This window comes from Aurantiacibacter gilvus, from assembly GCF_038289935.1.
Taxonomy (GTDB): domain Bacteria; phylum Pseudomonadota; class Alphaproteobacteria; order Sphingomonadales; family Sphingomonadaceae; genus Alteraurantiacibacter; species Alteraurantiacibacter gilvus.
In genome coordinates this window covers 114,229-171,899 of the sequence record NZ_JBBYHV010000002.1, presented here as the reverse complement: position 1 = coordinate 171,899, position 57,671 = coordinate 114,229, and the positions used below count along the sequence as shown (strand labels likewise).

Annotated in this window: 43 protein-coding genes and 2 pseudogenes (1 of these 45 running past the window's edge); 30 read left to right on the top strand and 15 right to left on the bottom strand. The window is 59.1% G+C overall.

Annotated elements, in window-relative coordinates; all coding sequences use genetic code 11:
* The 9 genes from AAEO60_RS10715 to AAEO60_RS10675 all read left to right on the top strand — a co-directional run.
* Positions 1-11, top strand: partial view of an IS6 family transposase gene (locus AAEO60_RS10715; RefSeq protein WP_341673707.1) — the 3' portion only. It extends 697 nt beyond the left edge of the window; the window shows 11 of its 708 coding nt (coding positions 698-708); its start codon lies off the left edge, out of view; the stop codon is at positions 9-11.
* Between the two features lie 547 nt (positions 12-558).
* A complete protein-coding gene (locus AAEO60_RS10710) occupies positions 559-2,814 on the top strand; it encodes a TonB-dependent receptor (protein WP_341673706.1) in 2,256 nt (751 codons plus the stop codon).
* Positions 2,815-3,006: 192 nt separating this feature from the next.
* A complete protein-coding gene (locus AAEO60_RS10705) occupies positions 3,007-3,723 on the top strand; it encodes an IS6 family transposase (protein WP_341673705.1) in 717 nt (238 codons plus the stop codon).
* 374 nt (positions 3,724-4,097) lie between these two features.
* Entirely contained in the window at positions 4,098-6,437 is a 2,340-nt protein-coding gene (locus AAEO60_RS10700; RefSeq protein WP_341673704.1) for a TonB-dependent receptor, read from the top strand.
* 77 nt (positions 6,438-6,514) lie between these two features.
* Complete coding sequence (locus tag AAEO60_RS10695; RefSeq protein ID WP_341673703.1) at positions 6,515-8,119, top strand: carboxylesterase/lipase family protein; 1,605 nt, start codon at positions 6,515-6,517, stop codon at positions 8,117-8,119.
* Between the two features lie 26 nt (positions 8,120-8,145).
* Positions 8,146-9,135: a creatininase family protein gene (locus AAEO60_RS10690; RefSeq protein WP_341673702.1), complete on the top strand. Its 990-nt coding sequence runs from the start codon at positions 8,146-8,148 to the stop codon at positions 9,133-9,135.
* A 251-nt stretch (positions 9,136-9,386) separates the two neighbouring features.
* Positions 9,387-9,557 (top strand): hypothetical protein, encoded by a 171-nt coding sequence (locus tag AAEO60_RS10685; RefSeq protein ID WP_341673701.1) that lies wholly within the window; start codon positions 9,387-9,389, stop codon positions 9,555-9,557.
* A gap of 9 nt (positions 9,558-9,566) precedes the next feature.
* The gene (locus AAEO60_RS10680) at positions 9,567-12,296 is read left to right on the top strand and encodes a glycoside hydrolase family 2 TIM barrel-domain containing protein (protein WP_341673700.1); all 2,730 of its coding nucleotides are present in this window, start codon (positions 9,567-9,569) and stop codon (positions 12,294-12,296) included.
* A 122-nt stretch (positions 12,297-12,418) separates the two neighbouring features.
* Entirely contained in the window at positions 12,419-13,195 is a 777-nt protein-coding gene (locus tag AAEO60_RS10675; protein ID WP_341673699.1) for a sugar phosphate isomerase/epimerase family protein, read from the top strand.
* A 38-nt stretch (positions 13,196-13,233) separates the two neighbouring features.
* On the opposite strand, the gene AAEO60_RS10670 is transcribed toward AAEO60_RS10675, so the two are convergent.
* Both AAEO60_RS10670 and manD read right to left on the bottom strand, forming a co-directional pair.
* Complete coding sequence (locus AAEO60_RS10670; RefSeq protein ID WP_341674678.1) at positions 13,234-14,112, bottom strand: sugar kinase; 879 nt, start codon at positions 14,110-14,112, stop codon at positions 13,234-13,236.
* Positions 14,113-14,150: 38 nt separating this feature from the next.
* Complete coding sequence (gene manD, locus AAEO60_RS10665; RefSeq protein WP_341673698.1) at positions 14,151-15,359, bottom strand: D-mannonate dehydratase ManD; 1,209 nt, start codon at positions 15,357-15,359, stop codon at positions 14,151-14,153.
* Between the two features lie 39 nt (positions 15,360-15,398).
* On the opposite strand from manD, the gene AAEO60_RS10660 reads away from it, so the two are divergent.
* The 12 genes and pseudogenes from AAEO60_RS10660 (at position 15,399) to AAEO60_RS10605 (ending at position 31,946) form a co-directional block, all read left to right on the top strand.
* Positions 15,399-16,214 carry a FadR/GntR family transcriptional regulator gene (locus AAEO60_RS10660; protein ID WP_341673697.1) on the top strand — a complete coding sequence of 272 codons (816 nt, stop codon included), beginning with the start codon at positions 15,399-15,401 and terminating at the stop codon, positions 16,212-16,214.
* 27 nt (positions 16,215-16,241) lie between these two features.
* On the top strand, positions 16,242-17,651 hold the full coding sequence (gene uxaC, locus AAEO60_RS10655; RefSeq protein ID WP_341673696.1) for a glucuronate isomerase: 1,410 nt from the start codon (positions 16,242-16,244) through the stop codon (positions 17,649-17,651).
* Entirely contained in the window at positions 17,648-19,030 is a 1,383-nt protein-coding gene (locus AAEO60_RS10650; RefSeq protein WP_341673695.1) for a mannitol dehydrogenase family protein, read from the top strand. The genes uxaC and AAEO60_RS10650 overlap by 4 nt, the downstream gene beginning before the upstream one ends.
* A complete protein-coding gene (locus tag AAEO60_RS10645; protein ID WP_341673694.1) occupies positions 19,027-20,022 on the top strand; it encodes a TRAP transporter substrate-binding protein in 996 nt (331 codons plus the stop codon). Before AAEO60_RS10650 ends, AAEO60_RS10645 begins: the two co-directional genes overlap by 4 nt.
* Positions 20,015-20,500 (top strand): TRAP transporter small permease, encoded by a 486-nt coding sequence (locus AAEO60_RS10640; protein WP_341673693.1) that lies wholly within the window; start codon positions 20,015-20,017, stop codon positions 20,498-20,500. The genes AAEO60_RS10645 and AAEO60_RS10640 overlap by 8 nt, the downstream gene beginning before the upstream one ends.
* Positions 20,497-21,780, top strand: coding sequence for a TRAP transporter large permease (locus AAEO60_RS10635; protein ID WP_341673692.1), 1,284 nt, complete (start codon positions 20,497-20,499; stop codon positions 21,778-21,780). The genes AAEO60_RS10640 and AAEO60_RS10635 overlap by 4 nt, the downstream gene beginning before the upstream one ends.
* Before the next feature lie 144 nt (positions 21,781-21,924).
* Positions 21,925-22,632: pseudogene (locus AAEO60_RS10630) on the top strand (IS6 family transposase).
* Positions 22,633-22,874: 242 nt separating this feature from the next.
* The gene (locus AAEO60_RS10625; protein WP_341673691.1) at positions 22,875-25,364 is read left to right on the top strand and encodes a cation:proton antiporter; all 2,490 of its coding nucleotides are present in this window, start codon (positions 22,875-22,877) and stop codon (positions 25,362-25,364) included.
* Between the two features lie 649 nt (positions 25,365-26,013).
* On the top strand, positions 26,014-28,446 hold the full coding sequence (locus AAEO60_RS10620; protein WP_341673690.1) for a TonB-dependent receptor: 2,433 nt from the start codon (positions 26,014-26,016) through the stop codon (positions 28,444-28,446).
* A 343-nt stretch (positions 28,447-28,789) separates the two neighbouring features.
* On the top strand, positions 28,790-30,193 hold the full coding sequence (locus tag AAEO60_RS10615; RefSeq protein WP_341673689.1) for an amidase: 1,404 nt from the start codon (positions 28,790-28,792) through the stop codon (positions 30,191-30,193).
* A 513-nt stretch (positions 30,194-30,706) separates the two neighbouring features.
* On the top strand, positions 30,707-31,279 hold the full coding sequence (locus AAEO60_RS10610) for a hypothetical protein (protein WP_341673688.1): 573 nt from the start codon (positions 30,707-30,709) through the stop codon (positions 31,277-31,279).
* 64 nt (positions 31,280-31,343) lie between these two features.
* Positions 31,344-31,946, top strand: coding sequence for a hypothetical protein (locus AAEO60_RS10605; protein ID WP_341673687.1), 603 nt, complete (start codon positions 31,344-31,346; stop codon positions 31,944-31,946).
* Positions 31,947-32,131: 185 nt separating this feature from the next.
* Here the strand turns inward: AAEO60_RS10605 and AAEO60_RS10600 are convergent, their stop codons facing one another.
* Positions 32,132-33,298 (bottom strand): S8 family serine peptidase, encoded by a 1,167-nt coding sequence (locus AAEO60_RS10600; RefSeq protein ID WP_341673686.1) that lies wholly within the window; start codon positions 33,296-33,298, stop codon positions 32,132-32,134.
* Between the two features lie 501 nt (positions 33,299-33,799).
* Between AAEO60_RS10600 and AAEO60_RS10595 the strand changes: the two are divergent.
* The 5 genes and pseudogenes from AAEO60_RS10595 (at position 33,800) to AAEO60_RS10575 (ending at position 40,238) form a co-directional block, all read left to right on the top strand.
* Positions 33,800-34,533 (top strand): annotated as a pseudogene (locus tag AAEO60_RS10595) (IS6 family transposase).
* Between the two features lie 503 nt (positions 34,534-35,036).
* Positions 35,037-36,806: an amidohydrolase gene (locus AAEO60_RS10590; RefSeq protein ID WP_341673685.1), complete on the top strand. Its 1,770-nt coding sequence runs from the start codon at positions 35,037-35,039 to the stop codon at positions 36,804-36,806.
* Positions 36,807-37,270: 464 nt separating this feature from the next.
* A complete protein-coding gene (locus AAEO60_RS10585) occupies positions 37,271-38,422 on the top strand; it encodes an ornithine cyclodeaminase family protein (RefSeq protein WP_341673684.1) in 1,152 nt (383 codons plus the stop codon).
* Positions 38,423-38,465: 43 nt separating this feature from the next.
* Positions 38,466-38,891, top strand: a complete 426-nt coding sequence (locus AAEO60_RS10580) for a Rid family hydrolase (RefSeq protein ID WP_341673683.1) — start codon at positions 38,466-38,468, stop codon at positions 38,889-38,891.
* Between the two features lie 42 nt (positions 38,892-38,933).
* Positions 38,934-40,238, top strand: a complete 1,305-nt coding sequence (locus AAEO60_RS10575; protein ID WP_341673682.1) for an NAD(P)/FAD-dependent oxidoreductase — start codon at positions 38,934-38,936, stop codon at positions 40,236-40,238.
* A 71-nt stretch (positions 40,239-40,309) separates the two neighbouring features.
* Here the strand turns inward: AAEO60_RS10575 and tyrS are convergent, their stop codons facing one another.
* The 7 genes from tyrS to AAEO60_RS10540 are packed head-to-tail and all read right to left on the bottom strand — an operon-like array spanning position 40,310 to position 46,597.
* Positions 40,310-41,557 carry a tyrosine--tRNA ligase gene (tyrS, locus tag AAEO60_RS10570; protein ID WP_341673681.1) on the bottom strand — a complete coding sequence of 416 codons (1,248 nt, stop codon included), beginning with the start codon at positions 41,555-41,557 and terminating at the stop codon, positions 40,310-40,312.
* Between the two features lie 22 nt (positions 41,558-41,579).
* On the bottom strand, positions 41,580-42,593 hold the full coding sequence (locus tag AAEO60_RS10565) for a fumarylacetoacetate hydrolase family protein (RefSeq protein WP_341674677.1): 1,014 nt from the start codon (positions 42,591-42,593) through the stop codon (positions 41,580-41,582).
* Positions 42,594-42,597: 4 nt separating this feature from the next.
* Positions 42,598-43,239 carry a maleylacetoacetate isomerase gene (gene maiA, locus AAEO60_RS10560; RefSeq protein WP_341673680.1) on the bottom strand — a complete coding sequence of 214 codons (642 nt, stop codon included), beginning with the start codon at positions 43,237-43,239 and terminating at the stop codon, positions 42,598-42,600.
* Positions 43,236-43,808 carry a VOC family protein gene (locus AAEO60_RS10555; protein WP_341673679.1) on the bottom strand — a complete coding sequence of 191 codons (573 nt, stop codon included), beginning with the start codon at positions 43,806-43,808 and terminating at the stop codon, positions 43,236-43,238. Before AAEO60_RS10555 ends, maiA begins: the two co-directional genes overlap by 4 nt.
* Positions 43,805-44,002 (bottom strand): DUF2783 domain-containing protein, encoded by a 198-nt coding sequence (locus tag AAEO60_RS10550; RefSeq protein ID WP_423970155.1) that lies wholly within the window; start codon positions 44,000-44,002, stop codon positions 43,805-43,807. The genes AAEO60_RS10555 and AAEO60_RS10550 overlap by 4 nt, the downstream gene beginning before the upstream one ends.
* On the bottom strand, positions 43,999-45,612 hold the full coding sequence (locus AAEO60_RS10545) for an FAD-dependent oxidoreductase (RefSeq protein ID WP_341673677.1): 1,614 nt from the start codon (positions 45,610-45,612) through the stop codon (positions 43,999-44,001). Before AAEO60_RS10545 ends, AAEO60_RS10550 begins: the two co-directional genes overlap by 4 nt.
* Before the next feature lie 25 nt (positions 45,613-45,637).
* Entirely contained in the window at positions 45,638-46,597 is a 960-nt protein-coding gene (locus AAEO60_RS10540; protein ID WP_341673676.1) for an MBL fold metallo-hydrolase, read from the bottom strand.
* Positions 46,598-46,878: 281 nt separating this feature from the next.
* Between AAEO60_RS10540 and AAEO60_RS10535 the strand changes: the two genes are divergently transcribed.
* Both AAEO60_RS10535 and AAEO60_RS10530 read left to right on the top strand, forming a co-directional pair.
* Complete coding sequence (locus AAEO60_RS10535; protein WP_341673675.1) at positions 46,879-47,346, top strand: MarR family winged helix-turn-helix transcriptional regulator; 468 nt, start codon at positions 46,879-46,881, stop codon at positions 47,344-47,346.
* Positions 47,347-47,363: 17 nt separating this feature from the next.
* On the top strand, positions 47,364-48,785 hold the full coding sequence (locus tag AAEO60_RS10530) for an aldehyde dehydrogenase family protein (protein ID WP_341673674.1): 1,422 nt from the start codon (positions 47,364-47,366) through the stop codon (positions 48,783-48,785).
* A gap of 46 nt (positions 48,786-48,831) precedes the next feature.
* Here the strand turns inward: AAEO60_RS10530 and AAEO60_RS10525 are convergent, their stop codons facing one another.
* The 4 genes from AAEO60_RS10525 to qhpR all read right to left on the bottom strand — a co-directional run bounded on the left by AAEO60_RS10525 (position 48,832) and on the right by qhpR (position 53,293).
* Positions 48,832-49,857 carry a phosphotransferase enzyme family protein gene (locus AAEO60_RS10525; protein ID WP_341673673.1) on the bottom strand — a complete coding sequence of 342 codons (1,026 nt, stop codon included), beginning with the start codon at positions 49,855-49,857 and terminating at the stop codon, positions 48,832-48,834.
* Complete coding sequence (locus AAEO60_RS10520; protein ID WP_341673672.1) at positions 49,854-51,131, bottom strand: aspartate aminotransferase family protein; 1,278 nt, start codon at positions 51,129-51,131, stop codon at positions 49,854-49,856. Before AAEO60_RS10520 ends, AAEO60_RS10525 begins: the two co-directional genes overlap by 4 nt.
* 62 nt (positions 51,132-51,193) lie before the next feature.
* The gene (locus AAEO60_RS10515) at positions 51,194-52,258 is read right to left on the bottom strand and encodes an AraC family transcriptional regulator (protein WP_341673671.1); all 1,065 of its coding nucleotides are present in this window, start codon (positions 52,256-52,258) and stop codon (positions 51,194-51,196) included.
* Positions 52,259-52,276: 18 nt separating this feature from the next.
* Positions 52,277-53,293 (bottom strand): AraC-like transcriptional regulator QhpR, encoded by a 1,017-nt coding sequence (gene qhpR / locus AAEO60_RS10510; RefSeq protein ID WP_341673670.1) that lies wholly within the window; start codon positions 53,291-53,293, stop codon positions 52,277-52,279.
* Positions 53,294-53,501: 208 nt separating this feature from the next.
* On the opposite strand from qhpR, the gene AAEO60_RS10505 reads away from it, so the two are divergent.
* Positions 53,502-55,166, top strand: coding sequence for a DUF6351 family protein (locus AAEO60_RS10505; RefSeq protein WP_341673669.1), 1,665 nt, complete (start codon positions 53,502-53,504; stop codon positions 55,164-55,166).
* A 4-nt stretch (positions 55,167-55,170) separates the two neighbouring features.
* On the opposite strand, the gene AAEO60_RS10500 is transcribed toward AAEO60_RS10505, so the two are convergent.
* Positions 55,171-55,968, bottom strand: a complete 798-nt coding sequence (locus tag AAEO60_RS10500; RefSeq protein WP_341673668.1) for an SDR family oxidoreductase — start codon at positions 55,966-55,968, stop codon at positions 55,171-55,173.
* A 155-nt stretch (positions 55,969-56,123) separates the two neighbouring features.
* Here AAEO60_RS10500 and AAEO60_RS10495 point away from each other — a divergent pair, with 155 nt between their 5' ends.
* Positions 56,124-57,314, top strand: coding sequence for an MFS transporter (locus AAEO60_RS10495; RefSeq protein WP_341673667.1), 1,191 nt, complete (start codon positions 56,124-56,126; stop codon positions 57,312-57,314).
* Positions 57,315-57,671 lie beyond the last annotated feature (357 nt).

Here is a 57,671-nt window from a genome sequence, read left to right as displayed (position 1 = left end):
TTGTGGCGTGAACCGAGAGCTGGGTTGGGGCAGATCCTGCCAAGTGGAGACGAGTTAGCGTTAGACTGACAGCACCCGCGCAAGAGACAACCAGCCAGCCCGTTCCCTCACCGGCAAACGCGGAACTCGACTGGCCGCAATTCGCGCTCGATCACCCGCAGCTTGTCCAGCTCTCGAGTGAGGGAACTGTCAGGCCTTGGCCCAATAGCGAGCGGCTGGACTTCTTCCGGCAGGTGATGGCTGCGCAGCAAGGCGATTGACGGTCGCCTGGCTGGCGGCGGGCAATTGCGGCTTACCGCTTCCCGCGAGTCAAGAAACAAAAGCCTGACCGACCGTCAGGCATTGGACTGTCCACACAGGCATCACGAGGCTTAGATTCTCACTGCATCCAGAATCGTTATCCGGATAAAGCTGGCGAGAAAAAAATAAACTACCGTAAAAACAGCATACTGATGCACATTAGTATATTCAGTCCAATTTACTCTTGTGGTAAGGCCAATTCTATGCGATTTCACTGCCGGAATGCCAGAATGCCAAAAGGTAAAGGGAGTGGTGTTGATGTTTCTGAAAACACGTACGGCGATGACGTCGGGCGGGTCGTTGGTCGCAATGTCGGGTGTGCTCGGTATGGCCCTCGTGGCGGCTCCTGTGCAGGCGCAGGAGCAGGCCGCAGAAAGCGACGACAACGTCATCCTGGTGACGGCCCAGAAGCGCGAGCAGAACGTCCTCGAGGTGCCGGTCGCGGTGAGCGCAATCGGTGAAAACGTGCTCGAGGCCGCGCAGGTCAACGAGTTCGAGGATCTCACCAGTGTATCCCCATCCCTGACCATCACGGCTGGTGGCAGCCAGGCTGGCCATTCCATCGCGCTTCGCGGTGTGGGCACGGTTGCTTTCTCCACCGCTGTGGAATCATCAGTGCTCGTTGTTGTCGACGATGTGGCCCTCCTCCAGGCCGGGCAGGCCTTCTCCAGTATCACCGATCCCCAGCGCGTGGAAATTCTGCGCGGTCCTCAGGGAACGCTCTTCGGCAAGAATGCCTCGGCTGGCGTCGTGAACATCGTGACCCAGGATCCGACTGACTACTTTACTGGCTATGGCGAGTTCTCGATCACTGATGATGAGCAGTTTCGCGCCCAGGGTGCGATCTCTGGTCCGCTCAACGATGCTGGCGGGTTCCGGCTTAGCGGCTACTGGTCAGACTACGACGGTTATATCGATAACCTGACAACCGGTTCGACGCTTGGCGGTGAGGAGACATGGGGCGTGCGCGGCAAGGTCCAGCAAGAATTTGGCGCCGTTACATTCACCCTGACCGCAGACTATGGCGAAGCCACCGACAGCTTGCTGCCCGATACCTACCTGCGCGTCGACCAGAGTGACCCTGCTGGCAACCCGATCAACCAGGACTACGACCTGACCGGTATTGTACCCGGACCCGGGAACAACGTGGTGCGAAATAACGTCGACCGTTTTGGCGATAGCAACCAGTTCATCGGCTCTTTCAAGGCGGATATAGACCTCGGCTTCGCAACGCTCTCGTCGATCACCAGCTACCAGGACTGGCGCTACGATTCGATCAACGACCAGGATGGCTCGGCTGACGCCGTGATCCGTCACGACACGACCTACAATGCCGAGCAATTCTCGCAGGAGCTGCGCCTTACGTCGCCTACCGACGGGGTTTTCGACTACATCCTCGGAGTGTATTTCTCGGATGGCACGACGGACCGCTCATTCATCCGCACCTCGCCCATTCCGCCGCTCAAGCAGAACTGGGATTCCTCGGCTGATACCACAAGCTACGCAGCCTTCGCCCAGCTTGGGTACGACATTACGCCTGACACGCTCCTCACGGTTGGCGCCCGTCTCAACCACGAAGAGATCGGCGTCTTCTTCCAGGACAACCGGCCTGCAACTCCGCTGCAGTATTTCGGCAGTGATTCCGAAACTGCTTTCACCGGGAAGGTGTCGTTGCAACACTTCTTCGGTGACGGATTAATGGCCTTTGCCTCCGTTGCGACTGGCTACAAGGGGCAGGCTTTCGATGTTTCCTCGGGCTTTGATCAACGTCGTGCAGACAATCCGATCGCTTCCGAAGACAGCATCAATTACGAGGTTGGTCTTTCCGGGCGTGCGCTTGGCGGCGACGCGCAATTCCAGTTGGTTGGCTTCTGGACGGATTACGATAACTTCCAGGCCCAGGGCATCAACGCGCAGCTCCTCGCTCCCCAGTTTGAGCTGACCAACGTCGGCAAACTGCGGACGCGCGGCGTGGAATTTGAGCTCTATTACACTCCCACCGACAACCTTACGCTTTTCGGCTCGGCCGCCTACGTCGATGCCACGATCCGCGAATTCCCGGATGCACAGTGCTATTTCGGCCAAACCGAGGCACAGGGGTGCGTCTTCGATCCTGTGCTCAATCAGCCCGTACAGGATCTGGCTGGCGAAGAGCTCGGGAACTCACCTGACTTCAAGTTCAATCTTGGCTTCGATTTCGCTCAACCGGTAAGTCAGGGCCTCACCTTCTTTACGCGGGGCAATTACACTTGGCAGAGTGAGGTGAACTTCTCGCTGTCCCAGAACCCGCGCACGGTCCAGGATGCCTATGGCATCGCAAACCTCGCTGTGGGGATCCGGGATGCGGACGAAGCCTGGGCGCTTTCAATCTTCGTAAACAACCTGTTCGACCAGGAATATGCATCGCGGATTATCGACGACACCAATCCGCGAAACGATCCCTTCGTTCTCACCCAACAGTTGCCGCGCAATTACGATCGCTACTTCGGTGCGCGCCTTCGGGTTGGCTTCTAGGGACTCCCTGCGCCTAGCGTCCGGCTTCAAGGCGCGAAGGGGCCATCACTTGCGGGCCTGGTCATGTGAAAAGCATGATCGGGCCCGTTTTTGCGTAAGAACTGTGCGGATAGGATGGCTACATGGTCGGCAGGCTCTGTCAGAGTAAATGCACCAGCTAGTGGAATTGTCTTGATTAGCTAGGGCAGGGCGATGCCCAGGCCCAGAAAGCCGGCCAGCCCGTTCCGCTATTTCAACTCATCACCCAAGATCATCCGTCTCGTGGTGTTGATGTATGTCCGGTTCCCACTGAGCCTGCGGAACGTGGAAGACCTGCTGTCCGAGCGCGGCATCGACATCTGCCACGAGACGGTGCGGCATTGGTGGAACAGGTTCGGCCCGATGTTCGCTGCTGATGCCAGGCGCCAGCGGGTCATCCGTATGAGAGGCTTCCGCCAGTGGAAGTGGCACCTCGACGAGGTGTGCGTGAAGATCAACGGCGAGATGCATTACCTCTGGCGCGCGGTCGGCCTAGAAGGCGAGATCCTAGAGAGCTACGTCACGAAGACCCGTGACAAGAAGGCTGCGCTCAAATTCATGAAGAAGGAGCTGAAGCGGCATGGCTCGCCAGCGGAGATTACCACCGACGGCCTGCGGTCATACAAGGCGGCAATGGCTGAACTGGGTAATCAGGAAAAGCAGGAGGTGGGGCGCTGGGCCAACAACCGGGTGGAGAACAGCCACCTGCCATTCCGAAGGCGGGAACGGGCCATGCTCCGGTTCCGGCAGATGGAGAGCTTACAAAAGTTCGCCTCTATTCACGCCAACGTCCACAACCACTTCAACCATGACCGCCACCTTACCGACCGCAAGACTTACAAAGCGAACCGCTCGGCCGCACTGGTCGAGTGGCAGAACCTCATGGCCTGAGTTCAAGCTGGGTAGGGGATAGGGACACACGCTAATGTAAGGCCAATTAGTGCAGCTCTTGTTGGTGCAGCTCTTGAAACACGAGCGATGCCCATCCCATTTGCCGACGCACTCCGGTGAATTTGCATTGGTCTCTGGTCAAGACAGTCCACATATCTTGTCAAATTGGTATGGCCATTTGGCAACACGGTCACACCAATGCAATATCTCTCCGGGCATCAAGGCATTGTTTTAGCGCACTAAAGATCTGATTTTGCCCTCTCGCAGGACAACTTAAGCCAGCTCTGGAACACATAAACTTTCTCTTGAGGTAAGGCCAAAGGTGTGAAATGACCTAACCAATAAAAAAGGACCTATCTTAACGGAGGATGTTGATGAGGGTGGGGAAAGAAAGTGTGTTCCTGACTGGGGTGTCGCGGATTTCCGCAGCAGCAGTCATTGGTTTCTGGATGGCGGCAGCGCCGGCGTATGCCCAGAGCGAAGTCGAATCGGGTACTGGCGAAGCGGAGCAAGAAGAGTCCGCGGTCGGTAGAAACGTCATCGTGGTGACGGCTCAGAAGCGTGAGCAAGCTATCGACGAGATCACGACGGCCATCACGGCAGTCAGCGGCGAAGAGCTCACGGCAAGAGACATCACCGATTTTACCGACCTCCAGGAGATATCGCCAAGCCTCAGAATCACGGGCACGGGGGCTAACGGCAACATTTCCATTCGCGGTATTGGCACGTCTGTCTTCAGCACGAGCGCTGAATCGGCAGTTTTGCCTGTCATTGACGATCTGGCCACTCTTCAGTCCGGGCAGGCGCTGGACGCCTTGAGCGACGTCGAGCGGGTAGAGGTCCTTCGAGGCCCTCAGGGCACTCTGTTCGGGAAGGGGGCGTCTGCCGGTGTCATCAATATTGTCTCTCGCGGGCCGACGGATCAATTTCAGGCCAACTTCAATGGGCAGTATGTCGATGACGGTCGGCTTAACATCCAGCTCGGCGCGGGCGGTTATCTGACCGAAGGTGTGGGGATTCGCGTCGCTGGCTATTACAATGACAACAGTGGCTTCGTCCGCAACCGCGCTACCGGCACGATGCTGGGAGGCCTCCAAGGTTACGGCTTCCGCACGAAACTTCGTCTGGAGCCTACGGATAACCTCACCCTGGACATAAATTACAGTCACGCCGAAACCGACGAGACTGTTGCTCCGCCTACCTATCGTGTGCTGCCGCCGAACACGGGGCTTCCGATCGGCGTCATAGCAAATGACTTCCTCGGTGGTGTTCAGCCTGGTCCGGACAACCGGGAGGTCAACGCGAACTACGATTCAACGCGTGCGAGCAACACAGATGTGATCAGTCTGAGGGGTGAGTACGATCTCGGATTCGCTTCCATCGTAAGCATCACCGGCTGGCAGGACTGGCGGAACGAGACCTTCAACGACTTCGACGGCACTACTGCGCCGGTTTTCTTTACCCCGGATGGTATCACCCAGGGAGGGCCGTACAAGGCGCAGCTCTTCTCGCAAGAGCTCCGGATGGTATCCAACGGTGACGGTCCGCTCCAATGGCTCGTCGGAGCCTATTATGCCGATGGCGAAACAGACAGGCAGTTTACACGAAGCGTCAATTGCTGCTTTCCGAGTGATTGGGATTCTACGGCAGGCACCACAACAACAGCGATCTTCGCAAACGCATCATACATGCTGCCCAGTCGGACAGAGATCACTGCGGGAATTCGCTACAACAATGAACGCATCAGCGTTGAATTCCTAAATCTTCTACCGTCCAATAATCCGCCGCCAAACAACCAAAGCTGTCGGCAACTTTGCACAGGCGAATCCTCTGACGACGTCGTCACTTACAAGCTGGCCGTTCGTCAGGAGCTCAATCCTGACATGTCCGTCTATGCCTCGTTTTCGACCGGATACAAGGGAGGGGCATATGACATTACTAGCGGCTTCTCTCCATCAAGAGCGGCAAATCCCGCGGCGCCAGAGACAGTGGACTCTTACGAACTTGGATACCGTGGCGTAATCCTCGATGGTCGCGCCGTAATTGCCCTAACGGGATTCTATACGGACTATGACGAGTTCCAGCGACAAGCGGTTGTCGTTCCTCCCGATCCAAACGATCCGCCGGAATTCCGTCTGACCAACGTCGGTTCATTGCGGACCAAGGGTGTCGAGCTCGAGCTACGGACAAATCCAGTCGACGGGCTCCAGCTCAACGGTTTCCTCGCATATATCGACGCGACCATAACCGAGTACCCCGACGCGCCGTGTTATAATGGCCAGACCGAAGCCCAGGGTTGCATCGATCCGGATGGTCCGGGCGGCAGCGATCCAATCCAGGATCTGGCTGGGACGCGGCTGAATGGCGTTCCCGAGTGGAGCTATAACATCTTCGCTCGCTATGATTTTGACACGCCTTCGGTTCCGTTTGATCCGTTTATCCAGGCGGACTGGTCGTACCGGTCGAGCATCCTGAACGACTTCCTGGGGGACCCGGATGCGACCACCGAAGCGCGTAGCATTCTCGATGCTGCATTCGGTGCGAGCTTCCGCGACAGCGATTTGACGTTGACGGTGTTTGTGAACAACGTTCTCGACAAGTCCTACAACTCTACGGGCGGTGCTCCGGCCTTCCACCCCACAACAGTGGAGACGAACAATATCTTCCGTGACCAAGGCCGATCCTTCGGCGCGCGGTTGAGCGTTCGGTATTGATTCCTGGCCTTCAGCGGGGAGGAGGCTCCTCATTCCTCCCCGCTGAGACCGCCAAGTCAGGCGCAATAGCGCCGGCTATGTTCACAGTGGAGAGACAGATGATCTTGCGCTCATGGCGAGCTGCCTTCCGGCGTGCCGTTTCGTTTGCGCCAGCCGCAGCAGGATTTGCCGTGCTCCTCTCTGTCGGGTGCGCAACCGTTCCTCAAGAAGAGGGTGTTGGAGGCCAGGATCGAATCCAGACCCAGTCTGGTTTGGTAACAGGCGTGCCTACCGATACCGGAACGGTATATCGGGGTTTACCTTACGCCGCCTCCCCGGTGGGGCAAATGCGCTGGCGTTCGCCAGCAGAGCCGAACCCCTGGTCGGGCGTTCGTGACGCTTCCGAATTCGGCGCACCTTGCGCCCAGGCTCCCCTTCGAGGTCGCACGCAAATTTCATCGATCAGTCGCGAAGACTGCCTTTACCTGAACGTCTGGACACCTGAAAATTCGGCTGCCGAAAGGCTGCCGGTCATGGTCTGGATCCATGGCGGCGCGTTCGAAAACGGCATGGGTACCAGTCCGACCTATGATGGAGCCGGGCTTGCCGCAAAGGGCGTGATCGTGGTTACGATCAATTACCGCCTGGGCGTCTTCGGCTTCCTCGCGCATCCCGAGCTCACTGCAGAGTCCGCGCATGGTTCCTCAGGGAACTACGGGCTGGAGGACCAACTGGCGGCTCTCAGATGGGTCCAGGGCAATATCGCTGCCTTTGGTGGTGACCCCGATAACGTGACCATCTTCGGTCAGAGCGCAGGCGGTGCCAGCGTGAGGGCGTTGATTTCCTCGCCGCAATCGATTGGCCTTTTCAACCGGGCCATTATTCAGAGTGGGGCTTCTGTCTCGGGACTTTCTGCCATTCCCACTTCGCAAGCCGAAGAGCAGGGCTTGGCTTTCGCCGGAGAGATGTCCATCGCGGAGATGCGGGCACTTGATGCTGACGATGTGATCGAGCGAGCGACTGCCGCGAAAGACCGTGGCATCCGCTTCGCCCCCGCCGTAGATGACTACGTGATCTCCGCCTCGGCGCCTGCAGATGGGTTGCAGGTGCCGCTCGGAACGATTGAGCTCCTGATTGGGAGCAACTCCAGGGAAGGTCTTGCGGTTCCCGGAGGTGAAGGACTGGACGAAGCCCTCGAACGGGCATTCGGACCGAATGTCGCCCGGGCAAGGCGGGCCTATGGCCTGGACGGGACACCCCCGCCCGTCGATCCGGTGCTGGGGACCGTAGCACAGCAGTTTGCTACCGATGTCAGTTTTCGCTGCGGGTCTGTGGCCCTGGCAGGAGCGGGTGCGCGAGCCGGCCTGCCAATCTGGCAATACCAGTTCGAGCATTTTGTGCCCGGGCGAGAAGCGCAGGGGGCAGGCCATTCATTCGAGGTGCCGTACGTCTTCGGTAACCTTTCCTCTACTGGCTTTTCTGCAGCCGATTACGATGAAGACGATCGGCGGCTTTCGGACTTGATGATGGGCTATTGGACAAACTTCGCGAAACAGGGCGATCCCAATGGTCCTGGATTGCCCGATTGGCCGCGGTTCACCAATGCCGACAAGGAATACCTTCGACTGACTGCCGACCTGCCCGGTGACGCGCAAAGCGCGGTTGCCCTGCGCGGTGATATCTGCCCGCTGATTGTCGAATAAGAATGCCCCTGGAAGGAGAAAAATCCGTGAAGAAACCTGCTAGTTTACGTCTACTTCTGTCTGTTGCCGTCTTATCGCTGGTGACAGTATCGAGTGCTGGCATCACCCCTGCCAATGCCCAGGATCAGACTGCTACTGCCGACCAATCGAGCAGCGAAGCGGTGCCGGAGATGCGGACTCGCATCATGACCGCTCTCACAGGTTGGGAAGTGAGCGAATATCTGGAGCGTAACGATGTCATCTTCGTTCCGGTTGGCCCGGTGGAGCAGAACGGGGGAGCGCCAGTCGACGTCGAATACGTTATTCCCCTCGCTTATGCTCAGGAGCTAGCGGAAAGAGCGGACGGTTTGGTGCTGCCTCACCTTACCTATTTCTATCCGGGCGGCACCACTACCAGCCCCGCTACAGTTTATGTCTCGACCTCGGAGAGCCTGCCCTATCTCAAGGCCATTACCCGGTCCTTGATACGACAGGGCTTTCGGCGGATCATTTTCCTGACTTCGCACGGTCCGTCCGGGAACACGATGCTTCCGCTCGTGCGCGAGACGTTCGACGAGTACCATGTGCCGGTCCTCTGGATGGATACTGGAATGGTGCGCGAGCATATTCCGGGCGAAGGCCCTCCACGTTTTGGTGATGGACCTCCTAACGCGCGCAATCTCGTCACCTACGGCGCGTACGAGTTGGTCGGGCGTCTGGAGGACATGCCCGTCGGACTGAGTCAGCCTGAGCACCCGATCGAACGGGATCCGAGCAATCTTTCGCGATACGTCCCACCCTTCAACGGCACGCCAGCAGGAAGTTTCTATTCCGACCCGGTGCTGCACGGGGGGTTCGTGCGGCCTGTGACTGAAGAAGAGCGCGAGGAGTGGGGTACCGAGGGCGCCGAATATATCCGTTCGCTGGTTGATTCGTTCGATGTGAACGGGATGCTCGAGGAGCTGCGCAGGCGCGACGAATATACCCGCGTTCTCGAAGAGCGATACGGAGATCTCCTGCCTCGGTTCGACCGCTAGCTTCGGCGCTCAAAGACGCCCCGAGGGTTCTCTCCCGACCAAATACTCTGGGCGTTCTTTTTGCACGCTACACGGAAGGCCTTTCGGCAGGATCTGGGTGAGAGGTGACGTGGTCGAGGATTTCGTCATCTCTCACCTCTTTCGTCGGAAGCCTTAGTTTCCGCTCCAGACTTGAAAGGTGCCATTCCTGCCTTCAGCGGACCAAAGGTGAGATGCACTGCCTGTGACGTGCGGTCGATCAGGAGGAGGCAGTGCTCGAAATATACGTCACGATGGCAAGGCGACGGGAAATCGTCGAGCTGTCCGAGGTCGGCATTGACGGGGCCAAACTGGACTTCAACATATCGGTGGAGGATTCCAGCCCCAAAGATCCCGTCACCGGTGTCACGCGTCGCTTTGGTGACAACAATTCGTTTAGATAGGATAGCTACATGGTCTACAAGAATGCGCGCAACGCTCTCATCGGGGTTTCCTTAATTGGATTGGCGATTTCTACGGTGGCTGCATCGCGCGAGAATGCGCCGACTGTGCCTTCAATATCTGACGATCAGAGTCAGGAAGCTCCGCAGCGCCAGCGGATCGAGCTGTCGGACGGCTGGCAGTTCAATCTCGTCGGCCCCTACGGCGAAGACGGCGAGCTGGATTCCCCGCAGGCGGACGAATGGCAAACCGTCGCGGTTCCCCACTCCTGGAACCGCGTGGGCTACTATCTCTCCGACCCCGAAACCCATATCAACACGCCCGAGAACATCGATAAGACACAGGGTGTAGGGTACTATTACACCAGCTTTGACGCGCCGCAGCTCGATGGTGGACAGCGCCTTTACCTCGAATTCGACGCCGTAAGCCGGACTGCCGAAGTATGGCTGAACGGCCAGTATCTTGGTGCTAATCGCAACCCGTTCGGCCGCTTCCGGCTGGATGCGACCGGCCTTGTAGCGCCGGGCCAGGCCAACCAGCTTTACGTCAAGGTCGACAATACCCAGCCGGCCGAAGGCAACAGCACGGCGGATGTCCTTCCGATGACGGGCGACTTCTTCGTGCGCGGTGGCATCTATCGTCCTGTCAGCCTTGTGGTAACCGAGCCCGTCCATTTCGACATGCTCGATCACGGTGGTCCGGGCGTCTATGCCGCCACGACCAGCCTCGAGGGCGGCAACGCCGAGATCAGCCTTAGCGGGCGCATCACCAATTCGGGCGCCTCGGATGCTCCTGTCACTATCGTCGCCAGTTTGCTGGACGATCAGGGCGAGGTGGTCGGCTCGTGGCGGGATCAGGCGGTCATCGCGCCGGGCACGACGAGCGAGTTGGAAGGATCGATGCACGTGTCCTCCCCGCGCCTGTGGGCGGGGCTGGCCGATCCCTACCTCCACACGCTGCGCTACGAATTGCATGCCGCAGACGGCACTGTCGTCGACACTATCGACCAGGCCTTCGGCATCCGTGAGATGGAGCTCGATCCGGAGCGCGGCTTCCTGCTTAACGGAACCCCTTACCGGCTGGTCGGCGCCGGTTTCCATCAGGACACCGAAGCTTCCGACTGGGCCGTTTCGCGCGAGGAGGTGAATGAATCGCTGCGCATCATGCTTGACATGGGTGCCAATTCGCTGCGGTTGTCGCACTACCAGCATGGCAGCCCGGTGCACGAACTGGCCGACCGCTACGGCATCGTGCTCTGGAGCGAGATCGGGTTGGTCACTGCCTGGACGAATGCCCGCGACCAGGTCGAAGCGCCGCAGGGCATCGTTGAAAACGCTCGCCAGCAGCTGCTCGATCTCGTCCACCAGAACTACAATCACGCCTCCGTTGCAGTGTGGGGTATCGCCAATGAAGTGGACTTCGGACCCGGACGGCCCGATTTCCTCGGTCGCCCTCCCGAGGTCGTCGCAGATCCGATGCCGCTACTGAACGAACTTGCCGACCTGTCACGCGAACTCGACCCCCATCGGGCAGTGGTGCTCGCCAATTGCTGCGAGGACCGAGGCATGGTTGACGTGCCCGTCGTCGCCGAAGCCGTGGATGCTGTCGGGGCCAACCGCTACTACGGCTGGTATTACGGCGAACCCGGCCAGCTTGGCGAGCATCTGGATGGTCTTCGCCTGAAGCATCCCGACATTCCGGTTTCGGTGAGCGAATACGGCGCAGGTGCTGCGCCGAACATGCACACCGACAATCCGCTAGGCGGCCCGATCGACATGGCCGGACGCACCCAGCCGGAAGAGTTCCTGACGTGGTTCCACGAAGAGAACTGGCGAGAACTCGCAGATCGCGAATACTTGTGGGGAATCTGGCTGTGGAACGCTTTCGACTTCGGCACGACCGTTCGCTCCGAGGGCGATGCGCAGGACATCAACACCAAGGGGCTGGTGACCTATGATCGCGATATCCGCAAGGACGCGTTCTATTTCTACCGGGCAATCTGGTCTGACCAGCCGACGGTTCATGTGCAGGGTCGGCGCTACGTCGATCGGGCCTATCCCGTCACCGATGTGCGCGTGAATTCGAACGCTCCTTCAACGACCCTGGTCGTCAACGGCTCGGAACTGGCCACACTGAGTGACTGCGACCAGAATGTCTGTGTTTGGTCGGATGTCGCGCTGGCAGGTGGCGAGAATGCCATTGTTGCGCGCGGCAACTTCGCGGCCGGCCCGGTCGAAGACGCCATCGTCTGGCAACTCGATGAAGAACAGCGCGACGCGTTCCGCATCGACAGCGGCGCCGTGGTCGCGGCTTCGGCGCAGGTCCAGTTCGGTTCGGACGACTTCTTCGTCGGTGGGACCGCCGGGAGTACCGATCAGCGCGGCGGACGCGGTCGGCAGGCAGTGTTTGCCGAGATTGCAGGTACCGACCGGCGCGATATCGTCTCCAGCTTCCGGCAGGGCGATTTCAGCTACCGGATTCCTGCCGCGAACGGGCGCTATCACGTAACCCTTACCTTTGTCGAACCGGATCAGCCTGTCGGCGCGCGCCTATTCGATGTGGCTGCCAACGGCGATTCCGTGCTTTCGTCCTATGATATCCATCAGCGGGCAGGGGGCGCGCTTATCGCGATCACGGAAAGTTTCGATATCGAAGTCGAAGGCAACATGATCGATCTTGCGTTTTCGCCGGTCTCCGGTGAGGCGCTGGTGTCCGCCGTGGAGGTTACTCCGTTGCGATGAACCACTCCCGGTTTTGGTCCCCTCCGAGCAGGCGCGAGGTCATTGCCGGCCTCGTCGCTGCAGGGGCTGGAACCTGGGCTGGGCAGGCAACGGCGGCCAGCGAAGGCCAGCGTCCATTGGGGTTGGCGCACCTGACCGTGGCGCGCGAGCTGGCAGTAGATTACGGCGGTACGCTTCAGCGCGTCCGGACGCTCGGATACACCCACTTTGGCTTCCCCCTCGGAGCGCAGTCACCGCGCCACGAGCCGCCAGCCGATCCGGTGCAGGTTGCGGAGTGGTGTCGGCAGGCGGGGCTTGCCGTCGGCACGGTAAGGCTCTCTCATTCGGCCGATTACCCACGGCAGATGCAGCTCGCGTCCTCTATCGGGGCAGGCATCGTCGCGCAGTCGGCGGCAGACGTCTTTTTCACGGGCGAGATACCGGGCCGGACGACCCGCTCTGCGTTCGAGGGCTGGATGGACCGGCTGGAGATCATGGCCCATGCCGCACGCGAGGAAGGGTTGCGCCTCGTCTATCACAATCACGCATGGGATCACGTTGCGCTCGATGGCCTTACCCCCCTAGAATTGATTGCTGACCGGTTCGCGCCGGGCGAGGTCGATTTCGAGATCGACATGGGCTGGGCTGCGATCGCCGGTGTGGACCCACTTGCGCTGGTCGGCCAACTGGGATCGCGGGTTCTGGCGCTGCACCTCAAGGATGTCGATCGCAGCTGCGTGACCGGCAACTGCCGTCAGTTCGTCGCGCCGGGGGCTGGCGATCTGGATTATCCCGGACTGCTCGCCCAGCTGCATCGGCTGACGGATGCTATCGGTTATATCGAGGTGGATGATCCCGATGACGGCCTTCTTGCCGCTGCCACCGGTGCCGCGACATTCCTGCGCGCGACGCTGGCATAAGTGCAAGGCAAGGACAGACAAACCGCCTTCTCACTCGTTCAATCCGGATAAGGCGCTTCCTTATCGCGCGACGGGATGGCTCCTGGGCGCATGATGGTCCATGAGGCCAGTTCATGACCACGCTCCGCGGCCTCGCGCGGCTCCATTCCAGCAATGCGGGCCGCGAGATATCCGGCGTTGAAGGCGTCTCCGGCCCCGCTGGTGTCCACGGGGCGCAGACGCGCAGGCGGTTCGAGCCGGCTGCCATCGGGCAGGCGACAACCTGCCTCGCCGAGTTTGACAACCGTTTCCCCGCAGCCAAGCGCCTGCCAGTGCGCGGCCACGTGGTCTGCATCTGTTGAACCACCTAAAGCCTGCTCGTCATCGAGGGTGGGCAGGCCCGTGGTCGCAATGGCGATCGCGCGGTCGCGCCACTGTGCGGCAGTCCGCCGGTCATCCCACAACATCGCCCGATAATTGGCGTCGAAGGCAATCTGGCCACCCGCTTGGCGGACTTGCGCCGCAAGCGTTAGCAGCGCCTCCTTCCCGGCATCGGGCAGGATCGCCAGCGAGATCAGCGAGAACGCCAGCAGGTCTGACCGCCTTATGCGATCGACCGCTTCCGCGCTTTCCGGAAGAGCGAAAAACTGCCGCGCCGCGCTGTCGCTGCGCCAGTAGGCAAAACTGCGTTCACCTGCGACGTCGAGTGATATCGCATAGAGGCCTGCAGCGCGTTTCGGATCGGTGAGCAGGGTCGAACAATCCAGCCCTTCCGCAGCCCATGTCGCGCGCAGGCGATCGCTGAAGCTGTCACTGCCCAGAGCGGAGGCAAAGGCCACGTCACAGCCTGAACGGGCCATATGGATCGCCGTATTCAGAGTGTCACCGCCATGCCCCAGCCGGTAATCGTCGGCTGCAGCCTGCCGCAGCTCGACCATGCCTTCGCCGACGAAGGTGATCCGCGGTGCGGGCAAGGTCACCAGTTCCACATGCTGCCATCTTCGAGCCGGGCGACCGGCAGGTAGGCTGGCTTGTAAGGGTACTTGGCGGCGAGCGCCTCGTCGATATCAACGCCATGGCCCGGCGTTTCCCCGCAATGGAGGTGGCCGTCGGCGAAGTGGTAATCATGCGGGAAGACTTCGTCCGTCTCCTCGGAATGGCGCATGTATTCCTGGATACCGAAATTGGGAACCCAGGTATCGAAGTGCAGCGCGCATCCCATTGTGACCGGCGACAGGTCGGTCGCCCCGTGGCAACCGGTGCGGACCTGGTAGAGACTGGCAAGGTCGGCGATGCGGCGAAGATGGGTGATGCCGCCGGCGCCAACCACGGTGGTGCGGATATAATCGATCAATTGGTTCTCGATCAGGTCCTTGCAGTCCCAGATGGTGTTGAACACTTCGCCAACGGCCAGCGGCGTGGTGGTGTGCTGCCGCACGAGCTTGAATGCCTCCTGGTTTTCGGCCGGGGTGCAGTCCTCGAACCAGAACAGCTGGAACGGTTCGAGCATCTTGCCCAAGTTGGCGGCTTCCTGCGGAGTGTAGCGGTGGTGCCCGTCATGCAGCAGGTGGTGGTCAAAACCGTAGGTGTCGCGCAGCTTTTCAAACAGCTTTGGCGTGTGGTTCAGGGCCTTGCGCGTATCCCAGCCAGAAACCGAGGGCAGCTGGGCATCGGCGGGTTCGTAATGCAGCACCCCGCGCCCGACACCGTATGCGTCCTTGATGCCCGGAACGCCGGTCTGGGCGCGGATCGCCTTATAGCCCATGTCGATATACTTGCCGACAGCATCTACCGTCTCTTCGATGTCGGCTCCATTGGCATGACCATAGACCATCACCCCGTCCCGGCTGCGTCCGCCAAGCAACTGGTAAAGCGGCATCCCGGCCATCTTCGCCTTGATGTCCCACAAGGCCATGTCCACCGCAGCGATGGCGCGCATGGTGACAGGGCCGCGACGCCAGTAGGCCCCGCGATAGAGGTACTGCCAAATATCCTCGATGCGGCGAGGGTCCATCCCGATAAGGCACGGAATTACGTGGTCTTCCAGGTAGGAGGCTACCGCCAGCTCACGCCCGTTCATAGTCGCGTCGCCAATCCCGTATACGCCCTGGTCCGTTTCGATCTTCAAGGTAACGAAATTGCGGCCCGGGCAGGTAATGACGACTTTTGCGGCTTGAATTTTCATTAAGGACCCCGGAAGTTCGCGAATGTCAGTAAGCAATCCTTGACGACACCATTTTGGTCTGTCAAGTTTCAAAAATCGGTAAGTCCAAAAGGGGTGGATATGCAAAACAAGGTGCAGGCGACTCCCCGCCTTTACAAGGAAGTGGCTTCAAAGCTGCTTCAGGAAATCCAATCAGGCAATTATGCCGTTGGTGCCCGCCTTCCCGCGGAGCGAGATCTGGCCGTCAAGTACGACGTCAGTCGCCCTGTAATCCGCGAGGCCATTATCGCCCTCGAAGTGCAGGGCCTTGTCGACGTGCGCGTTGGCTCGGGTGTTTATGTCCATTCCGCCACCGGCCAGAAGATGATTCCCGCCGGGGATGTCTCCGCAATCGAGCTTACCGAAGCACGGTTACTCGTCGAAAGTGAAGTGGCCGCGCTGGCAGCTTCGCAAATTACCGACGACGAACTGGCAGAGCTGGAGGCGCTTGTTCGCAAGATCGAACAGGAGAACAAGACCGCAGGCGGCAAGGAAGAAGCTGACGCGGACTTCCACCTTGCTATTGCCAAGGCCACGAAGAACAGTGCTCTTGTAGAGTCCGTCGAGCGCTTGTGGGAGTTGCGTAACACCTCACGCGAGGCGGCGCTACTTCACGAAAAGGCGCGCCACGCGAACATCAAGCCGGTGGTGGACGAGCACACCGCGATCCTGCACGCCTTGCAGGAGAGGGACCCCGCCGCAGCGCGCGCTGCCATGCGTGCCCATCTGTTGCAGGTGCTCGACAGCCTGCTTTTCGCGACCGAGCAGCGCGCTGTCGACGAGGCCCGCCGCAGCATGCAGGCCAAGCGGGAACGATATTCCCAGCTGACAGCCTGATACAGGCCGAGAGAAATTAGCCTAGTCATGCAAAAGCTCAGTCTCCATCCTGACCGGCTCTTTCCGGCACATGAAGCCACTCGCTCGATCGCCCGAGAACTCTACGAATCCGTGCGGGGCCTTCCGATCATCAGCCCCCATGGGCACACCGATCCCTCATGGTTCGCGGAGAACGAGAAATTCAGCAACGCGACCGACCTACTGCTTGTCCCGGATCATTACCTGCTTCGCATGCTCTATTCGCAGGGCATTCCGCTCGAGTCTCTCGGCGTGGCAGACGCATCGGGCGCGCCGGGTGCCGACCCGCGCGAAGCCTGGCGACTGTTCGCTAGCAACTATCACCTGTTTCGCGGAACGCCGTCGCGCATCTGGCTGGATTGGGTATTCAGCGAGGTTTTCAAGCTTGATGTGCTCCTGACCGCGGAATCGGCAGATCCCTATTTCGATACAATCACCGACGCTCTCCAGCGCGACGAGTTTCGGCCGCGTGCCCTGTTCGACCGCTTCGGAATCGAAGTGATCGCGACCACCGAAGGTCCTCTCGACACGCTCGAAAGCCATGCAAAGATAAGGGATAGCGAGTGGGACGGGCGGGTGATTACGGCCTATCGCCCCGATCCCGTGATTGATCCGGAATTCGAAGGCTTCCGGAAGAATCTCGACGCCTTGAGCGATCTCGCGGGTGAGGATTGCACATCTTGGCAGGGTTATCTGGCCGCGCACCGCAAGCGCCGCGACTTTTTCCGCGAAATGGGCGCGACATCGACCGACCACGGGCATCCTACGCCGTCAACGGCAGACTTGTCGGGTGCAGAGTGTGAAGACCTGTTCCGCAGGGTAAAGGCCGCCGAGGTCGACCCGGTCGACGCCGAACTTTTTCGCGCGCAGATGCTGACGGAAATGGCGACGATGAGCCTTGACGACGGGCTCGTCATGCAGATCCATCCCGGTTCGTTCCGCAATCATAATCCTGCGCTGTTCAAGCGGTTCGGAAGGGACAAGGGAGCAGACATTCCTTTGCGCACGGAATATGTGCGCGCCTTGCAGCCGATGTTGGCAAAGCATGGCAATGATCCGCGCCTGTCATTGATCGTCTTCACCCTCGACGAATCCACCTACGCTCGCGAACTCGCCCCTCTGGCCGGACATTATCCCGCACTGAAGTTGGGGCCTGCATGGTGGTTCCACGACAGCCCCGAAGGGATGCGTCGCTATCGCCGGATGGTGACCGAGACGGCGGGCTTCTACAACACCGTCGGCTTCAACGACGATACCCGCGCATTCCTGTCCATACCCGCCCGGCATGACCTGGCGCGGCGAATCGATTGCGGCTTCCTGGCCGAACTGGTTGCAGAACACCGGCTCGATCAAGCCGAAGCTGCCGAACTGGCGCAGGATCTAGCGTATAACTTCGCCAAGGCGGCCTATAAGCTGTGAGGCTTGCGGCACAGACCATCGAACAGTTGCAGGCTGATGTGGCGCGTCCGGAATACGGCCGTTCGCAGGCCGTAGGCATCGTGCATTTCGGCATCGGCGCGTTCCACCGCGCGCATCAGGCGGCCTATACCGATGCGTGCCTGAACGCGGGTGAGCAGGGCTGGATGATCGTCGGCGTGTCGATGCGCTCGCCGACAGTGGCCGACCAGCTTAATCCGCAGGACGGACTTTACACCCTTAAAGTGCGGTCTGCCGGAGACGGCGAAACTCGCGTTATCGGCTCGGTCGCGCAGGTCCTGGTTGCCGCGCCGGACCGTGCGGCAATCGTGGACCAGCTTGCGTCGGCTGACTGCCATGTCGTCACCTTTACCGTGACCGAAAAGGGTTACTGCCGCGCGCCCGATGGCTCGCTTGACCACACCCAGGCGCGGGAAGGGTTTTACCCGATCCTTTGCGAAGCGTTGGCCCGGCGCCGGGACAGCGGGCTGGCTGGCCTGACGCTTCTGAGTTGCGACAACCTGTCCGGCAACGGCAAACAGCTGCAGCGCCTGATGCTCGAATGGATCCAGGCAGAGGCGCCCGACCTTGTGCAGTGGTTTTGTGATAAGTGCACCACGCCCGACAGCATGGTGGACCGCATCGTGCCCTCCACCTCGGTGGCGGATATCGACGAGCTGGAAGGAGAGACCGGCCTGCGTGATGAAGGCGCTGTTTTTACCGAAAGCTTCAGCCAGTGGGTGATCGAGGACCGTTTTGCTGGGCCTCGTCCGCAATGGCAGGAGCACGGCGTACAGATCGTGCCTGACGTTACGCCGTTCGAGGCAGCGAAGCTGAGGATGCTCAACGGTGCGCATTCGCTGCTCGCCTACGCCGGCCTCGACCGCGGCCACACCTTCGTGCACCAGGCCATTGCCGATGGCGAACTGCGCGACTTGGTGCGGCACCTGATGATTGAGGAGGCCGCGCCGACGATCGATGCGGGAGAGGGACAGGATCTCGCTGCCTATGCCGACGAACTGGTCGCCCGTTTCGAGAATCCGGCTCTCCATCATCGGCTCGCCCAGATCGCGATGGACGGCAGCCAGAAGCTGGGCCAGCGCTGGCTCGATACTCTCGCCATCAACCAGCAGCGCGGGCGTTCCTGCAATGCGATCCTGACGGGCATCGCCCATTGGCTGAACCACGTCAGCGGCGATGTCCGCACGGTTGACGATCCGCATGCACAAGCCTTGCTGGAGGTGTGGCAGCAGGCCGGACAGGACGGGCTGGTGCGCACAATGTTCGGCGAGGGCGGGCCGATGAAGTCGGCCTGGCGCCCGGCTGTGGAGGACATTGCTACCATCGACCGGAAATTGCGGAGCCTGCGGTGCGGGGCGTGAACCGTCGCCGCGCCGTGCTAGGCGGCAGTGCGTTCTGCCTGTCGCTTTCGCTTGGCGGCTGCGGCACCGGCAGCCGCGCCCTTCTGGCGGCGGACAGCCAGCCGGAAAACTATCCTACCGTTGTTGCCTTGCGCTTCTTTTCGGCCGAACTCGACCGGCTGACAGGTGGCAGGCTGAAGGTCGACGTCTACCCGTCCGAACAGCTTGGCAGCCAAAACGATACGCTGGAACTGGCGCAACTGGGCGGAATTGATTTCATCCGGATAAACTCGGCCCCGCTCAATGTCCTGATCCCCGAGACGCTGGTGCCTTCGCTGCCTTTCCTGTTCCGCTCGATACCGCACATGCGCGCCGCGATGGACGGGGGCCCCGGGCAGACTATCCTTGCCGCGCTGGAGCAGTACGGCCTTGTAGGCTTGGCGTTCTACGACAGCGGCGCGCGCTCGATCTACACCGTGGACCGGCCCGTGCGCGAACCGGCGGACATGGTCGGGATGAAGATCAGGGTGCAGACTTCCGACCTGTTCGTCTCCATGATCGAGGCGATGGGCGGCAACGCTACGCCGATGGCTTACGGCGAGGTTTACCAAGGCATGGTCCAGGGCGTGATCGACGGGGCCGAGAATAACTTCCCCTCCTATGAAAGCTCGCGCCACTATGAGGTTGCGCCGGTTTACAGCCTGACACGGCATGTCATGGCGCCGGAAATCTTGGCCATGTCAAAGATCAGCTGGGACAGGTTTTCGCCTGCGGATCAGGATGCCGTGCGCGCTGCGGCCCGTGCGTCCATTCCGGTCATGCGCGAAACCTGGGATGAGCGAGTTGTGGAATCCCGCCGGATCGTTTCCGCCGCCGGAGTGCAGATCGTCGAAGATATCGACACGACCGCTTTCAGCGACCTCATGAAGCCTGTGTGGGAAAGCTACGCGGATACGCCGGAATTGCGCCGCCTGGTCGAAGATGTTCGCAATTTCGGAGACGGCAATGGCTGAGCGCGCAATCAGCCTTATAAGCCGCGGGCTCTTGCTGATGTCGGCTCTGGCCCTGGCATTGATGATGGCCATACTGACCTGGCAGGTCTTCTCCCGCTACCTTCTCGGTGACAGCCCGGCGTGGGCAGAGCAGGCTGCCCTGATCCTGATGATCTGGATGACCTTTCTCGGCTCCGCTTCGGGTATCGCCGATGGCTTTCACATCCGCATTGTTGAAGGCGTGACAAGCCTGCCGCAGCCGTGGCGATCGCGCGCCGTCAAGGTTGCCAATCTGCTGATCATCCTCGCCGGAATCATGATCCTAATCCTTGGTAGCGAACTGGTCGGTGCGACCTGGACAAATGCCGTGCCCACGCTGCCGGTGACGCGCGGGATGGTCTATCTCGTCATTCCCTTTTCAGGCGCGCTCATGGCAGCTTTCGCCTTGCAGAGACTCCTTCGCGGCGAGGAAATCGTCGGGAGCGCGGGAAGCGCGTGACCCTGATCCTCCTCCTGCTGTTGTTATTGGCCATCCTCCTTTATCTGGGGGTGCCTGTTGCCGTTTCGCTGTTCCTTTCGGCCTGTGCAATCCTGCTGGCGCTCGACATCCCGCTTGTGGTGGCAGTCCAGCGGATGTCGACCGGGGTCAACATTTTTACCCTGATGGCGATCCCGCTGTTCATCCTCGCCGGTGAACTGATGACGCAGGCAGGCATTGCACGGCGCCTCGTCAACCTCTCGGAATCCACGCTGGGTTCCGCTCCGGGCGGCCTTGGGCAGGTCACCATCCTTTCCTCGATGCTTTTCGGCGCAGTCTCGGGATCGGCGCTCGCCAGCGCTTCGGCAATGGGATCCGCCATCGGGCCGGAAATGCGCAAACGCGGCTTCGACGCTGATTACGCGGTGAATGTTTCGACCACCGCTTCGATAACCGGCCTGCTGATACCCCCGTCCCACAACATGATCATCTATGCGACTGCTGCGGGAACGGGCATTTCGATTGGCGACCTTTTCCTTGGCGGCGTGCTACCCGGCGTGCTGACCGGGGTGGCACTCATGGTGGTGGCGGGGATCGTCGCCACTAGGCGGGGCTATCCTCGCGGCAGCTTCCCGGGCTTGCGTCCGGTAATCAGGGCCGCGGCCAGCGCCTTTCCCGGCATCTTGACCGCAGTCATCATTCTGGTTGGCATCCTTGCCGGGATATTCACTCCCACGGAGAGCGCCGCCATCGCCTGCGCCTACACGCTACTAGTCGGAGCTTTCGTCTATCGCGAACTCGATCGCGACCGGCTGCGGGCTGCCTTCGTCAACAGTGCGCGCACCACCATCATGGTGATGTTCATCATTGCAACCGCGTCGCTCTTCGGCTGGGTACTGGCGGTTCTTCAGACACCAGCCCAGCTTGCAGAATTGCTTGCACCCGCCATGACCAGCCCGCTGCTGACCCTTGTCCTGATCGCGGTCATGCTGCTGGTGCTGGGCACCTTCATGGACATGGCGCCGCTGATCCTGATCACCACGCCGATCTTCCTGCCAATCGCCATGCAGGTTGGCATGGACCCGGTGCAGTTCGGTGTCATGCTGATGCTGGCGCTCGGCATAGGACTGCTTACGCCGCCGGTCGGTTCGGTTCTTTTTGTAGGATGCGCTGCTCAAGGCATCACGATCGGCGAGGCCCTGAAGTCGATATGGCCGTTCTATCTCGCTTTGTTATTTGCCTTGCTTTTGGTGATCTGCGTGCCTGGTCTTTCGCTGTGGTTACCCGCTTTGCTGGCTTGATCTGGCAGTCCCTCAAGGCCTGATCTGAGCGCGAAAAAGGGCGTGCTTCGCCGATCAGAGACAAGTTGTGATTAGACTGACAGCACCGCCACCGGCACTGTCAAAGGGATGGCGGCCAGGTGATCAGATTGCTTGCCGGAGCAGATGAGCAAGGCTGATAATCCATTCCGTCATTTCCACTCATCGCCTGACATCATCCGCATGGTCGTGATGTTATACGTCCGGTACCCGCTTTCGCTGCGGAACGTCGAGGATCTGCTTTTCGAGCGCGGTTACGACCTGTGCCACGAGACGGTTCGGCTATGGTGGAACAGGTTCGGCCCGATGTTCGCAGCTGACATTCGTCGGCAGCGCGTCAGACGGGTGAAGGGCTTCCGACAATGGCGGTGACACCTCGACGAAATGAACGTCAAGCTAAACGGTGAGATGGTGTACCTCTGGCGCGCCGTTGATCACGAAGGCGAAGTCCTGGAGAGCTACGTCACGAAAAAACGGGACAAATCCGCGGCCTTGTCGTTCATCAGGAAGGCGTTGAAGCGCCATGGGAAGGCCGAAACGATCATCACCGACGGCTTGAAATCCTACCCGGCTGCGATGGCAGAACTCGGCAACTAGGACCGTCGCGAAATGGGGAGGTGGCTGAATAACCGGGCGGAGAATTCACATCTTACATTCCGACGACGAGAGCGAGCGATGTTGCGATTTCGACAGATGAAGTCGCTGCAGAAATTCGCTTCCGTCCACGCTTCGATTCACAACCATTTCAATTCCGAACGCCACCTCATCGACAGAGAAACCTACAAAGCTCGCCGCTCTGCCGCATTGGCAGAGTGGCAAACCCTTGCGGCATAGGTTCAGCTGGGTCTCGCCCGAATTGCGCCCAGCGGAGACGAGTTGCCATCCGACTGACAGCACCACGGCGACCGATTTGGCATTGGAGCGCAAGCTTTAGGCACATCCGGAATTCCAGTGTAACATGTCTGCGAGGCCGTGAAACGCCTCTTGGCCGATCGCGGTATGCTGCGTCGGACCTCGGGTCGCGGGGGATAGCGGCGGTGTTGTTGCGCCGTCCCTCAAGCCGAGGGGATGTGACGATGCACGAGGGTGTTGGACTATCTATTTTGGGGCTGTTCGGGCTCCTCACAATTGCAGTTTTGATGTTGCCGGTGACACGGCGATTGCGGCTTCCTTACACGGTTTTCATTGCCGCAATCGGGATCGGCCTCAGCGTAGTCTTCTTGCCCTTGCAGGGCCTCGAACTGGGCATGATCGGCGACTTCCGCGATGCCGCCTCTTCATTTGGTCTGACATCAGAGATCGTCTTCTTTGTCTTCCTTCCTGCACTGGTCTTCGAGAGCGCATTATCGATCGATGTTCGCAGGCTGCTGGCCGACATCTGGCCAATCTTGCTGCTTGCCATCCTCGGCCTGCTTGTTTCTGCTTTCCTTGTTGGTGGCGCTTTATGGCTTGTGGCAAGCGTGCCCTTCGTTGTCTGCCTGCTGCTGGGAGCGATCCTCTCAGCGACAGACCCGGTAGCAGTTGTGGCCATCTTCAAGGATCTTGGCGCACCCAAGCGGCTTGCAGTACTGGTCGAGGGCGAAAGTCTTTTCAATGACGCGACAGCCATCGTGCTGTTCAACATCCTGGCTGCAATGATCCTGACCGGGGCAGGCGCTTCGCTTATGGCCGGAATGCAGTCATTCCTGACGGTATTCGTCGGCGGAATTATTGTCGGTTTCATTATGGCCTGGATGTTCGTCATGGTCATAAGGCATGTGCGCAACATGGCAGTGGTAGAGGTCACGTTGACGATCTCGCTGGCCTATCTCTCATTTCTGGTGGCTGAGCACTACCTGCACGTCTCGGGAGTGATGGCCACTGTTGTCGCAGCCCTGGTGATCGGCTCACGCGGGCGGACGGCGATTTCGGCGGATGGCTGGCACCTACTCAAGGAAACTTGGGAGACCATAGGATTCTGGGCCAATTCGCTGATCTTCGTGCTGGTCGGACTTGCGGTGCCTGCAATACTGTCAAGCCTTGCGCCGGACTACTGGTTGGTCCTGTCGATCGCGCTCGTAAGCGCCTTCGTCGCCAGGGCTGGACTGACCTACATCATGGTTCCGGCGATAGCGGCGCTTCGGATAGGCATGCCAGTTTCCGTCGGGTTCCGGAGCGTCATGTGGTGGGGTGGCCTGCGCGGAGCGGTGTCGCTGGCCTTGGCGCTTTCGGTGTACGAAAATCCGTCTTTCCCTATCGAAGTGCGCGAATTCGTGGTGACGCTGGTGTGCGGCTTCGTGCTGTTCACGCTGCTGGTCAACGCTCCGACTGTCGGCTTCGTGATGCGCTTTTTCGGTCTCGACAAGCTGTCTGCCTCGGACCTTGTGGTGCGCAGGCGCGCAATCGACAAAGTAAGGAGTGCGATTGCCAATGATCTGCCCACGCTTGCCAGCCGGCAACGGATCGCTCCCGAGACGGCCAGCATGGTTGTTGCCGATTACGAAGGTGAGGCAGAGGAGCACGCGGATGAGGCAAGCGCCGATGCGCAACTCAGCAAGGACGACTGGCTCAAGATCGGACTGCTCTCGCTTATCGGTCAGGAGCGAGAAGCTTATCTCGATCAATACGCTGCTGGTCACATTGCCCCGCATATCGCGCAGATATTGCTGGGTTGTGCCGATGACATTCGCGACCAGTCCAAGGCAGACGGGGTGGACGGATGGGTCAGGGGACACAAGACGGCTTTGGAATTCGACTGGCAGTTTCGCCTTGCGCTGTTTCTGCAGCGGCGCTTTCAGACAAGCCGTATGTTGGCCCAGCGCCTTGCCAGCAGATTCGAATCCTTGCGGACCATGCGCCTGGCCGTGCTGGAAGTGAAGGATAAGGGGCTGCACGATCTAGAGCAAATCACAGGGCCTGAAATCCTGGCCCAACTTTCCCGGTTGCTAGACGAGCGCGAGAACGAGATCAGCAAGGCCTTGCTGGCCATTCGCAAGCAATATCCCGACTATGCCGATTCTCTCGATCGGCGCTATCTTAAACGCTGTGCCATTCGCCAGGAGCGAGAGAGTTATGATCGTCTTAGCGAGGAAGCGATCATCGGCGGTGAACTGCTCCTCAATCTGCAGGACAATCTCGATGGACAATACCATTCGCTCTCGCGGCAGCCGAGGCTGGATCTCGGACTTACCCGGGAACAGCTGATCGCCAAGGTTCCCATGTTCAAGGCGTTGTCGGACGATCAGCGGCAGGCCGTCGCAAAGCTCCTAAGCCCCCAACTCAGCGTCCCAGACGAAATTGTTATACGAGAAGGTGATCCGGGTACCGGCATGTATTTCGTCTCATCGGGGGCCGTACAAGCCGAGATCCAGCCGGTTCCCGCGATCATCGGGACAGGTGGATTCTTCGGCGAAATGTCATTGGTTATCGAGCAGCCGCGCACGGCCAACGTCGTTTCGCTCGGCTATTGTGAATTGCTGGCGCTGTCCAGGCGCGACTTCGAGACGTTGATGGACTTGGACGACGGTATTAGCGATATTATCAAGTCCGTTGCACGTGAGCGCCAAGAGGAATTATCCGGCAACTAATGTCACGCAGGACTTGCACGAGCGATTGAAAGCAAACCCAGTCATCGAATGAACGGAATCGCTCGCACCACAACCGCCAATTTCGAAGAACGTCCGCAAGCGGGTCGTTAGCGGCTGGTCCGCTCCAGTAACTTCCGCAGCTTGGCAAATCAGTCACTAACTGGGTGGAAAAAAGAAATTCAAGACAGAATCCGTCTTGTCCATTCTTTCCCTTTCACCGTTTTGAGCGACTGCCTCCTTTATTCCTGCAAAGAGATGTCGCTGCTCATACCCTCTTTATGACCAAACCTTCATTTTCGACTGCCAGTTTGCCGTCATGGAATTGACGCCATTTTTGACAGAGAAAACCGGGGGATCGCGTTTGGACGCCAGCAAGCCCTCTCTTCGACATAGGCCAAATGTCCATATGCGCTAGGCTCGAATGACTCACTAGGCGCCTCGCCAACAAGAAATCCAACCTGTATGAGAAAAACGGCTACTTCGTAGCCAAGACCGACCTCGCATAAGCTGAGGGGGCGCCGCGAAACCCGGTCACAAGATATCGTGCCAACAGATTTAGGCTGGCTTTGAAAAAGAATATCGGCAAAAAGATCTAGCTGCGATTCTCGAATGATGAGCGGTCAATGCTCAATATAATTGGAGAAAAATAATGGGCACTACAACTAACTCGCCTTTTTTCTACCTTTTGGCAAGCACCTCCGCGATGAGTATTTTTGCGCTCACTCCTGACAGCGCACTTGCGCAGGAGGCAGAAGCATCCGCAGAGACAGAGAACCGCATCGTGGTTACCGCCACCAAGCGCGAGCAGGATCTGCAGGACGTTTCGCTCGCCATCAGCGCATTTGAGGGTGAGACGCTGGCAGACAACCAGATCAACACTCTCGAAGACCTGCAGGTCGCCGTTCCGTCGCTGACCGTGGGTAACGATTTTGCTTTCGCCAAACTTTACATCCGCGGCATCGGCCTAAACTCATCGCTTCCTGGCCTTGATCCTTCGGTGGCGCTGCACGTCGATGGTGCCGTTGTGGCCCAGCCTACCCAGCAGTTCGCCTCTTTATACGACCTGGCCCGTGTGGAAGTGTTGCGTGGCCCCCAGGGTACGCTGTACGGACGCAACGCCACGGGCGGCTCGATCAACCTGATCACTGCCGAACCGACCGACTACTTCGAAGGCTACACCCGCCTCACCGTAAGCGGCGAAGAACTGGGCATCATTGCCGAGGGTGCGGTCTCCGGCCCGCTGACCGACAACATCCAGGCGCGTGTCTCCTTCCGTCACCAGAACCGTGATGGCTTCGGCACGCACACCCTAACGGGCGAAGACGTGGACGATGCCAACAAGATCGGCATTCGCGGCCAGCTCAACTTCGATATTTCGCCAGCTGTCTCGAACCGCGTGATCGTGGAATATTTCCGCGAGAACGAACGTTCGCGCGCGGTGAAGTTCCTCGGCGCAAGCTTCCCGCAGACCGTTATCGACGGACTGCCGGCGCAGATCGCCGCGCTCAGTTCTAACCAGCCTGGCGTCAGCGATGAGGACTATCGCGACGGGCTGCTGGCGCAAATCCCGAACCTCGTCACGCTGGCCGGCCCCGATGCGCTGCTGAATTCGCGCGATGTGGGAGGTGACCTGCCGCCGATCGGTCGGCTGGAAACAACCAGCGTCACCAACCTGTTTGAAGCCGACCTGGGTGACAATTTCATATTCCGCTCAATCACCAACTTCCGTGAAGGCGAAAGCTTCCTGCTGCAGGACTTCGACATTTCGAACGTTCGCAACGGCATCGACAATGCCCTGCCTTCAACTGTTCAGGTGCAGCAGGTGGAGAACGAACAGTTCTCGCAGGAGCTGCAATTCGTGGTCGACACCGATCGCCTGCGGGGTCTGGTCGGGGCATTCTACTTCAACGACGATGTCAGCGCGATCGTGCCGATCGGCACCAATCCGCAGTCGGCTTTCAACCGCCGCGAACTGCTCGATCCGTTCCGTGAAGAAACCAACCCGGGTCCGGCTCCCGCAGCACGACCGGACATTGCCCAGTTATTCCCTGATGCGCGTGTAATGATCCCCGGCGCGATGGAAGTCGAGGCCTGGGCGCTGTTCGCTAATTTTACCTTCGACGTGACCGACAGCTTCCGCATCAAAGCGGGCGCACGTTATTCGGACGAAAGCCGCGACATTCAGGTCGATACCTTCCTGCCCGGCGCCGGCCCCGGCCTGCAACTGGCAACGGGTATGGACAGCCGCAGCTTCTCCGACTTCACACCGGAGGTTGGCTTCGAACTCGATGTCGGCGAAACGCTGCTTTACGCGACGTATTCGGAAGGCTTCAAATCCGGTTCTGCAGCTTTGGTGGATGGATCACCATTCATCACCAATCCCGAAACGATCGAGAACTGGGAAGTTGGTCTGAAGGGCACCTATCTCGATGGCGCTCTCAATCTATCGATTGCTGCTTTTTACTACGAAGTCGACGGTGCCCAGTTCGACCGTACTCGCCTGATTTCGTCTGGCCCGCGCTTTGTCACGAGCGTTGAGAATGCTGCTACGACAGAAGGCATGGGTGTCGAGATCGAAGGAACGGCCTACCTGACCGACGAGTTCTCGCTCGGTTTCAATGGCAGCCTTTATGACATCGAGTTCCAGGACTTCATCACCGATAATCCACTCGACCCGCTTGGCGCGCTTGAAGGCCTCGCCGGCTTTACGCCACGCACGGTGAACCTTGCGGGCAATCGCCCGCGTAACACGCCGGAGGTGTCGTTCGGGCTAAGGGCTACCTATGACAAGGACCTTGCCAATGGCGGCAACATCACCGCATCGGCCGCCTACAGCTACACTGGGGACCAGTTCTACACCGAGTTCAACGATCCACGTATGGCGGCCGATGATTACAGCATCGTCGATGCCAACTTGAAGTACACCTTCCCCAACCAGGATCTTAGTGTGAACCTTTGGGTGCGTAACCTGACCGATGAATTCGTGGTCTCGGGAGCATTCGCCGTCTCGACCAGCCGCACGATCACCGGCACCTACCTGCCGCCGCGGCAGTACGGCGTGACGGTCGGCTACGAATTCTGAGTGACCGATCACTCAAGTGCTGAGGGGCGTCCTGTGGGGCGCCCCTCTTCTTTTTGGAATTGGGTTCCACTGATCTTTAGGTTGAATCGCCGCACCCGTTATGCGGATGAACCGCCGTGTCTCCTTATCTAATGTCTGCAATTGGGTCGTTAGCGGCTGGTCCGCTCTTGGCGCATCGTCAGCAAGGTGTAGCCGTCGCGAAGCGGGTGGAAAGCGGACGCTAATGCTGATTTAGAGGCCTGCAGTGCGCCCAATACAGCGGCAGGGCCATTGATTCACCTGGCGCCGCGAGGTTGTGTCCTCGTGCTGGATTAAGTGTATGACGCTCGCATTGGGGGATTGCATGAGCAAGCTACATTATTCCGGAATTTACGAGGTTGCCGAACGGATCAAGAGCGGAAAACTGTCACCACTTGATCTGACGCGACATATGCTCGATCGGATCGACACGATCGACAAAGAACTCAAAAGCTTCGTAAAGTTAACCCGGGAAAGGGCGCTCAAAGAAGCTGAAAAGGCCGAACGTGAAATTGCTGCAGGAGACTACCGCGGACCACTTCATGGCATCCCAATCGCCGTCAAGGACTTGATCGATGCAAAAGACATTCCAACCCTAGGGGGACTGGCCGTTCTCAAAGGTAATGTCGCAGTTGATGATGCACCGGTATTGAAGAAGCTCTCTGAAGCCGGAGCGATCCTGATCGGAAAGCTCAACATGACCGAAGGCGCGATGGCTGGCTATCACCGTGATTTCGAGATCCCAGTCAATCCATGGAATGCAGACTACTGGTCTGGTGCCTCGTCGAGTGGTTCCGGCGTGTCTGTTGCGGCAGGGCTTTGCTTTGCAGCACTTGGGACTGACACAGCAGGCTCGATCCGATTTCCTGCAATGGCCAATGGTGTGGTCGGATTGAAGCCAACGTTTGGCCTAGTCGGGAAGTCCAGTGCTCTCACCCTGGGAGACAGTCTCGACCACATCGGCCCGCTGACCCGTCGTGTTGCCGACGCAGCGATCATGTTGGAGACAATAGCAGGATACGACAGGTTCGATCCACACTCGCTGGATCGACCGGCGCCTGACCTAACATCGAGTCTGGATTTAGGAGTGGAGGGTTTGCGTATCGGTTTTGATGCGAATTACACCGCAATTGGCTCGTCGAAGGAGCTAATCGCCGCGCATGAAGCAGCGCTCCTGGAATTGGAAAAGCTCGGGGCGCGGATAGTCGAGGTTAGCGTGCCCTCTCAAACAACCGAATTGATGGATGCCTGGTTTGCCATCTGTGCTTCAGAAGCGGTTGCAGCGCATGCGAAAACCTACCCGGCAAGGGCTGCTGAATATGGCGGTTACTTTGGAGATTTTCTCGCTCTGGGCGCAACAATCACGCAAGAGCAGGTTGATGCTGCATGGCAACTCAGGCGTGCTTTTTCGGCAGAGTTTAACGAATTTCTGGCAAGCGTTGATGCACTTGCGCTGCCATCAGGAATCGGGCCGCTACGCAACAACTTTGATCTTTATCAGAACGCCGAAGCGCTACAGCCGCTCTTTGACAAGGCGCATCTGGAATACACGGTGCCCTTCGATATGGCTGGTGCCCCCGGACTCACCGTGAGGTGTGGCTTCACAGCAGAAGGAATGCCCTTGGCTATACAGTTCGGCGGCGCGCCGTTCTCCGAAGCTACGTTGTGCCGGATCGGGCACGCCTATGAGCAAACAACTAACTGGCACAAGAGCAACCCGCCAATATAGAGATCGCCAATTGAATATCGATTGTCGCAATTAGGCACTATCGAACGTAACCGATTTCGACGCTCAACGTCCGGAAGCGGGTCGTTTCCCGTCAGTCAGCTTTTCGGTCGGAAAAGGCATTAGCCACCTGTCAGCTTTCGGGTCGCGCCCTGCTGGCCGCGCATGGCCGCAAATGGGGTGGAAAGAATACACCTCGGTTGACCTGTTCTTAACCAAGAACAGGTATGTAAAGCTTGGTGCGGGCGGTCTTCTTCTAGTTGCTTAGACCCAAGGCCGTCCGTGCCACCTTTCTGAAAGAATATCGCAACGAACACGATACTGCCTCGGCAGTTACCCACAGCCTCCGATTAGATGCACCGAACTGGCGCAATTTGGGTGGGAAGCGGACGTTCAATAGCTCCAAATTTCCATCGGTCCTGTCTCTTGTGATAGTTTGTCGCCAATATGGCGGACGGAACATCTTGGAGCATTGTCGGCAGGCAATTGGATATCCGCCTTGGACAGGAACTCCGAATGACCGAAAGGAAGGCAATTATGCGCAGCACGACAACCATCCCAATTTCGGCGCTGCTGTGCATTGCGCTTACGAGCTGCGGCGAATCCCCTTCCGGTTCAGCGGAAGACACTGCGGTTATTGCCGCTGAGGAAACAGATGGGGCAGAAAACCAGAACCCTGATCTGGGCCTTTTGGAAACCGCCACAAATGCAGGCGAAAGCGCCAAACAGGTTGCAGAGACCAATGGCCTAGCCGGTGCCATGACCGCGACCATCGAGGGCGAAGAGAGAATCTTCTTCATCGCGGGTGATGATAATAACCTAATCGAGTGGAACGAGGCTGAGGATGGCAGCACCCACGTCGAGATCATAGGCTCGCCCGTTGCAGACGATTGGCAGTGGAAGGACTCCATGGAGTTGACCTTCAACGTCATCGGTACAAGCGTGTCCGAGCCGCAACTCATCTTCCGCTCTATGGGCTCAACTGACTTCCACCGAACGACCGGTGGCCAGATCGTGGTCAGTGAACTCGCCATCGATGGCAGCAAATTGACGGTTGCAGGCAGCTTCTCCGGAAGGCTCAGCTACTAGTCGTTCGGAGACAGGCCGCTAGAAGGATATTCGCAGGAAATTACGATCGACGACGGAGCCTTCTATGCTTCCTTTGCGAACTGACAGCGGTGCCGCTTTCAGTATTCCACAAAAGCTTTTGCAAATCTGCGCCGCGCCATGCCTAGCATTGGCCGTTAGCGGTTGTTGGTATTCGGCGGAGCCTCTCATCAATGCGGAAAACGGGTCAGCCATTCCCTTCGAGGGCAGCTATGCTGACCCTGACGGCGGTGAAGAGCCAATACAAATTTCAGCTTTCGGCGCCGGAGTAAGTTACCGTGTCAGCCAAGGCGATGAATCGCAGGAGATTTACTTTCTGCTGATCGAAGGCAGCTGGTATGTGGCACAGATAACTGATCCTCTGGAAGAACCAGAAGTCGTAGCACTTGGTCCAGATCTGGAAGGCACGAGGACACCGACAAACTTGAGTGTTTATCGTATCATGCACTGGTCTGGAGAAGTCCTACAGATTTATGAGCCGGAATGCGATGAAGATCTCGCGAAGATTCCCGGAATCGAAGTCAGCGATGCAACTTGTCTCATAGGCGGACTGGACGCCTTGGCTTTAGCAGCCAGTGAGTTTACGACCGCAATTGAAACCGGTGAAGCCACTGCCGAATACGACGCTCTGAGAAGGCTCAGCGAGTAGGCGCGCTCTGTTGCCGAATTTCTGCAATCGGGTCGTCAGCGGCTAGTCCGCTCTTGGAACTTCCCCAGCTCGGCAAATCAGTCACTAACCGGGTGGGAAGCAGACATTGCTGTCAAACCCTGGCTGTGACTCCAAGCGCACTCAATTTCCTGCAGTGAATTGCTTAAAGCGGGCTGGGTCGAGCCCTATCTGACTCCGATCAAGTCCGCGTTCCCGTCGGGGTCACCTGAGACAGTGCCATCCGTCCTCACGGAACCAAGCAAAAGGATACCCGCCAGATGCGGCGCGGCCATGGAGGTCCCGCTCAACGTATTGTAGTCGCCATTCTTGTAGGTGGACTCGATACTGACTCCTGGCTCTGTGAGATCGACCGGCGGATTACCGTAATTGGAGAAGTAGATCCAACTGTCACCCTGCTGAAAAGCTGATACGGTGTAGATGTTGGTCCCATTTGCACTCGCAGGCGAGTAATTGTTTGCATCAGCTCCGCTGTTGCCTGCCGCCAATGTGAATTGCACGCCCGTTGCGGCTGCAGCGATCACGGCGTCATTGAGGGCCTGCGAATAGGGGCCACCCAAGCTCATATTTGCAACATCCCCATTATCACCAAAAGTGGCGACATGATCGACCCCGGCGATAACGTCGGAATACGATCCGCTGCCCCGGCGGTCGAGAACTCTCACAGCAACAACGCTGGCTCCGGCAGCAACGCCAACAACCCCGAAATCATTATCGATTGCTGCTATGGTGCCTGCTACGTGCGTGCCGTGACCGCTTTCGTCCTCTGCACCACTTCGACTTCGCGTGAAATCGACACTTCGACCGACATCTACGTTCAGATCGGGATGATCGAGGTCGATCCCGGAATCTATCACCCAAGCAGTCAGGCCAGTGCCATCACCAGCCCCGCCAACACGCGCCACGCCCCAAGGTATGGTTTGTGAAGAAGTGCCGCTGTCGCCTCCTCCGCCATCATCCTTGTTGGGACCGCGCCCCGGCGGTGGTGCGAGAGGATCAACGCGCATGACTTGGTCTTGCTCGCAGTAAGCGAGGTTGGGGTTTTGCGACAGCATGCGCCTGACGCCTTGCTCAGATGCGCGAACGACAAAGCCCCGGATCGTGTTCGAATATACGTGACCAACCTGTCCATTGGCATCGCGCGCAACAAAACGCGCTTCCGTCCCCACACCATTGGGAAGGACGGGATAGCGATCGCTGAACACGCAGATGAATTGCCCGGAAACGAACTCCGACCCCTCAGGTGCCATGCGCAAATTGTTTTGTCCGTAGGCCGGCGTCGTGAGCACTGCGACGGCAGCCGACGCTGCGAGACCTAGTTTAACCAAGTGCATTGCTTTCTCCCACCAAAAGCCATGAGCGAAACTCGACCTTACATCAGTTAATGGCGAAGCACCAATCATGGCCTTTGATGGATAAATGTCAGTGAAAGCCGAATGTCGGTCATCGGGTCGCTAACTGAACGTCGGCTTTTGCGCTTTGGCAACCATAACCAGACATTCCGCAACCGGCCCACTTGCGGTTGTTCCGCTTTTGGCTGAGTTCAGTGAGAGGACCAGATTTTGACTTGGGCGGCAGACGGCTCTTTTCTACCAAGTCCTCTGGTTAAAAGAACACGTCGATCCCGAAGCACACGGCTAGCCCAACCACTATGTTCATCGGTACGCCTACCTTTACAAAGTCCGTGAAGCGGTAATTGGCGGCGCCATAGACAAGCGTGTTGGTCAGGTAACCAATTGGTGTTGCGAAGCTGGCGCTCGCGCCAAACATCACGGCCACAGGCGCTGTCAGAGCAAATGCACCTGCTGGTAACGGTTTATGGGCAGGGCGGTGAGATGCCGCGCAAGAAGCAACCAGCCAGCCCGTTCCGCTATTTCAACTCGTCACCAGAGATCATCCGTCTGGTGGTGATGATGTACGTCCGGTTCCCACTGAGCCTGCGGAACGTGGAAGATCTGCTGGCCGAGCGAGGGATCGATATCTGCCACGAGACGGTGCGGCATTGGTGGAACAGGTTCGGCCCAATGTTCGCCAGCGACATCCGCAGACAGCGGGTCAGCCGGATGAGAGGCTTCCGCCTGTGGAAGTGGCACCTCGACGAGGTCTACGTGAAGATCAACGGCGAGATGCATTACCTCTGGCGCGCGGTCGACCAGGAGGGCGAGATTCTCGAGAGCTACGTCACGAAGACCCGCGACAAGAAGGCTGCGCTCAAATTCATGAAGAAGGCGCTGAAGCGGCATGGCTCGCCAGCGGAGATTACCACCGATGGCCTGCGCTCATACAAGGCGGCAATGGCTGAACTGGGTAACCAGGAGAAACAGGAGGTAGGACGCTGGGCCTACAACCGGGTGGAGAACAGCCACCTGCCGTTCCGAAGACGAGAGCGGGCCATGCTGCGCTTCCGACAGATGAGAGGTCGCTACAGAAGTTCGCCTCCGTCCATCAGAACGCCCACAATCACTTCAATCAAGACCGCCACCTCACAGACCGCAAGACTTACAAGGCGAACCGCTCGGACGCACTGGCCGAGTGGCAGAACCTCATGGCCAGAGTTCAAGCTGGGTAGGGGATAGCTCCGCCAATCGGAGACAAGTTGCGATTAGACTGAAAGCACCCACCCGTGCCTTGGTCGCAAGTTTGTGTTCCTGTATTGTTCCGGTCATGGGCATGATCCACGAGCCTGCATCTCCAACTGCCGCCCAGCCGCTGCAGGTCACCTACAAGGCGCCGGCCAGTCTCACCCCCCGATCCGCGCAATGCGCGCACGCACTCGAAGCGGCAGGTCGCGCAGATCGTCCAGTCGATCCGCGCGTTCGGGTTTACCAACCCGATCCTGGCCGCTTGCGCGTCTTGAATTGACTCCCGACCGGCGTCGCGACCGCGCAAATGGCCTAAGATGCCAAGCTTAGGAGGGTCCTAGCTGCCAATCACGGCAGTGACGCTGTGAGAACGGAGTGCGCATATGTCATCGACGACTTGCAGTATGCGTGATTTCGTCCTGTCGAGTGCGGTTCCTCGACCACTAGATTGCCGCCAACGGACGAGTTCTTGCCGAAGGCGTATGTAGTTATGATCGGTACCGTATGGCTAGGTGCGCCGAAACCGAACTTCAATTCAAAGAATAGCTCAGTGGGGAAGATCATGGGTAACAAGAGTGCAATGCTGGCCGGGTTGGCATCGATTGTGGCGGCACCTGCCGGTGCGCAGTTTAATCAGCCGACGGAATACGCGCCGGCCCAGGCCGACCTTGTGATTGAAGATGCCCAAATCTACACGCCCGATGGCTGGGCTACTACCTTGGCCATTGCCGATGGCGTGATCATCGCGGTCGGAAGCGAAGCTGACATCGCTCCGTTTCGATCGGTTTCGACGATGGTGCTCGATCTCGACGGTCGCACGGTGATGCCCGGGCTGCACGACATGCATGTGCATCCCATGGGCGCCGGGATGGCGCAATCGGCCTGTGACATCCCGCACGGTTCGGATGCTGAGGCGGCTCTGGCGGTGGTCAGGCAATGTGCTGACGACGCAGAGCCGGGTGAATGGATCACCGGCGGTGGATACGACAACAATTCGCTCGGTGTCGCGCCTACCCAGCTCATGTTGGACGAAGTTGCGCCCGACAACCCGGTTCTCTTGCGCGATATCAGTGGTCACAGCGCATGGGCCAATTCCAGCGCCTTGGCGATTGCCGAGATCGATTCTTCGACTTCCGATCCTGAGGGTGGGATCATCGAGCGTGACACTCGCGGCGTGCCGACAGGCGTTTTGCGTGAGGCTGCGGCCATGCTGGTATCGTCGCGCATTCCAGAGGTTTCCGTGGAAGATGGCGCCGCTGCTCTCGCCTGGTCGCTTGATGAGATGGCCTCTTTCGGCATCACGGCCTTTGACGATGCCGGCGTTTCGGAGACAACGGCCAGGGCATACAACCTGCTGGCAGACCAGGGAGATCTGGACCTGCGCGTACGGGGCTGCCTGTGGGGCGGTGACATGGGCTTGATCGCCCGACACATGGAATTCGCCCGGGACAATTTCTCGCCCACCTGTGTCAAGCTCGTGCTTGATGGCGTCCCGACCGACGGCCATACGGCGGCCATGATCGAGCCCTACGCCGATGCCGGGCATGGGGAACACGATCAGACCGCCCGCGAGCGCGGGTTGTTGTTGGTCCCGCAGGACGAACTGAACACCTTGGTCGCCGACCTCGACCGCCGCGGGTTCACGGTCAAGTTCCATGCTGCTGGTGATGCTGCGGTTCGGGCCGGGCTGGATGCAATCGAATTCGCGCGCGCGTTAAACGGGTATTCCGGCCAGTATCACAATGTTGGTCACAACAGCTTCGTGCAGATGAACGACATCGGCCGTGCCCGGGACATGTTCGCGAGCTTCGAGTTTTCGCCTTACATATGGTATCCTTCACCCATCATTGGAGACATCCGCCGTGCGGTCGGTGAAGAGCGCATGCAGCGCTGGATTCCGGTAAAGGATGCGCTCGATGCAGGGGCACTGGTTGTGCCGGGTTCGGACTGGAGCGTTGTTCCGTCGGTCAACCCGTGGATAGCAATCGAGACATTGGTGACCCGCCAGGTCCCCGGTGGTGGAGGCGAAATGCTCGGTGCACAGGAGCGGATCACGCTCGAACAGGCGGTCGACATCTTCACTCGCCAGTCCGCACAGCAGATGAATTTCGGCCATGCCACCGGAACGATCGAGACCGGCAAGTTGGCTGATATTATCGTCATCGACCGCAACATCTTCGAGGTGCCCATCACCGACGTTCACGAGACACAAGTGTTGATGACGTTCGTGGGGGGAGAGCTCGTCTATACAGCGGATTAGGAGTCCTCATCTCCTCGGCAAGGAGAGACGCTCGGCTGTACCGGACCTAAGTCGATGAAATTGTTTGGGGACTCTGGCCAACATGCCTTGCTGCATCCAAGGTAATTTCCCCTGCTTAGGTGCAGCAAGTCGTGCTCGTGCTGACATGCCAGTTGATGGTGGGTCAGGTTCGTTCCCAATCGCGCAGCGCAATTTGCCTCGTCTGACGATGCGCACCACCCCGGGCGGCTTGAGGCCGATGGCAGCCGAACCGGAAAAGAAAGCTCGATACAGATCTTGCATTGCGATCGGTTACTCGCCCGGCGTGACGTGGGGGGCGGTAAATCATCCTGCAAGATGGGTTTGCTCGTTGGCTGGGGCCGTTGTCGTCGGTCACGCTGGGAGTAGGTCTGGCCGCGATTGCAAAGCAGGAAATTCGATTCCAAGAAAAATCGCAAGAAATAGGATGTCAAAGGGATTGATCGATGTCTGAAGTTGCAAGTTCATCTGCTGCCATAGACTTCATCTATTTGAACGAGGCGCAGATGATTGAAGCTGGCGTGACGGATATGGCCGGCTGTGTGGACACGATGGAAGAAATGTTCGCTCTATTGCACGAGGGTGATTATCGCATGCCCGGGGCGAACAACTCCTCACACGGATCGATGATCACTTTCCCTGAGGACAGTCCCTTCCCGAATATGCCCAAGAATACTGCAGATCGCCGGTTCATGGCGATGCCAGCGTATCTCGGGGGGAAATTCGGAACCGCTGGCGTCAAATGGTACGGATCGAACATCGCCAATCGGGAGAAAGGCCTTCCGCGCTCGATCCTCATGTTCATCCTCAACGATACGGATACCGGTGCTCCGCTTGCCTTCATGTCGGCAAACCTGCTTTCTGCATACCGAACCGGTGCCATCCCCGGAGTGGGGGCGCGGCATCTGGCCCGGCACGACTCCCGTGTCGTGGGAATTTGCGGTCCTGGTGTGATGGCGCGCACGTCGCTGTCGGCTTTCATGGCGACCTGCCCGAACATCGACACCCTCAAGGTGAAAGGTCGCGGAGAGACGAGCCTCACCGCATTTCTCGAATGGGTCGGCAAGACCTTTCCTCAGATTACGACCATCGAGACCGTGACAACCGACGAGGAAGTGGTTCGCGATTGCGACATCGTCAGCTTTTGCCAGGCAAGCCCGACCGGCGACGTGAGTTTCTATCCAAAGATCGAACGCGAATGGGTCAAACCCGGCACCTTCTTTGCGATGCCGGCTGCAGTGAACTTTGCCGCCGAGTTCCTTGCCTCAGACATTCGCAAGGTGTTCGACAACACCGGATTGTACCAAGCCTGGATGGAAGAGGTGCCACGTCCGGCGCACGATATTATCCCCCTGGCCGGCGTGCAATGGCTGGACATGGTCGAGCAACGCAAGCTTGATCAGGCCTCTCTCGAGGATCTCGGGGCGATCGTGGCCGGCGCCAGTCCTGGCCGCCGCAACGAAGAAGAAATAATCGTCCTTTCGGTTGGAGGCATGCCGGTCGAGGACGTTGCCTGGGGTACGCGGATCTATCGCAACGCAATCGAACGCGGGATTGGTACAAAGCTCAACCTGTGGGACCAGCCAGCGCTGCGGTAATTGCAACTCGCAACCTCCCCCAGATTTCGCGAAAGACCGCAACATGGCCAAGATCGTCAAGGTAAAGACCGGTTCTCCGACCGAGAAACACGGCAGCTATTCGCGCCTCGTCGCTGTGGACGACTGGATCTTCGTGTCGAATACCGCTGGCCGCAATCCTGCTACCAAGCAAATCCCCGACGACCTGACCGAACAGACCAATCAAGTGCTCGATAACATTGAGACTGCGCTCAGTGCAGTCGATGCGTCGCTGGCAGATGTCATCTCGGCGAAAGTCTTCATTCAGAACCCTGATGATCTGATGGAGGTGGTGACAGCTTATGGAATTAGGATGAGAGGTGTCGAGCCGACTCTTACGCTCACCTGCCCGCCGCTGGGGCTGGCCGAATACAAGGTCGAAATAGAGGTAACTGCCTATCGTGGCGCTGCCGAGGCAGAGACCTTGGAGATCGACCTGAGTGCCGGATAGCCTCGCCTTCGCGCGGCTACCGCCAGACCTGGAAAGGGGTTTATGACCAGCCAGCCTCCCTCGATTGATCCGGTCACGACGTCGGTAGCCCTGCCGGTGAAGACCGAAGTCGTCATTATCGGCGGGGGAGTAATCGGGCTGACCGCAGCACTGACGCTGGCCGAGCGGGGGATTCCCGTCACTGTACTGGAGAAGGGGCGTCTCGCGGGAGAACAGTCGTCTCGGAACCTTGGTTGGATACGCAAGACGAACCGGGTTTCCGCAGACCTGCCATTGTCGATCGCGGCAGATCACCTATGGGCGCAGATGGTGCAGCGTACCGGCAAAGATGTCGGTTACCGTCGGTCGGGCGTGATGTTTACAGCCCGCACCGAGGAGGAACTGGCGACATATTCGGACTGGCACGAAAATGTGGGCAGGCACAGTACGGATTCGCGAATGGTGAATTCGGACGAGATCGACGCGTTGGTGCCGGGCGGACGGGAGAAGTGGTTGGGCGGAGTTCACACCGCTTCCGACGGGTACGCGGAACCGACCAAGGCGGCCAGTGCAATCGCCACCGCCGCGATGGCCAAGGGTGCCGTGATCATTGAAAACTGCGCCGCGCGCTCGCTTTCCACAAGCGGCGGCCGGGTTTCAGGTGTAGTGGTCGACAGTGGCGAAATTGCTTGTCAGCAGGTGATCTTGTCAGGCGGATTGTGGAGTCGGCGGTTTCTCGGCAATTTGGGTATTGAGTTTCCCATGCTGCCACTGACTGTTTCGGTCTTGCGAACCGCTCCGATGGAAGGGCCGTCAGACATGGCAGTGGGCGGACCGGATTTTTCCTTCCGCAAGGACTACACTGGCGGATACACCGTTATGCATCGCGCGGCTCTGGTCGCGCCCATCACCTTGGACAGCATACTGCTGGGGCCGAAATACCTTTCCTCGCTCAAGGCCTTCTGGAAAGCGATGCGACTGGAGTTCGGCGCTGAGCTCTGGACGGACATCAGGATGCCTCGCAGCTGGCGGACTGGCGAAACGACGCCGTTCGAGATGACGCGCACCAAGAACCCAGATTACAACGCGCAGATCAATGCCGAGGCGCTGCGCAACGTGTCCGCCGCGTGGCCGGTATTTGCCGATGTTCAAGTCGCAATGAACTGGGCGGGGATGATGGATATGACGCCGGATTCACTGCCGGTTATCGACAACGTCGAAGCCATTCGAGGGCTCACTGTGGCCAGCGGATTTTCTGGCCATGGTTTCGGCTGCTCGCCGGCGGCCGGGCAGCTGGCGGCGGACATTGCGACCGGGACCAATCCAATCGTCGATCCCGCCCCATATTGCTTCACGCGGTTCGGCTGACTGTCGGCTTCGTCAAGGCGTGCGTCCCCTGACGGCCCGCTATCTCGCGGCTGGACGGATTGCGAGCCTTGCTATTCGGACCTGACCAGGGCGTGTCTCTTCTTTCCGGCAGAAATCTTGATGCCGCCGTCCAGGCAGTCCTTCAGGCTAGTCTGTGCAGCTTGGTCGGATACGGTGTGATCGTTGATGCGCGCGCCTCCGCCTCGGATGAGACGCCTAGCCTCGCCTTTTGAACCGGCGAGGCCTGTGGCAACCAGTACATCGACGATCGCAACGCCGGCAGCCAGCTGATCACGGGAAAATGTAACACTTGGCAGGTCCCTGCCTGCCCCGCCATCTTCAAACGTGTCTTCAGCAGCTTGCCGAGCCGACCGGCTGGCTTCTTCTCCTCGGCAAAGCGCGGTGACTTCATCTGCCAGGATTTTCTTCGCCTCGTTGATTTCGGCGCCTTCCAGGCTCTCAAGCCGTGAAATCTCGTCCATGGGCAACTCAGTAAAAAGACGGAGGAAGCGCCCTACGTCTGCGTCTTCCACGTTTCGCCAGTATTGCCAGAAGTCGTAAGCAGGCAGCTTCTCGTCGTTAAGCCACACAGCGCCCGCAGCGCTCTTGCCCATCTTTGCACCCGATCCGGTGGTCAGAAGCGGTGCCGTAAGGCCGAACAATTCGCGACCATCGGCGCGACGACCCAGCTCAACGCCGTTGACGATATTGCCCCATTGATCAGAGGCCCCCAATTGCAGGGTGCAGCGATGGGTCCTTGCAAGCTGGATGAAATCGTAGGCTTGCAGAACCATGTAATTGAATTCGAGCAGCGACAGGGACTGCTCGCGATCCAGCCTTTGCCGGACGGAATCGAATGTGAGCATGCGGTTTACCGAGAAATGCCGCCCGAAATCTCGCAGGAATGCGATGTAGCCCAGTTCGTCCAGCCAATCGGCATTGTTCACCAATACGGCACCGTCCGGACCGGCGTTAAACGACAGGTACCGTTCGAACGTCGACCGTATCCCCCGTAAGTTGATCGCGATCTGCTCATCGTCGATCATCGGGCGCGAGCTATCGCGAAAGCTCGGATCGCCAATCCTCGTCGTGCCGCCGCCCATCAGAACAATTGGCCGGTGGCCTGTCTTCTGTAGCCAGCGCAGCATCATGATCGGGACCAAATGGCCCACATGCAGGCTGTCCGCCGTCAGATCGAAACCGTTATAAGCGGTCACGGGCCCTTCGCGAAACCGGGCATCCAATGCCTCGGGGGCGGTACACTGATGAATGAAGCCGCGCTCTGCAAGGACCTGGAGAATTTCGGACTTGTAGGTCATGTCACGTTTGCCCAGCTCTTCTCTAGCCTGCCTTCACGACGGTCTGATCGATCACGCCGAATATCGAATTGCCCTGCGCGTCTTCCATCGTCACCCGGACCCTGTTTCCGGCCTGCATGAAGGGTGTGCTGGCTTCTCCATCATAGATCATCTCGATCGTACGAATCTCCGCGATGCAGCTATAGCCGGCACCTCCCTCGGAGACGGGCTTGCCGGGCCCGCCGTCCCCACCCTCGTTGCTGATAGTGCCGCTGCCGATGATCGTACCGGCAGCCAGTTTCCGGGTCTTGGCGGCATGCGCGACCAGATCGGCAAGGTTGAAGGTTGCATCCTGCCCGACCTGCGCTCTGCCGAAGGGCTCGCCGTTGAAATCGACGATGAGCGGAAGGTGGATAAGGCAATCCTGCCAGGCGTCGCCTAGTTCGTCGGGCGTTACCGCCACCGGGCTGAAGGCGCTGGCGGGCTTGGACTGGAAGAAGCCGAAGCCCTTGGCCAGTTCGCCGGGGATCAGGCCTCGCAGGGAGACATCGTTGACCAGCATCAGCAGTTTGATGTGGTCAGCCGCTTCGGCGGGCGACACGCCCATCGGCACATCATCGGTAATGCAGGCGACTTCGCCCTCCATGTCGCAGCCCCAGGACGGATCGCCCAGGGGAATATCCTCGCGCGGAGCCAGAAAGCCGTCGCTGCCGCCCTGATACATTAGCGGGTCCGAGTAAAAGCTCTCGGGAACCTTGGCGTCTCGCGCTTTGCGGACCAGTTCGACGTGGTTGATATAGGCCGAACCGTCGGCCCACTGATAGGCGCGCGGGAGTGGGGAGTGGGCCTCGGCTTGGTTGAAGGGCTGGCATTCGATCCGTTGCTGTTCGACCTTGGCATACAGCGCTTCGAGCCGCGGGGCCGAGGCTGCCCAATCGTCGAGCGCGGCCTGGAGCGTCGGCGCGATATCGTCGGCGGGGTGGCAGCGCGTGAGGTCTTTCGACACGACCACCAGTTTGCCGTCGCGCGTGCCGTTTTTGAGAGTGGCGAGTTTCATCAGGTCAATCTTCCTTGGGAGTATCGGGTTGGCGGTCGGGATGGGCGGCGATGAATGCGGGTAGTCCGGCGCAAGCATCCTCTATCCGCGCAAGATGCGGCGAAGTTGAGAGATCGTAAGCAAAGCGCCGCGCGTTGTAGAGTTGCGGTATGAGGACGGCCTCGAACATGCCGGGGTTGGCGAGCAGGAAGTCACCGGTGCCCAGTTGCGCCAGGCGTCGTTCCAGCGGATCGAGCGTGTTGGCCAGCCAGTGCCGGTACCACCGATCGACCGCCTCTTGGCTTTGCCCGAACTCGGACTTGAGATACTGTAGCACCTTGAGGTTGAGCGGTGCGTGCAACTCGGTTGCCACGGCATAGCTCAGCTCGCGAACAGTGAACCGACCTTCGGTATCGGCAGGCAAAAGAGGACGCTCGGGGAACCGGTCATCGAGCCATTCGATGATCGCCATGCTCTGTGCGCGATCGCGACCTTCCGCCTCCAGCATAGGCACGCCACCGAAGGGATTTCGCGTGCGAAATGCATCTTCCCTCTGCTCCAACTGGAGCAGGTTGACTGGAACTGTCGTGTAGTCCAGCCCCTTGAGGTTCAGCGCGATGCGCAATCGGTACGATGTGGAACTGCGATAGTACCCGTGAAGCTTCAATGCCCGTGTTCCTTGCGCGCAAGTTCATGCAACCAGTCTGCATGCCTGGGAGCCTTCTTCGTCTGGCTCCATTCCTCCAGCATCAGCGGGGCTACGCGCTTGAGCTCGGCATATTGTTCATCAGTCCCGATATCGGCGGCAAGTTCCAGTCGATGACCATTGGGATCGAAGAAATAGATCGACTTGAATATGCCGTGGTGCGTGGGGCCAAGCACGTCGATGCCTTCGGCTTCGATGTGCTCCTTCGCGGCCAGGAGTTCTTCCTCGGAGCCGACCTTGAAGGCCAGATGCTGCACCCAGGCCGGCGTGTTGGCGTCGCGGCCCATTTCAGGCTGGTTGGGAAGTTCGAAGAATGCCAGCACGTTGCCGTTACCTGCATCAAGGAAAACGTGCATGTAGGGATCGTATTCGCCGGTCGATGGCACATGGTCTTCGGCAAAAGCCGTCGTGTAGTCCATGCCGAGAACCTTGGCGTACCATTCGACGGTCTGCTTGGCGTCTATGCAACGATAGGCCGTATGGTGAATGCCTGCTAGGTTTACAGGGCTACCCGTAGTCGCCGTGGTCATTTCTGTGCGTCCGTAAGCTGTGCGGCGCGATCGATCGCTTCGTCGATCACGCCTTTGTCACCCACATGGTTTGCCAGCAGCAGGACCAGCCGCGCGCACAGGCGCATGGCCATGTTAGGCTCCTGGCTCTCGAGCATCGCGATCAGTTTTTCGTAGATCGCATCGGGATCTTCCAGATTAGGTTCTAGTTTCAATTGCATAGTTTGCCCCCTGTCGCCTTGGCATACGCATCCGCGATTGCCGCAGTCGTCGGCTGGCGGAACCGCGCAGCGACGTACTGATCCGGTCTGATCAGGTATGCGCCACCTGCGGGCAGATCGAAGCGTTCGAGGACCAGTTCGTTCGATGCGAACTGCGTCACATCGACGACCTCCACCCCGTCCGGTGCATTCTCGACCGATCCGTTCGTGAGCAGTACGAAGCGCCCGCCCAACTGCTCCAGCAACCAGCCATCGCCCAGCGGCGCATCGAGCGAAGGTGAGCCGGGAGCGACGCCACCGCCCCAGTTCTCGGCGTCGGCCGTGTTGAGTGGGCTGGCAGGGTAGGAGACGGCGGTCGACAGCCTTCCAGAGTTTACCAGTGTGCGGGCAAAGGGATATTTGTCGGCAAGATCGAGTACGGCATCGCGAAAGGCGCGACTGATATCGCTCTTGGGTGTGAGGAAATCGGTTGAGCGTGTCGAATTGAGAATGTTTTCATCCGCCGTAACGATCGCTTCCTCGTTATAGCTTTCGAGCAGGTTGGGCGACGCCTTCCCGCGCAGTACGAGGTCGAGCTTCCAACTGAGATTGTCCACGTCTGCAAAACCGCCGTTGCAGCCGCGTGCGCCGAATGGCGAGACCAAATGCGCACTGTCGCCGGCGAACAACACGCGATCGTGGACGAAACGTTCCATCCTGCGACACTGAAATGTGTACACGCTGTACCATTCTTGCTCGAATTCCACGTCGTCGCCCAGCATCGCGCGGACGAGTGGATTGACATTTTCGGGCTTGATGCAGGCCTCACGATCGATGTTCCAGCCAAGCTGGAAATCGATGCGCCAGACATCATCGGGCTGCTTGTGCAGCAGCACCGATTGGCCTGGATTGAACGGTGGATCGAACCAGAACCACCGTTCGGAGGGGCGATCCTCCTTCATCTTCACGTCGGCAATCAGGAAGTTGTCCTCGAAAATCCTGCCTTCGAAATCGAGGCCCTTCAGATCACGGACCGTGGACTTGCTGCCGTCGCAGGCAATCAGCCATTCTGTCTCGATACAATAGGAGCCTTGCGCACATTCAATCGACAAGGTCGCGCCGTCGCTCGTCGCTTCAAGCTCCGTCAGATCGTGACCCCAGCGTATGTCGACATTCGGCAAGCTCTCCAGTCGATCGAGCAGGATGTCTTCCATGTAGTATTGCTGGAGATTGATGAAGCCGGGCATCTTCTGGTTCTTCACCGGCAGCAGGTCGAATTGGTAGACGGGATCGTTCCTGTCCTTCCAGAAGACCTTGCCGACATTCCAGCTGACGCCTTTTTCGACCGCCTGCTCACCGCAGCCAAGCCGATCAAGGATGTCGAGCGAACGTTTGGAGAAGCAGATGGCCTTCGAACCGGCAGGAACGAAATCGAAGCGCCCCAGCACGATAACCTCATGCCCGCATTGACCGAGATCGATCGCCAGCGCGAGGCCGACGGGCCCCGTGCCGACGATCACGACCTTGGCATGCTCGGCGGCGTCCTTCGGCAAAGGACTCGGTTCGAACGTACGCCATACGGGGATGGTCTCGCGCCCGGCGGTCTTGCCTTGTTCGACAGTCATAACGTCGCTCGCTCTCCGCGCCTGATCAGTCCTGCAGTTGGTCCCAGACCTGCCGGTCGAGTTCCATGGTCCAGATTTCCGGCCAGTCCTTGCCTTCAATCTCGTCCCACAGGCGCTTCACGTCGAAAGGCAGGCAGTGTTCGAAGATCGGCCAGCGGCCGTATTTCGGCTCAAGCGTGCGGTGGCACGCCTCGAACGCTTCCTTGAGCGTTCCGCCGCGCTCATGCACGGCGCGGGTCTCGCGGATCATCGTCGCAAGGAAATCGCGCGATTGTTCGATCGCCTTGTCGGTCGCATCGACACCCTTGGCGACAGCTCCACGTCCGCCGACAAGGTTTTCGGAGCGGAACGCCTTGACATTGTCGAGCGTGTGGGTGCTCCAGTCGAAATGGAAAGCGTCGCCTGTGTAGAGTGCTGCCTCGGCCTCGACTAGGTCGCCCGTGAAGAGCGTCTTGGACTTTTCGTGCCACACGACGATGTCGCCCGCGGTGTGACCGCGGCCGCAAAACTTGAGTTCGAGGTGGCCGCGATCGCCGCCCAGTTCGATCCGCATTTCGTCCTTGAAGGTAATCGTCGGCCGCGTCAGGCCGGGGATCTCTTCGGGTTCCTTGAACAGCCGCGGCATGCGGCCGTACTCACTGTCCCAATCCTGCTTCCCGCGCTCCTCGACGAGCTGGCGCGAGACATCCGACATGATGACGTTTTCTGCCTCGAAGGCCGCGGCACCAAGCACGCGGACAGCATGGTAGTGCGTGAGGATAAGATGCTTGATCGGCTTGTCAGTCTTCTTGCGAAGCTGGGCCAACCAGTCGCGCGCCGCCGCCGGCGTAGCCCGTGCCTCGATGCAGACGACGAAATCTTCACCCTCGATTGCGCCCACATTAGGGTCGCCCTCGGCGGTCAAGGCATAGACGCCGTCGGCCAGTGTTTCGAGGGTTTCCGTCTTCTCCGCCAAGTCGGCGGACGATGCAAAAGGCTTTGCCACACTGCTTCTCCAAGAATTGTCTGTGCAGGGCCGAGGGCGCCGGCACGTCCGATACGCACTAAAGGAGTCGCCTGCCATTGCCGGGCGACGACTTTCGAATCACGACTAGGTGACATTCATCTCATTTGCAACAGTCGCATTTGAGATGATATTCGATTACCAGGCGGTGGCCGGATCGGGCGAACTGACTGCGATGTCCGGCTGGTAAGGGCGGCTTCGTCGACTATGCTGGCGCACCGACCCCAGGGGAACCTCCGCTTCAACGCGCGAAAGTGATTTGCATGTTTGATCTCGAAGAATTCATTCCATACCGGCTCTACCAGGCGACGGAAAAGAGTTCGCAGAAGTTCCGCCAAGTCTACACGTCAGAGTACGGCATAACGCGAGCCGAGTGGCGGGTGCTCTTCAATGTCGGCCTCTATGCCCCGATCAGCTCCGGAGAGATCGTCGAACGTACCGCACTCGATAAGAGCAAGATCTCCCGCGCCGTGCAGAGGCTAGTCGACCGCGCTTGGCTGACCCGCGATGGGGACGAAAAGGACCGACGGCGCAATACGCTCGAACTAACAGCGCAGGGTGCGCATGCCCTAGCAAGCCTCTCTAGCCGCGCGCAGGAGCATAACCAGTCGATAATTGACCGGATCGGCCATGAAAAGGCGCGCACGCTGCTGCAGCTACTTCGTGAGATCGAAGCGATAGATTCGGCAGCCTCACGCAAGGGAGCCTGCAAACCGGATCAAGCGCAATAGGCCGGGATAGAGATGTAATGACAGACGCAGCGCAATTTCATATGTTTATTGACGGACAGGTTACGCTGGCGGCCGAGACACGCGAAGTGCGTGACCCGGCTAGCGGCGATGTGATTGGCCTCGCACCTGTTGGAACGCGCGCCGACCTCGACCGCGCTGTGGCTGCTGCAAAGCGGGCACAAACGGCCTGGGGGAAGCAGCCGGATGATGTGCGCGCCCAGGCATGCCGCAAGCTGGCCGAGGTGATTGGCGAAAACAGCGCTGAGCTGGCAGAGTTGTTGACAAGAGAGCAGGGCAAGCCGTTGAAGGGCCTCGGATCGGAATTTGAACTCGGCGGGTGCGTAGCTTGGATGAACGCTACGGCGGAGCTGCCGCTCCCGGTTGAGGTCATCCAGGACGACGATGCTGCAAGGGTCGAAAAGCACTATGTGCCGGTAGGTGTAATCGGCTCGATCACGCCGTGGAACTGGCCTCTGCTGATTGCGATCTGGCACATCGCACCTTCGATCAGGGCTGGCAACGCGGTGGTTATCAAGCCTTCTCCCTATACGACCTTGTCGACCCTGCGGATGGTTGAACTTCTGGCGCGTGCACTGCCGGCCGGGCTGCTGAACGTGGTTGCCGATGGCGAGGGCGTGGGCGAAGCACTGACAACCCATCCCGATGTCGACAAGATCATCTTCACCGGCTCGACTGAGACGGGCAAGAAGATCATGGCGGCCGCGGCTCCAACCCTGAAGAGGCTGACTCTCGAAATGGGGGGCAACGATGCCGGGATCGTGCTGCCCGATGTTGATGCGAAAGCCGTCGCCGAAGGGATTTTCTGGGGTGCCTTCATCAACAACGGGCAGACCTGCGCGGCGCTCAAGCGCCTGTATGTTCATGACAAGGTCTATGATGAGGTGTGCGCGGCACTGACGGAGGTCGCGGCTGGAGTGCCGATGGGCAACGGTTTGGACGAAGGAAATTTGCTCGGCCCCATTCAGAACCAAATGCAGTTCGATAAGGTCACCCGCCTGGCTTCTTCCGCTCCCGGAGAAGGTGGGCGGGTGATCGTCGGCGGGTCGCCGCAAGAGGGAAGTGGTTACTTTTTCCCAATCACGCTTGTGGCCGATGCCAAGGAGGGCATGGCATGTGTCGATGAGGAGCAGTTCGGGCCGCTGTTGCCGATCATTCGCTACACTGATGTAGCTGAGGCCATCCGTCAGGCGAACAGCCTCGATGTCGACCTGGCGGCATCCGTGTGGTCCAAGGATACCGATAGAGCTCAAGAAATTGCCGAACAGCTCGTGGCAGGAACGGTCTACATCAACAAGCATGGCGAAGTGGCCCCGCACATTCCTTTCGGCGGAGCGCGCTATTCGAGCATGGGTGTCGAATTCGGGATCGACGGTCTCAAGTCCTGTGCCAATATCAAGATATACAACATAGCCAAGTAGCGCGGCACGAAGCACCAGGCTCACCCATCAAGATGATGGCCGCTGGTTACACGCATTGCAGCCGATAGCTATCGCAGGTCGCGCAGGCTTGCTCGATCAGGATTGGACTCAGCTCGCGAGCAGTCTCCGTCTCGCTACGCGTGGAAACCCATCCCAGATAGGTCGTGCTGCGCAACATCAGGAAGAGCGGCAGTGCCTCCTCCTCGCTCCTGGGTAGCTCGCGCTTCTCCCGGTAACCGGCCAACAAGGCATCGCGCAGGGCAGGGTAGTCAGGCTCACGGCTGACAAAATAGAGCGAGGTGGCAATGTCGAACATGTGCCAACCGAAGCCGGCATCGTCGAAGTCGATAGGGCGAAGCTTATCGCCTTCCACCATCAAGTTGTCGGCGATGAGATCCGCATGAATCAGCCCGCTGTTACCCTCGTGGCGAGGGTAGGAGGCGAGCATCCTTGCACCTTCCGTTCGGGCCCAGAGCATGATTTCGCGCTGCTCATCGCTGAGTGCGTCGAGCTCCCAGAAGCGGCCCCAAATTGGATCAGGACCGACAAGAGCATCCCCGAACCAGTCATGGCGGGAAAAACCGTCAGGCCTGGGCCAACTGGCGCTATGATTATGGAGCCGAGCCATAAGCCGGCCGAGGCTAGTGTAATGGCCAATCCGCGCCTGCAGCGAAAGTTCACCGCTTTCTTCGAGATGTGAGAGCGGAAGGCCACCCAACCAGCTCAGCAGGTCGACACAGCGGCTTTCCGGTACACCTTTGGCAGTGGCGGGCGTAATGAACTTGCCGTCTGCGTTGGCCATGACGCGAGGGACCGGAAGCCCCTCCTCGGCGAGGGCGTCCATCCACCAGAGTTCGGATTCAAGGGCGGCATCCGAATGGTAGTCCGGCCGGTGAATGCGCAGCGCAAAACGGTTTCCGTCTCTGTCACTGACGCCGAAAATCGCATTCTCCCGGTACTTCACAAGTTCTGGGGTGCCGAACTCACCAGGATACTTGGCCAGAGCATTGCGCGCCATTCCCGTAAGGGCCGCAACCTGTTCCAGCTGCGATGCGCTATAGAAATCGGTCATCGGGTAAGCGCCTTGAGTGATTTTGATAGGGTTTCAGCAAGCAGATCGATTTCCTTCCGATCGATGCACAGCGGTGGGCGGATTTTCAGCACGTTGTCTGCGGGGCCGATCTTGCTGACAAGCACGTGTCGGTTGCGCATGTCATTGATGACCGCCCGCGCCATCGCGGCATCCGGTCGCTTACCCGGACCAATCAGCTCTACTCCGGCGAACAGACCGCGACCGCGCACATCGCCCGCGCAGTCGAATCTTTCCGCGACCTCCCGGAGTCTGTCCTGCAAGTATTGGCCAAGTTCGGCGGCATGTTGCATCAAGGCTTCCTGCTCGATCACGTCGAGCACCGCGTTGCCGACCGCCGCCGAGACCGGGTTGCCACCGAACGTGTTGAAATAGAGAGCGTCACCGGTGAAGGCATCGGCAAGCGCGCTGCTGGTGACGACCGCGGCGAGAGGATGCCCATTACCCATGGACTTGCCCATGGTGACCAACTCGGGAACAATGCCGGTTCGCTCGAAACCCCACATGGCGTCGCCCATGCGGCCAAAGCCAGGCTGGACCTCGTCGGCGATAAACATGCCTCCGGCAGCGCGTACGCGTTCGGCGACGCCTTGGACATAGGCGGACGGGACATCCAGCAGGCCTTCTGTCGAGAAAATCGTGTCGAACATCACGGCTGCGACACCGAAACCGGCCTGATCGAGCGAAGCGATGGCCTCGTCCACCATGGTAAGGTGCGTATCGACCATGTCCTGTTGGGATCCCTCCCACTGAAAGGGATCGGGGATTGTGACAGGCCGGCAGAAATCGGCCAACGGTTCCGGACGGGGAAGGCCGGTGGTGAGCACGGCCAGCCCGCCCGAATTGCCGTGATAGCTGAAGTCGCTGACGATGACGCCGCTCTTCCCGGTGGCGTGACGCGCTATTCTCAGCGCCAGTTCATTGGCCTCGGTGCCGGTGCAAACGAACATGGCCCTGTCAAGCTTAGGAGGAGCGAACAGTCCGGTCAGTCGCTCGGCATATTCCAGCACGACCTCGTTGAGATACCGGGTGTGTATATTCAGCCTCTGGGCCTGACGACAGAGCGCATCAACAACGTGCGGATGGCAGTGCCCCACCTGGGGGACATTGTTGTAACAATCGAGGTAGCGCGTCCCATCCGCGTCCCACATCCAGCAACCATCTCCGCGCACCATGTGCAGAGGTTCGTCGTAGAAGAGCGGGGCGTTGGGGCCGAAATGGCGCTCGCGGCGCGCCAGAAGATCGGTGGATATCATATCGCTGGCCTCGTTTGGGAATGGCACCTTCCCTGACCCAAGGGTGTCGAGAAATAAACCCGTCAAAAGTCTAAGCTGGCGCGGATGCTTTGCACATGGGTGTGCATCAAGGAAGGACGATAGGCACCCGGCGGCTGCAAACGATAGGTCCTGGGCGTCACACCCGTCACCTTGCGAAAGGCGCGAGCGAAGCTGGAGCTTTCCGAGTAGCCCAGTGCGAGGGCGATATCGACGATAGGTCGATCTGTGGCCAGCAGCATGCGCCTCGCACGAAACATTCGTTCCGCGAGTGCAAGCTGACGGAAGCTGTGCCCCTCCGCCTTGAGCCTGCGGAAGAGGGTAGACACCGACATGCCAAGCTCCTGAGCGATATCCGCCTCCTTAGAGATGCCAGCGCCGAGCAACTCCTGCACCTTGCCGGAGAGGTGCCGCGTCGCGTCATCTTCGCGCGACGATTGTTCAAGATGCTGGGCGATGAGCTCTGCCAGCATAGGATGGCTTGCCGGGTTGCGAGGGTTAAAGCCCTCGCGGTCGTAGATCAGCTTGTTGGTGGGCTGATCGAAGAATACATCGCACCCAAAATAGTTGCGATAGTCGGCATAGCTCCCTGCACAGCTGTGCTCGAAGTGAACCTCACGAGGTCGCAGCCGGACGCCCGAAAAAGCAGCGATTAGACTGGAATTGGCGGCGATTGAGAACTCGGCGTCCTGCCGTCTCTCCAAAACGTCTGGGGCGAGGATGCGGTATTCGATCTCGGCAAAGTCGCCACTCAGACTTAGGCGGTTTAGGGTGCCTTCCTGCATCGCATGCAGATGTTGGGTAAAATAGTTCAGCGCTTCCACCAGCGATGGCGCGCTCATGAACAGTGTTCCCAGAAGGCCGAGTCCTGCAGGATCTTCGATCTTTCCGATCTTCAAGCCGAGATGCCGGATACCGGTCACCTCTGCCGCACGTTCGAAGAAGGCAGCGTATGCAGCCAGCGAAACGAAACTGTTTGATTGGGTCAGAGACTCCGGAGATATGCCTTCTGCGATCAGCAAACCGTCAACATCGACATTTCGTGCTCTCAGCCATGCCACCGCATGGCCGAAGAGGTCGCAGGAAATTCGTGGTGAAGAAACCGTCACGGCCAGCGCAGGCTCTCGTCAGACGCCGATCGCGCCGCGATTGGTGCCTTGCGAAACTCTGCGAAGGTAGGCCTGGGGAGGCACTCCCATGCAACGTGAGAACGCCCGACTGAAGGTGCTGTGCTCAGAATAGCCAAGTCGCAAGGCGATCTCGGATATGGAGACGGTACTTTTGCGCGTGATCTCCAAGACCGCCTGCCGGATCCTGCATTCATCCACGATCGCCTGGAAGCTGGTATTATCTGCCGCCAACCGTCGCCTCAGTGTCCGATCGGAAAGCCCGAGCTCCGCGGCAACGACCGATTGGGTAACTGCGCCGCGACCAAGCCGACTATAAACGGTCGCCCGCACCTTGTCTTCTATAGGCTTGGTTCGCTTTTTTTCTTTAAGACATTGTGCCAGGCCAGAAATCCTGGGTGGCTCGAAAGGCTGCCCTGGGTTCATTCGGAGGCTGAGATACTTTGCCGGAAAACGGATCATGTTGGTCTCTGCGCCTGGATGGCAGGTGAGGCCCGATGCACGTTCGAGCTGCTCGGCCTTTCTCCGGTCAGGCGTCTCAAGATATATTTCCGCCTCGTTTTGCGGAAAGCCCCTGGCGCTGAACATGATGCGAGCCTTGATCGCCAGCGTATAGATTGCATCCTGGTGTCGGGGCCAGATCGTCGGATCAAGGATACGATAAGACAGCGAAACAAACTCGCCCTCATGGATCAAGCGAAGCTCGGTAAGGTCCTGCAGCAAATCGAAATGCATGCACATTTGCCGGAGAGCGGCGCCAAGTGTCTGGGCAGATCCTACCGCCCTCCCGATGTCGCCGTAATGGGGCAGGTCAACCGCTTGCCCCACTTTCCACCCGAGCGAAGGTATACCGTTTTCGCTCGCAACCCCTTCGAGCATGCTCACAAAGTCGGCCAATGCTAACGTCTCGCCGAAATCCACGACCGGCGAGGCCGCGCATGTCTGGATAATTTCGCAGTCGGCCATGACCTGCTGCCATCCATGCAGCGCGGATCGAAGGACTTGCGGCTGGCTCATTACAGATCAACCCCTTTCTGCTGATGACAGATTAGAGACTGCCTCTACGCTGTATAGACATTTTCGGTCAGAAAAGGACATTTAACATCACGAGTGTCGATGTTCTCGTGCGAGGCATTCGGTCCCAGCGCAGCGAAGACTAAGTCTTTGGTTGAGTTTTGGTGCGGGAAGGCGTTGCTATCCTGCTGGCACGGAAAGGGGAATTTCTATGACCATCGAGAATCTTTGGAGCACCCGGCCAGGTAGGCGGGCAGGCATCTTGGTCATGTTGGGACTGCTCACAGGTTCGGCCTATGCGGCCTATGCTCGATCGGCTGAAGGTAGTTCGAGCGACGAATCCGCGAGATGCGAGGCGCTCGCCAGTTACGTAGGCTGGGGAGTGCAGGTGGAAACTGCGCAGCTCGTTACGGAGAGTCGGGCACCTGCTGAAGACGGCAGCGGTCGTGCTGACCCAAGCCGTCCCATCCTGCCAGAGCATTGCTTGGTTCAGGGGGTAATCAACGAACGGACCGGGGTGGGCGGTCGTGAGTTCGGAATTGGTTTCGACCTGCGGATGCCGCTCGACTGGAACGGGCGTTTTGCCTTCCATGGCGGGGCGGGGATGGATGGCAGGCTCATGCCTGCTCTGGGAGACATTGCCAACACGGTGGATCCGTCCGCGCTCGAACGTGGATTTGCGGTGATTTCTACTGACGGTGGGCACCGGGGCCCGTTTACGGATTCGTCATTCGGCCTCGATCAGCAGGCGCGCATCGATTACGCCTACAACGCCCTTGAGAAGACTGCTCTGCTCGGCAAGGAACTGGTTGCCGACTTTTACGGGACGGAACCGTCCTATTCGTACATGCTGGGGTGTTCCAACGGCGGGCGGCAAGGGCTGGTTGCTTCGCAGCGAATGCCACTGCTGTTTGATGGCATCGTATCGGGCGACGCCTCGCTCGGATTCTCCCGCCTCGCAATCGGCGAAATGTGGAACGTCCACGTTCTGTCGCGCATTGCCCCGCGCGATGAGCAAGGGAGACCGATCTATTCTCAGGCCTTTTCCGACTCTGACCTTGAACTGGTGGAGACCGGCGTACTCAATCGCTGCGATGCACTGGACGGCCTCGAGGACGGGCTCGTTCACGACTGGCGTGGGTGCGATTTCGATCCTCAGGTTCTGACCTGCACCGCGGGAAAGACCGATTCCTGCCTTACCGGCGATCAGGTCACAGCCCTGCGCCTGCTGCACGAAGGACCACGCACCAGCGATGGTGAAGTGATCTATGGCAATTTCAACTATGATACGGGCATCGCTTCGGGCGCGTGGCGCGGCATGCGTCTGGGGACCTCGCAGACGGGAGATCCGAATTCGGCTGACGCAACCTTGGGGAGGGGACAGTTCTCGCTGTACCAGCTCACACCGCCGGATCCCGAATTCGATCCAACCGGTCCCGTCGACTGGGATGAAATGGTAGAGCGTGTGCGGCATACCGGTGCGATGGGGGACGGCGATTCCCCTTTCATCGGCACCTTTGCCGATCACGGCAAAATGATCGTTTACAATGGCTTGTCCGATCAGGGAATGTCCTCGGCTGAATTTGTGCGCTGGTACGAAGAGGCGATCGAGGTAAACGGCGAAGGCCTGCGCGATTCTGTGCGACTTTTTCTTGTACCGGGAATGACTCATTGTCTCGGTGGCGATGCGACTGACCAGTTCGACATGCTCGATGCGATCCAGGCCTGGGTGGAAGAGGGCAGGGAACCGGATCGCATCGTCGCTACCAGCCGATCGATGCCCGGAATTTCCCGTCCGCTTTGTCCGCACCCGCAAGTGGCGCGGTACGTCGGGGGCGATCCTGACAGCGCAGATAGCTTTGAATGTCGCGAATAGTGGCTCAGGGCATGAGCGCACTGTTTTCCGGGATGAGAGCGCCGCCATCGACCACGATGGTCTGTCCGGTGACAAATGCCGCCTGGTCCGACGCGAGGTAGAGCATGGCATAGGCTATGTCTTCCGGGGTGCCGAGGCGCTTGAGCGGTATCGCGCGCGCCATTTCTCGAGCTTGCTCCTCGTCGCCAAGTTCGTCCATCGCTTCGGTCGCGATGAGACCGGGCTCTACACCGTTTACGGTGATGGCGTCCTTGGCCAGTTCCATGGCTGCAGCGCGAATGAAGCCGTTCAGCCCCGACTTCGAGGCAGCATAGTGCGCCAGGCGAGGCAATGCGACGCGCGGACCGGTTACCGAGGAGGTAAAAAGAAGGCGGGGCGAGGTGGCACGCCGCAAATGTGGCAGCGCAGCTTGCGTTAGCCAGAATGCCGACAACAGGTTTACTGACATCACTTCTTGCAACTGCTGTTCGGAGATTGTCTCGATCTCAATCTGCGGGAAGATTCCGGCGTTATGGATGAGTATGTCCACACCGCCCTGCTCATCGGCTGCCCTGGCGACTGCTGCCGCGCATTCCGTCTGGTTTCCAATGTCGGCGCGGATCAGGCTCGCACATCCCCCTCTGGAGGTGATGATGCGCTTCGTCTTGCTTCCGGCCTCCTCGCCCCGCGTGACGATGACGACGTGCGCACCGGCATCTGCAAAGATTGTCGCGATCGCCCGGCCGATACCTCTGCCCGCGCCGGTAATCACGGCGACGCGGTCCTGCAGCACAAACGGCCTGTTGCCTTCTTTGGAATCCATAACCCACGGCATTCGATTTTTTGTTCGCGATGCCAATGGCCGATTCGGCCAAGTTTGATGCAATGAAGTTGATAGTTTGCGCCAATACCGTCGCGTAGAATCCGACTGCGCGTAGAGTGAGAGCATCCGTCCAGAGCAGGTGGGATTTTCAGGATATGCAGCAGATTTCAGCGCGAACCGATGATTCCACTGTCGCCGCGATCATTCTCGGCACGATCGGTGTTCTCAGCTTCATCGTTCAGCCTGGCCTGGTGCAAGGGTTTGTTACGGAATACGGGGCCACCGAGGCCGTCGCCAACGAACTGGCGTTTGCGGAGATGCTCGGCATTGCTTCGGCCACAATCCTGGCGGCGTTGATAGCCGATCGTATCAGTTGGCGGTTACAGTCATCGCTGGCCCTGGTCGTTGCAGCCCTTGGCTATATGTTTTCCGGGCTGGCTGCGGGCGGGGACATGCTCTCAATTGCTCGATTTGTGGCGGGGTTCGGGTCGGGTATCGTTATTTCGATCAGTTTTGTGGTCGTTGGCGCCACTGCACGTGCCGAACGCAATCTGGCCATTTATCTCGTCCTGCTTCTTACCTATGGCGCGCTCGGCTTGTGGGGAATGCCGACCATCCTCGATACTATCGGACTGGACGCTGTTTTCTTTGCCTGGGCGGCATTTTGCCTGATGGCCATAGCCGCAGCTCTGAAATTGCCGGCCCACGCAGTGAAGGACGACGGCCATGTGGCGCCCGATTTCGCAGGGTTCCAGATTCGCGCGACCTGGCCGGCAATCATGCTGACGCTCGCCGGCATTTTGATCTACAATGTTTCGGTTGGTATCGCCTGGGCCAATCTCTTCCTGATTGGCGTAGACGCCGGACTTGGTGAGCAGCCAATCGCCGATGCCTTGCTTATCTGTCAGTTTACGGCAGTCGGTGGCGCGCTTGGTGCGTTGTGGTTCGCCGAACGCGTCGGAAACTTTTGGCCGGTGCTTGTCGGGTTGCTTGGCGGGGCCGCGGCGATCGCTCTCACCTTGGGAAAGCCTGATTATGCGGCCTTTCTGATAGCGCTGATAGCTTTCAACACACTTTGGAATTTCGCCATGCCATTCATACTCGGCCTTGCAGCCAGTCTGACGCCGTCGGGCAGGCTCATGTCGACAGCCATAGCGTTCCAGATGCTCGGCCTTGCTTTTGGCCCGTTGGCAGCGAGTGCTTTGCTTGGCGAGACTGCAAGCTTCGAGCCCGTCAAGATTTTGTCGATAGCCACCATGCTGGTTCCGTTGGTGCTACTAGCATGGCCGCTGCTGCGGCGGAGTCGGGCCCGTGTGGAGGCGGCTGCCGTATCCGGCGGATCCTGATGCCGACCAGCTGATGCCGGTCGGTGGTGGACGCGTTTCCCACTCGGGATCTGTCCCGAGGGTCATGACAGCCGGCCGAAGTTTCTGACAACGCCTCGCGCGCATGAGCTGCAGGTGGTCAGGAGTTCTCCCTTGCGGTGATCTTGGTCGTGCTACGTTACCTTACAGTCGGCGCTGGCAACGCATAAAGACGCTTTAAAATAACACCTTGTGACTTGTTCGGGACGGCAATTAGGTTGTCCGCTTCTGCAAAGCAACAAGGCCGACAATACCGACATTCTCACCCTCGCGTCAGTCCCGATGCAATCAAAGAAGTGGGTCAGGTGGCGAGAGTCCGAGTTTGCAGGAGGCCGCCAC

What these genes read in the sequence shown, in the direction of transcription:
- AAEO60_RS10640 (WP_341673693.1), top strand. Translation starts at nt 20,015, where the DNA reads ATGGCTGAGCGCGCAATCAGCCTTATAAGCCGCGGGCTCTTGCTGATG.
- AAEO60_RS10495 (WP_341673667.1), top strand. Translation starts at nt 56,124, where the DNA reads ATGCAGCAGATTTCAGCGCGAACCGATGATTCCACTGTCGCCGCGATC.
- AAEO60_RS10600 (WP_341673686.1), bottom strand. Translation starts at nt 33,298, where the DNA reads ATGCACTTGGTTAAACTAGGTCTCGCAGCGTCGGCTGCCGTCGCAGTG.
- AAEO60_RS10695 (WP_341673703.1), top strand. Translation starts at nt 6,515, where the DNA reads ATGTTCACAGTGGAGAGACAGATGATCTTGCGCTCATGGCGAGCTGCC.
- AAEO60_RS10530 (WP_341673674.1), top strand. Translation starts at nt 47,364, where the DNA reads ATGACAGACGCAGCGCAATTTCATATGTTTATTGACGGACAGGTTACG.
- AAEO60_RS10585 (WP_341673684.1), top strand. Translation starts at nt 37,271, where the DNA reads ATGTCTGAAGTTGCAAGTTCATCTGCTGCCATAGACTTCATCTATTTG.
- AAEO60_RS10565 (WP_341674677.1), bottom strand. Translation starts at nt 42,593, where the DNA reads ATGAAACTCGCCACTCTCAAAAACGGCACGCGCGACGGCAAACTGGTG.
- AAEO60_RS10670 (WP_341674678.1), bottom strand. Translation starts at nt 14,112, where the DNA reads ATGGTCGAGCTGCGGCAGGCTGCAGCCGACGATTACCGGCTGGGGCAT.
- AAEO60_RS10680 (WP_341673700.1), top strand. Translation starts at nt 9,567, where the DNA reads ATGGTCTACAAGAATGCGCGCAACGCTCTCATCGGGGTTTCCTTAATT.
- qhpR (WP_341673670.1), bottom strand. Translation starts at nt 53,293, where the DNA reads ATGAGCCAGCCGCAAGTCCTTCGATCCGCGCTGCATGGATGGCAGCAG.
- AAEO60_RS10575 (WP_341673682.1), top strand. Translation starts at nt 38,934, where the DNA reads ATGACCAGCCAGCCTCCCTCGATTGATCCGGTCACGACGTCGGTAGCC.
- AAEO60_RS10590 (WP_341673685.1), top strand. Translation starts at nt 35,037, where the DNA reads ATGATCGGTACCGTATGGCTAGGTGCGCCGAAACCGAACTTCAATTCA.
- AAEO60_RS10620 (WP_341673690.1), top strand. Translation starts at nt 26,014, where the DNA reads ATGGGCACTACAACTAACTCGCCTTTTTTCTACCTTTTGGCAAGCACC.
- AAEO60_RS10700 (WP_341673704.1), top strand. Translation starts at nt 4,098, where the DNA reads ATGAGGGTGGGGAAAGAAAGTGTGTTCCTGACTGGGGTGTCGCGGATT.
- tyrS (WP_341673681.1), bottom strand. Translation starts at nt 41,557, where the DNA reads ATGACCTACAAGTCCGAAATTCTCCAGGTCCTTGCAGAGCGCGGCTTC.
- AAEO60_RS10615 (WP_341673689.1), top strand. Translation starts at nt 28,790, where the DNA reads ATGAGCAAGCTACATTATTCCGGAATTTACGAGGTTGCCGAACGGATC.
- AAEO60_RS10535 (WP_341673675.1), top strand. Translation starts at nt 46,879, where the DNA reads ATGTTTGATCTCGAAGAATTCATTCCATACCGGCTCTACCAGGCGACG.
- AAEO60_RS10505 (WP_341673669.1), top strand. Translation starts at nt 53,502, where the DNA reads ATGACCATCGAGAATCTTTGGAGCACCCGGCCAGGTAGGCGGGCAGGC.
- AAEO60_RS10525 (WP_341673673.1), bottom strand. Translation starts at nt 49,857, where the DNA reads ATGACCGATTTCTATAGCGCATCGCAGCTGGAACAGGTTGCGGCCCTT.
- AAEO60_RS10605 (WP_341673687.1), top strand. Translation starts at nt 31,344, where the DNA reads ATGCTTCCTTTGCGAACTGACAGCGGTGCCGCTTTCAGTATTCCACAA.
- AAEO60_RS10705 (WP_341673705.1), top strand. Translation starts at nt 3,007, where the DNA reads ATGCCCAGGCCCAGAAAGCCGGCCAGCCCGTTCCGCTATTTCAACTCA.
- AAEO60_RS10580 (WP_341673683.1), top strand. Translation starts at nt 38,466, where the DNA reads ATGGCCAAGATCGTCAAGGTAAAGACCGGTTCTCCGACCGAGAAACAC.
- AAEO60_RS10520 (WP_341673672.1), bottom strand. Translation starts at nt 51,131, where the DNA reads ATGATATCCACCGATCTTCTGGCGCGCCGCGAGCGCCATTTCGGCCCC.
- AAEO60_RS10555 (WP_341673679.1), bottom strand. Translation starts at nt 43,808, where the DNA reads ATGACCACGGCGACTACGGGTAGCCCTGTAAACCTAGCAGGCATTCAC.
- AAEO60_RS10710 (WP_341673706.1), top strand. Translation starts at nt 559, where the DNA reads ATGTTTCTGAAAACACGTACGGCGATGACGTCGGGCGGGTCGTTGGTC.
- AAEO60_RS10610 (WP_341673688.1), top strand. Translation starts at nt 30,707, where the DNA reads ATGACCGAAAGGAAGGCAATTATGCGCAGCACGACAACCATCCCAATT.
- AAEO60_RS10625 (WP_341673691.1), top strand. Translation starts at nt 22,875, where the DNA reads ATGCACGAGGGTGTTGGACTATCTATTTTGGGGCTGTTCGGGCTCCTC.
- uxaC (WP_341673696.1), top strand. Translation starts at nt 16,242, where the DNA reads ATGCAAAAGCTCAGTCTCCATCCTGACCGGCTCTTTCCGGCACATGAA.
- AAEO60_RS10500 (WP_341673668.1), bottom strand. Translation starts at nt 55,968, where the DNA reads ATGGATTCCAAAGAAGGCAACAGGCCGTTTGTGCTGCAGGACCGCGTC.
- AAEO60_RS10545 (WP_341673677.1), bottom strand. Translation starts at nt 45,612, where the DNA reads ATGACTGTCGAACAAGGCAAGACCGCCGGGCGCGAGACCATCCCCGTA.
- manD (WP_341673698.1), bottom strand. Translation starts at nt 15,359, where the DNA reads ATGAAAATTCAAGCCGCAAAAGTCGTCATTACCTGCCCGGGCCGCAAT.